The organism is Aeromicrobium sp., from assembly GCF_036676885.1.
Classification (GTDB): domain Bacteria; phylum Actinomycetota; class Actinomycetes; order Propionibacteriales; family Nocardioidaceae; genus Aeromicrobium.
Window position 1 is genome coordinate 1 of the sequence record NZ_JAKFCB010000376.1, and the last position, 57282, is coordinate 57282.

Sequence of the window (57282 nt, forward strand, 5' to 3'; positions counted from 1 at the left end):
GTCACCGATCCCCTGCCGATCGTGGTCATCACCACCTTCGACCTCGACGAGTATGTCCACGGGGCGCTCAAGGCCGGCGCCCGCGGGTTCCTGCTCAAGGACGCCGGACCCGCCCTGCTGACCCAGGCCATCCACGCCGCCGCCGACGGAGACGCACTGATCGCACCCAGCGTGACTGTCCGACTGCTCGCAACGTTCGCCCACGCACATACCTCAGCACCGAGGCAGCCGACAGAACCGCTCACCGCCCGCGAGGAGGAAGTCCTCGTGCCTGTGGCGCAAGGCCGCACAAACAGTGAGATCGCCAGCGAGCTCCATATCACCCCCAGCACCGTCAAGGCCCACCTCGCCAGCCTCATGCGAAAGCTCGGCGCGCGAAACCGCGTCGAGGTCGCCATGTGGGCCCACGAGACCGGCCGCATCTGACGACGCAAAGGCTCCGCCGCTGGCGGCATGCAGAAGGCCCGGACCTGTTGGTCCGGGCCTTCGAGTGGTAGCGGGGACAGGATTTGAACCTGTGACCTCTGGGTTATGAGCGGGTCGCCGGTGATGCGATGCGGCGTGGCCAGGTCCAGGGACGTCGAGCCCAAACCCTGATATCTTCACAGCGCGAATTCCATGCCCAGGTCGTCCTCGTCGAACACGGGCGCTAGGTTCTCGGCGTACTGCAGGTCGTCGTTGCTGGCGCCGGCCGCGATACTTGGCCACACCATCGCCTCGCGGCTGACCCGAAAGTCGATAACGACCGGGCGATCGTGGATCTTCATCGCCTCGTCGATGACATTGTCGACCTCGCGAGCGGCGTCGCACATCAGCCCGACGCAACCCAACGCCTCGGCCAGCTTTGCGAAGTCCGGGAAGTGCTGCGAGCCAGCCCTCTGGAGGCTGATGTTGTTGACTCGGCCCCCGAAGTAGAGGGACTGCTGCTGTCGGACCATGCCGAGTGATTCGTTGTTGATGACCGCCACCTTGATCGGCATCCCCTCCAACGCGCAGGTCGCCAACTCTTGGTTGGTCATCTGGAAGCAGCCATCACCATCGACAGACCAGACGGTGGCATCGGGGCGGCCGAGTTTGGCGCCCATCGCGGCGGGCACCGAGAATCCCATGGTGCCGAGTCCTGCGGAGCTGAGCCAGGTGGACGGCTGTTCGTACGGGATGAACTGCTGAGCCCACATCTGGTGTTGACCGACGCCCGCGACGAAGATGGCGCCAGGGCCCGCGAGGACACCGAGGCGCTCGAGGACGTACTGGGGCGCCAATCCCTCCTCGTCCGGATCCGAGTAGCCCAGCGGGTAGCGGCACGCAACGCTCTTCAGAAACGCTCGCCACGGGTCGAGGTCAGGCGTCGAGCGTGTCGCAAGCTCTCGCACCAGATCTTCGATGACGTCGTTGCAGTCGCCGACGATCGGTACGTCGACGGCTCTGTTCTTGCCGATCTCTGCCGCATCGATATCGGCGTGGACGACCCTGGCGCCGGGTGCGAACGAGCGGGGTTCACCCGTCACTCGGTCGTCGAAGCGAGCGCCCAGGGCGATGATGAGGTCGCTGCGCTGGAGGCCCGCCACTGCCGCCACGGTCCCGTGCATTCCCGGCATGCCGAGGTGCAAGGGATGCGAGTCGGGAAATGCCCCCCGCGCGGTGAGGGTCGTCACGACCGGGATTCCAGTCATGTCCGCGAGTTGTCGCAGGCCGTCCGACGCTCTGGCTCGAATAACCCCGCCACCGACGTAGAGGATCGGACGGGTGGCCTCGCTGATGAGCCCGGCAGCCCGGGCGACACTCGATGGCGAGGGCCGCCCAGGGACGGAGTAGCCGGGCAGGCGCAGCGTCGGTGGCCAGGAGAACGTCGCCTGTCCCGTCAGTGCGCTCTTTGAGATGTCGACGAGAACCGGTCCGGGACGGCCCGTGCTGGCCACGTGGAAAGCCTCTGCGATGACGCGCGGGATATCGTCCGCGTCCTCAACGAGGTAGCTGTGCTTCGTGATCGGCATCGTGATGCCCCGGATGTCAGCCTCCTGGAAGGCGTCGGTGCCCATCTTGGGCGACTCCACCTGGCCAGTGATCGCGACGATGGGAATCGAGTCCATGTAGGCATCGGCCAGCGGCGTCACGAGGTTGGTCGCGCCGGGTCCAGAGGTCGCCATGCAAACTCCGACATGGCCCGTGGCAAGGGCATAGCCTTCGGCTGCGTGTCCGGCACCCTGTTCATGCCGCACCAGCACGTGCCGGACCGACGAATCGTGGAGAGCGTCGTACGCAGGAAGGATCGCACCTCCCGGAACACCGAAGACGACCTCGACGCCCACCGCCTCCAACGCGGCGATCAAGCTCTGTGCACCGTTCACCGGCGCCCGTTTCGCTGTGCGAGATCGAACGAGCCCTGTTCGAGGCGTTCCTTGACGGCCGTGAGGTAGCGCGCAGCATCCGCGCCATCGACGACGCGATGGTCGTACGTCAGCGAAAGGAACACCATGCTGCGAATCGCAATGCCCTCGTCCTCCCCTTCCCGCCCGGTCACGACCGGGCGCCTTGCCACGACGCCGGCGCCCAGGATCGCCACCTGGGGCTGATTGATGATCGGTGTGTCCATGAGTGCTCCGCGGCTGCCGGTGTTGGTGATCGTGAAGGTGCCGCCCGTGAGCTCGTCGACGCCGATCGAGCTGGTGCGCGTCCGTTCCGCGACGTCCGCGATCCGCATGGCGAGGTCCGTGACCGATAGCGACCCGGCATCGCGGATCACCGGGACGAACAGGCCCTTGTCGGTGTCGACGGCAACGCCGAGGTGCTCGGCGTCCGGATAGCTGATCGTGCCGGCCGCGAGATCGATCGTGCTGTTGACCTGCGGGTACGTCCGCAGCGCCTCCAGCGCGGCCACCGCGATGAACGGAAGGTACGAGAGCTTGGTGCCCTCGCCCGGCACAAGCTCGGCATTGTGCCGTCGCCTCACGCGGCCGACCTCAGTCACATCGACCTCGACGATGGTCGTCAGTTGCGCCGAGGTCTTGAGGGACTCGACCATGCGGTGGGCGATGACCTTGCGCAGTCGGGAGAGATTTTGCGTGGTCCCGCGCACCGATGCACCCGCATCGTCCGCCGGCCTGTCCGCAGCCCCGTCCGCAGCGGACGACGGCTGCGCGACCTGTCGTTCCGAGTCGGCTTCGGGTTGAGACCTCGGCGGCGATGGCACCTCGGGCTCAAGTGCGGACTGTGGTTCATTCGTCTCCACCGCACCCTGCCTGATGATCGCAAGCACAGCACCAACGTCGACGATGCTGTCCTCGTCGACGCGGATCTCGGTCACGACACCGGACGCCGGCGACTCGAGCTCTGTGTCTACCTTGTCGGTCGACACCTCGACCAGGGGCTCGCCCATCTCGACCCTGTCTCCGACGGCCTTGAGCCAGGCGGAAATCGTGGCGCTGTCGATCGCTTCGCCCAGCGCTGGCAGCGTCACGGTCATATCCATGGGTTCTCTCCTGCGTTGCGGTCAGCGGCCGATGAGGGTCAGGGCGGCGTTGACGATGGAGCCTGTGTCGATGCCGTGGAGGCGGTAGGCGTCACCGAGATCGCTCGACTGGCCGAAATCCGAGACGCCCAGGCAACGGATGCGGTCGCCACGGGCACCGGCCAAGAACGACAGCGTGTGCGGATGGCCGTCCATGACCGTGACGAGGGGCGCTGCGGACGCAGGCGGGAACAGGGCCGTGACGATGTCGTCGCCCCGAGCACTACCCACCGCACCCCGCTGGTTGAAGGATCGGAACACCAGGTCGGGGCTGGTCAAGCAGACCACTCCGGCCGTGACACCCTGCGCCGTCAGAGCACCGGCCGCGGCGATCACCTCGGGCATGATCGCCCCGACGCCGACCAAAGTGACCTGCTCGATCGCCGGATCGTGATCGGTGATGCGGTAGCCGCCCGCGACAGCCTGCTGCCGCCTGCGCTCGAGGAGCAACTCATCCTCGGGAACCGCCGCCAGCGATTGGTCGATGGGGCGGGTGGAGAGTCGAAAGTACGACGAGGTGCCGCCTTCGACGCCCACGCGCGACATCGCCGTGAGCATGCACCACTCCAGGTCCTGCGCGAAGGCCGGTTCCCAAGCAATGCACTCGGGTTGCTCCAGCCCGATCGACGGGGTGGTGATCGACTGGTGCGCACCACCTTCTGGTGCCAGGGTCACCCCAGACGGCGTCCCGACAATGATCGACTGACCCCCTGAGTAGATGCCGTACGACCAGGGCTCGAGCGCTCGCGAGATGAATGGGTCGTACAACGTCGCGATCGGAATGAGTCGTTCACCCCATCGCGACCAAGTCGCACCGAGTTCGCCCAGCAGGCAGACGAGATTGACTTCGGCGATACCCAGCTCGATGTGCTGGCCGCTGGTGAGCTCTGACCACTTCAGAACCCGCTCCGTGTCGTCGGCGAACCAATCAAGGCGGTCCGCAGCGGACCACACGCCCGTCTTGTTGATCCACCCCCCGAGGTTGGTCGAGGAAGCGACGTCCGGGCTGCACGTCACGACACGGGCGGCGATCTCCGGCGCGGCACGCTTGAAGTCCGCGAGGAAGCGCCCCAGCGACGCTTGGGTCGCGATTGGCGCCTTGTGGGAGCGCGAAAGACGCAACGGCACCGGACCCGTCGGCTGCGGCACGATCGGCGGACGGCTCATCGCCGCGCCGCGCATCTCGCACAACGCAGCGGCGTCGGAGCCTGGCGGGAACGTGGCCCACGGATCGTCCATGTGCGCACCCGTCGCCCGCGCCAGTTCTACCATCTGATCGCCGGTGAGCAACGCGGAGTGATTGTTCGGGTGCCCCTCGGTCGGCAGGCCACGACCCTTGACGGTGTAGGCGAAGATCACTGTCGGGCGGGTCTCGTCGATCTCGCGAAAGGTGTCAAGCAGCAGCCCTATGTCATGACCACCGAGATCTCGGAGCGCGTCGGCCAGCTCTGGGGCCGGCAACGATGCCAGTAACCCTCGAAGGTCCTCACTTCCGGTCGCGCCCGCGATGCGGTCCGCGACCTCCGAGAAGTCGGCGCGCAGCAGCCGCTGATACTCCTCGTTGGGCATGTCTTCGAGCCGCTTCCGGAGCTCGCCGCCGCCGGGACGACCGAACAGCTCGGCGATCGCCCGTCCCCACTTCAGAGTGACGACCTGCCAGCCGGCCGCCTCGAACATGCCCATGAGACGGTGAATCTGGACGTCAGGGACCACTCGGTCGAGTGACTGCCGGTTCAGGTCGACAATCCACAGCAGCTCACCGAGCTGGGCCACCGAGGGGTCGGCAACGGCTTCCCAGATCGCTCCCTCGTCGAGCTCCGCGTCCCCCAGGAGGCTCACGAATCGTCCGGCTGCGGGCGTGGTGGCGAAGTGCGAGCTCACGTACCTGTGTGACATCGCGGCCCAGAGGGCTGCGGTCGCACCAATGCCCACCGAGCCGGTCGAGAAGTCGACGGTGTCCGGGTCCTTCCGCCGACTGGGGTACGACTGCAGGCCACCCTTGGCCCGGAGCGTCGTCAGGTAGCGCCGATCCAGGTCACCCAGCAAGTAGTTGATCGCGTGCAGGACCGGCGAGGCGTGTGGCTTGACCGACACCCGGTCAAGGTTGGTCAGCTCCGAAAACCACAGCGCCACCATGATCTCGACCATCGAGGCGCTCGACGCCTGATGCCCACCGACCTTGACTCCCGACTCGTTGGGCCGACCGCGATTGGCAGCGTCCACGATCGCCGTGGCGATCCAACGGACCCGCTCAGCGACGTCGCGAAGCACGTCGACGTCATGGGTGAGGTCGGTGTCCCGACGGGATGAGATGGATGACGTCATGATGATCCTTGGGTACGTAGGTGGGCGACGGAGATGCTCGAGCGCGGGGTGGTCTTCACGGCCGAAGCCCGATGGTCCGGGCACATTCGTGGCATAGGTCGGGATTGCGGACATCGACCGGCCGATCGAAATACATCGGCCAGTTCACCGCCCACTGCCCGCAGGCAGTCCCGGTGTCGCCGAGACGACGCAGATGTTGTGTCCCCCGTGGCTCCCGGCGACTCGTGGGACCCGCAGCGAACTGCTGGCAACTGATGAAATGCTCTCGGCTCTTTTGGCGGTTTGCCATGGTTCCCACCTTTCGCTTTGGCCCCTCGGGCCAGTCAGGTCCGACGCATCCTCGGCCAGCGGATTCGGGCCTGCGTACCTGCGCGAGCAGCCCTTCACAGTCGCTGGCCCCAGCGTCAGATCACCCATTGATCATGGTTGGCTGCGAGCTCCACTCGACCTCGCGCAGCTCGCTCTTGCGGATCTTCCCGGTGGAGGTCTTCGGAAGATCCGCCACGAACTCAACTGCTCGTGGCGCCTTGTACGACGCGATCTGTGCCTTGACGTGCGCAATGGCCTCGGCTTCGTCGATGTCCAGCTTCCCCGTAGTCACGACAAACGCCTTCGGCCTCTCGCCCCACTTGTCATCCGGCACGCCCACGACGGCAACCTCCAGAATCGCCGGGTGCGATAGAAGGGCCTGTTCGACCTCGATCGTCGAGATGTTCTCCCCACCCGAGATCACGACGTCCTTCGCGCGGTCGAGCAGTTGGACGTACCCGTCGTCATGCATGACGCCCAGGTCGCCGGAATGGAACCATCCGCCCACAGTCGCCTTCCGCGTCGCGTCCTCATCGCGGTAGTAGCCCTTCATCACCGTGTTGCCGCGCATGACTATCTCGCCCATTTCAACGCCGTCAGTGGCGACGTCGATCAGCTCGCCCTCTGGCGAAAGCTCAGCGCGTACGACCCTCAGCCGTTCAGCCGTGATCATCCCAACGCCTTGACGAGCCGTGAGTCGTGCGTGGTCGTCGACGTCCAGCTCGTTCCACTCCGGCTTGGGTTCACACACGGAGTACGGCCCGTACGTCTCGGTGAGCCCGTAGATGTGAACGATCGACGCACCAAGGGCGCGTACGGCAGCGATGATCGTGGGACTTGGTGGCGCACCACCGTTGCTGATGGTCAGCGGCGTCGCGAGAGGGTGGGCCTGCTCTGCGTTGACCAAGGTCGTCAGGATCGTCGGCGCACCATTGAGGTGGGAGATCTGATGCTCGTCAATCAGGGACCACATGGTCTCGGCGCGCACCGCTCGGTAACACACTTGAGTACCCAATGCCGCGACGACGGCCCAGGTCGTGCACCACCCGTTGCAATGGAACATCGGCAGCGTCCACAGGTAGGTGGTCGCTTGGTCGAACGATGAGTGGTGGATGCCGCCGAGGGCATTCAGGTAGGCGCCGCGGTGGGAGTACATGACTCCCTTGGGGCGCCCAGTGGTCCCGGAGGTGTAGTTGATGGCGAGTGTCCGAGTCTCGTCGTCCACCTCCCAACGCAGGTCGTCGCCCTGACTTCGGGCCAGCAACTCGTCGTAGCCAGTGAAGTCGCCGTCCCCGGTGATGTGCCCGTCGACTGTGGGGAGTTCTATCCACTCGCCGATCGTCGGGAACTCGGCACCACTCATGCGAAGCGGTTGCAGTAGGTCGAGGTCTCCGCACAGCATCCCGGCTCCCGAGTGCTCGCAGATGTAGCTGATCTCGGCCGGCGACAGCCGTGTGTTGATCGCGACCAGGACACCCCGTGCCAGCGGCACCGCGAAGTGGGCGATGAGGAGTTCGGCCGAGTTGGTCGCCACGTAGGCCACCCGCTCGCCGTCGGAGACGCCCGACGCGCGGAGCGCCTTCGCCAGCGTTTGCGCCGACTCCGCGAATTCGCGGTAGGTCCACCGCCGTTGTCCGTCGATGATGGCGACCTTGTCGGGCATGACCTCGGCTGCGCGCTCAAGGAATCGTACTGGTGTCAGAGGGATGTCAAGACCGGTCACGTGTCCTCCTGTTGAAGCCATTTTTCGTTGGTGCGAAAGATCGTCGGATGGGGCGGTTTTCGATGCATCGGGATCCCGCTGTCATGAACCGAACACCGTCAGTCGTCGGCCGACACCAAGGTGCGGAAGCGGCTGTCGTGGAACACAAGCGGGGGCGCTGCCTCGTTGACCGCAGTGCCAGTGACCTCCAGCAGGACGACGTCGTGGTCTCCTGCCGGGATGGATGCTGAGATGGTGCAGTCGAACCAGGCCGCAGCGTCAGCAAGGAAGACTCCGTTGGACTCACTGGCGAACCAGGAGATCCCGGCGAACCGGTCGACGTTCTTGGCGGCAATCTGCAGGACCGCGGCCTCCTGACTCGAAGACAGAACGGAGACGCCAAGGCGACCGCCTTCAGACAGAACCGGCCACGTGTTCGATGTGTGCTGCACGCAGATCGACACCAAAGCCGGCTCCATGGAAACTGGAGTGAACGAGGTGGCCACCATCCCGACGGGAAGGCCGTCCTTGAGCGCGCACACAGCCGCCACACCAGTGGGATACCGGCCGTACAGCGTGCGCAACCTGGCCGCGTCAACCTCTGGCTGACCGGACTTCACTGGATCGAAATCCATCGTGGTGCACCTCCTCGGCAGAGATGAAACGTGTCCATTCGTTGGAATGACGAGTGCTCCGGAACTACGCATGTCAGGCTCCTCGGGTTCGTGCGTGCTCGACGATGAGTGAGGTCACGGCCTCCAGACACGCCCGTCCGATCGACGGGGACGCACCTGCTGGATCTCCCAGGACGCCATTTGGAGCGACCGAGTCAAGCCCTTCACTGAAGACGTGCGCGAGGAGCTCGTCATCAACCGGTCCCATGAACCCGCGGTCTAGGTGTCCGACCCGAACCCTGTCCGGTGCGAGGGCCAGCATCACTGACGTTTCCGCCACGTCTGCGTGCCCGCCCACGTTGCGTCCCAGGGACGCCACGTCCTCGGCCGCTTGGCGCCAGGCCTCGAGGATCGCGCTGCTGTCGGTGAAGACGATGACTGACAACGGAGCAAGCTTGCGTGCCAGACGCAGCTCGAACTCCCGCATGACCGGGTAGTTCCCGATATGGCCGGAGAAGATCAGCAACCGTTCGAAACCGGACCTGACGAGATTCGACCCATAGTCCTCGCAGATCGCTTCAAGGGTGCTCGCCCGCAGCGAAAGCGTGCCTGGGAATGCCAGGTGGTGCGGCGAGTACCCGACCCTGACCGTGGGCAGGACGAGCGCTCCTCCGAGGCCTTGGGCGACTCGAACGGCGAGTTCGTCGGCATGATCTGCGTCCATGGAGAGCGGCAGATGTGCACCATGCTGTTCGACGGCCGCGAGGGGAAGTATCGCCGTGCGAGACCCGTTCGCGACTGCATCCGCGACCTCCGCGCTCGTCAGGTGCTCCACCCGGTTCTCGCGCCGCAAGGTGTTCATGGGCGGCCAGCATCCGCGGAACGGGCCTGACGCGCCATGCCGTTCTGCTCATCGCGCCGAGGCCGATCCCCTCTCCAGCCGTCCCTCAAGCTGCGTGCAACCGGATCATCGAAATAGTCCGCAGCGGATGCAAGCGTCTGGTTCAGGGAGGCCGCGTCGCGGGCCTCGTCAGGGTCGTTGACACTTCGCTTGAGCGCCGCGTACAGGACGGGAGCCTTCGCCCCCGCTGTCCGCGCCGCGTCAATGGCCGTGTCGAGGAGATCGGCCGACGGAGCCAGGTCGTCGACAAGCTGGATGTCCAGCGCGTGCCCGGCATCGAACAGGTCGCCCGACAACAGCATTTGCCGGGTGGCCCGCATTCCAAGCAGACGGGTCGCACGCTGGACACCCTTGTCGGCGGGCAGCAGGCCGTGGTTGATCTCTGGGAACCCGAACCGTGCGCTGGCAACCGCAAACACGGCATCGGCGAACAGCGCGATCTCCATGCCGCCGCCCACACAGTGACCGTTGACAGCCGCGACGATCGGCCGCGGATATTGGTCCATGGCGACGAGGAGTGCGTGGAACTCCCGCATGCGCGCATCAATGTCCTGGGGAGACGCTCCGTCCAGCTCCTTGATGTCGCCTCCGGCGCTGAAGAAGCGCTCCCCACGACCAGTGAGAACCAACGGGGGCGGATCCGATTTCGTGGCGAGCTCGGTGAACAGCACGGTGAGGTCGTGAATGAGCGCACCATCCAACGCATTCGCCGGCGGTCGATCGATGGTCACGATGACGACGCCATCGCTGTGCAGCACGCTGAGACCGGCGCTCATTCCTGCCTCTCCCTGTGACATGTCCTACCTACCCCCGTCATCGACGGCTGAGGCCATACAGATCAGCTGCATCGTCCTCAACCCTTCCTCAGATGTTAATTCAGATTAACATACGACGCTCTCGGCTCATTTGTCAATGAGCTCCATGGGCCTGGCTACGAATCCCTCTGCACACGAACGAAATGACCGGCCTCGGTGCGCCGAAGGATCCCAACGCGCCACGCCCCAGCTCCCCTAGGATCGTCACGACGTTAATCCTGATTAACACACGGAGCAGAATGGTCGGCTCTCACGCCCGCGCCAACTGCCGGTCAGGTAGCGTGCGAGCGGTGACCTCCGATCCCGTGCCGGACAGCGCACCTGCAGCCTCCCTCTCTCGCCGTGAACGGTTGCTGCATGTCGCGGCGGAGCTCTTCCTTCAGCACCCGTACGACTTGGTGACGGTCGAGATGGTGTGCGCGAAGGCCGGTATCTCTGGCCCTGGGCTCTATCGCCACTTCCAGAACAAGCAGGCCCTGCTGATCGCCGTCGTCGAGGCCCCGCTCGAGCACCTCCACCAGACCGCACGGAGCATCGCCGAGGCCGAGCCAGATCCTCGGGCAGCCCTCGAGGCGATGGTCAGGTTTCACATCACGTCAGTCGTCTCCGAGGCCCCGACGACCCTGATCTTCCTGCGCAACGAGCTCGCGGTCCCCGAACCCGATCGTCGCCGTATCCGTCGAGCGATGAACCTGTACGCCGAGGAATGGATCTCCGTGGTGTCGCCACAGCGGCCCGAGCTGTCCGATCCGGAGGTACGCCTGCTCACGCAGACTGTCTTCTCGATGCTGAACTCGGTCGCCGTCCTGAACAAGGGGCTGGACAAGCGCGCCATCGTCGAGACGATGTCTACGGCCGCAATCCAGGCACTGACCTCGCCCCGGCCGGAGTACGACCGCCCCACCTGATGTGACTGCGGTCAACCACGATCCGTCCGTGCAAGGCGAGCCTGGCGAGCTATCTCCTTTTCCTCGCCGGCGTCATACATGTCATCCACCAGGTCAGAGAAGGCGGCGAGGATGTTGGAGCGTCGGATGGTTGCCTTGGCCGTCAACTCACCGTCTGCTGCCGACAGCGCTCGCGGCAGGACCTGAAACTTCTTCAGCTGCAGAGGGCGTGCGAGCTCGGTGTTCACCTCGTCGATCCAGTCGCCGAGGGCGGCTTCCCGCTCGGCCGAGTCCATACCCCGTGCCTCCTCGCTGACACTGAGCAGAACCGTGAGGTACTTCCGGCCCTCTCCCACGACGATCGCCTCATCGATCAGCGGACTCGTCTTGAGACGCACCTCGATCGGCTGCGGACTGACCATCTTGCCGCCGGTCGTCTTCAGGACGTCCTTCAGTCGCCCGATGATCTTCACCTCGCCAAAGGAATCCAGCTCGACCAGGTCCCCTGTGCCGTACCACTCACCTTCCATGGCCGCTGCCGTCGCCGCCTGATCACGCCAGTAGCCGGTGAAAAGACAGGGCGAGCGCAACTGCAGCTCCCCGTCGTCAGACACGCGAAGGTCCCACCGCGGGTCAGGCAGAGACTTGCCGATCGTCCCCGGAGCGGGAAACGCCCGGTCCCACTGAGCCACGACCGATCCGCACGTCTCCGTCGTGCCGAAGAGTTCGCGCAGATCGACCCCCCACATGTGCCACAACGCCGCCACATCGGGAGTCATGCTCCCCGAGGCGGTCCAGCTGACGCTGATGCGGTCCATGCCAACCTTGGCCCGTAACGGGACGAACACGAATGTCGTGCTGAGGCGGTCGAGGGCCTGAAGGTGTCTCGGCAACGGGCGGCCCTGCCACCGCAACGCGCTGGCCTTTCGCGCGACCTTCATCGCCACGGAGTATGCGAAACGAAACGCCTTCCCGGACTCCCCCAGCGCTTGCAGCACTTCGCTCGCAAGCTTCTCGTGCATTCGCGGCGGCCACACGACCGCTGTCGGCCGAACCCCCACGAGCGCCTCGGCACGCTGCTCCATCGTGCAGTAGGTGTTGACGAGCCGAGTCATGATCGGAGCGAAGACCCCCAGCAGCGCCGGCGCGACGTGGGAGAGCCCGAGGAAGGCCACGAGATCGTGCCTGGTGGTGCCGATCTCGGGGTAGGACATGGCAAATCCGAGTACGGAGTACTGGAGCGTGCGATGGGTGTGCATCACACCCTTGGGGGCACCAGTGGATCCGGAGGTGTAGAACAACGCCGCAAGCTGGTCGACCTCACCGGCCTCGACAAGCGCAGAGAACAGGTCAGGTTGCGCGACCGCCTGAGCGCCACCGGCCGCGCACAACCGGTCCCACCGCACAGCGACAACCGCGTCCGGCAAACCCGCTGGCTCCGATTCGAACCCGACGATCGCGCGCACGTCCGGCAGTCGCGAGACGACAGCGGCCACTTTGGCGACGTCAGGGGCCCCCTCGACGAACACCACCGTTGCGCCGCTGTCCTTCAGGACGTACTCGACCTCGGGGACCGCGCTCGTCGGATACACCCCGACCGGGACGCCGCCCACGCTCAGGATCGCGAGAGCCGCCACCACCCACTCGGTACGTGTGGACGACATGATGGCAACTCGGTCGCCCGAAACCACACCGAGCTCATGCAATCCCAGCGCAGCCTCCCGCACGTTGCTGACATAGTCGTGCCAGCTGGTCGCCCGCGCCGCGCCGTCTTCCCAGCTGCAGAACGCGACCGCGTTCGGTTCGTGCTCAGCGCGGTCGCACAGCATCTGCGCGAAGGTGCGGTCCACCGCTTCGAATCCCGACAACTGCCTCAGGACAGGCCCGCCCTCCGGGTCGCCACCAGGTGGATTCGCTGCCGTTACGCGCTCTTGACTCATGATCAGTCCAGTCCTTCAGACAGCTTGTTGATCTCGACGCCTGTGTAGCGCTTGGTGAGAGACCATTTCCCATCAACGACTTGGTAGATACCGTAATCCGGGGCAGACGTGTTCGACGCGCTGAAATCGACCGGACCAGTTGCGCCCTGGTAGTCAATCTTCTTCTTTTCGGCCAGCAGATCCAAGGCCTCGTCCAGGGTGAACACGGGAGTGCCACCTGGATCAGTGACCTTGTGGAGATTGTCAGCGATCGCAGTGCCATCGGCCTTGCCGCCGGCCGCCATCGCGAGGACACCCGAGACCACGGCGTCGTACGCTGTCGCCGCCGACGGCTCCTTGGCGATGGCAGCGCCCTCCTTCTCGCCGTATTCTGCGACGAGCAGGTCGCGCATTCCGTCAACCGCCGGCGACTCCGACGCTGCCGGAAGCTGGCCATATGCGCCCTCGAGATACTTGCCGCCGACCTCCTCGAGCAGTACGGGGTAGGTCAGCTCTGCGATGAACGACCATTTGCCGGGGATCCCCTGCCGCGCCCACTCGCGAACGATCGGCACTGCAGCCTCCACCGAACCTGCCAGGAAGACGATGTCGGGCTTGGGCCCGAATGCCTTGCGAACCTCCGGCAGGTACGAGCTCTGGCCACCGTTGAACGCAACCTTGGCCACCACGTTGCCTCCGAGCTGTGTGTAGAACTTCTCCAGATGCGTGGAGGTACTCTTCGACGAGTCAGCGTTCTCGTAGAGGATGGAGAGGGTCTTGAATCCTCGATCGATGAGGTTCTTCGCAACCGCCAGGCCATCGAACGTGTCCGGTCCAACCGTGCGGAACGTATACGGGTTGGCCTTGTCGTCGTACTCGACAATGCCGGCATAGGGAGACGCGATGGCGACCTCGTTGCGTTTGGCCTGAGTGAGGGTGGCCATGAACGTCGACGACGACGGGCCGACGATGAACTGCGCACCGTCTTTGTTGATGAGCTTCGTGACGACGCGGACCCCGTCCTCGGCGTTGAACTTCTCGTCCTCGCTGACGACCTTCAGCTTGGCGCCACCCACACCCCCCCGCTCGTTGACGTGATTCACGACTGCCCTGGTGATCTGGTCAACGGGCTTGCCGTACGCGGCCGCCTCCCCCGACAGCGGCGCGGCGACCCCGATGACGGCGCTACCGTCCGAAGCCGCACTGCACCCTGCCAGTGCTGTCCCGGATGCGATGGCGACGAACCCGACCGACGCCTTGAACGCCGTTGCTCTGAAACTCTTCATGTCTCGAACCTCCTGCTAGAACCGTTGCGATGGACTCGAACTCCTTGGCGCTGCCAGGAGCGGTGTGCTGTGCCTCTCATTCAGTGATGAATCTGCGCGGCAGCTATCCCTGGGACCCGAGCGCCCAAGAACATCTCCGCGAAGCCGGGGTCCGCGAGCAGCTCCGGCCCTGTCGCCTCGTGGCGAATCTGACCGGAGTCCATGAGGAACACCCGGCCGCACAGGGGGAGAATCTGGCTCGGATGCTCTTCGATCACCCAGAGGACACCGGTGCCACTTCGCTCGATGACACAGATCTGCTCGATGAGAGAGTCGACGATCTGAGGCGCGAGCCCCGTGGTGGGCTCGTCGAGGATCAGAAGCCGTGGCTTCATCAGCAATGACGAGCCGATGGCGAGCTGCTGGCGTTGGCCACCTGAAAGTGTCCCCGCTCGCTGCTTCCGACGGTCGGCAAGGATCGGGAACAGCTCGAAGATCTCGTCCACTCGATCGTGGGGCAGGCGCATCGCACGAGTGACGACCTCCAGGTTGTCCTCGACTGACAACGCGCCGAACACGTTGCGCAGTTGAGGTGTGTATCCGAGCCCGCGTCGCGCTCGCTCGCGCGCGGACGTGCCATCGAGGGCTTCACTGTCGAGGCTGACGCTCCCGCCACGCGAGTCGACCACTCCGGCGATGGTCTGCACCAGGGTTGTCTTGCCGGCCCCGTTGGGCCCGATGATCGCCGTGATGGCTCCTTCTTCGACCGCAAAAGAGGCGCCCCGGATGATGGTGGTCTTGCCGTAGCCGCTGGTGAGGCCTTCGACTTCAAGCAGGGACATGTCGCACTCCCAGATAGGTTTCGATCACAAGTGGATCGCGGACGACCTCGGCGGGCTGGCCGCTGGCGATGACGTGGCCCTCGTGCATCACGTACAGCGCATCGGAGATCGTGTTGATGAATGACATGTTGTGCTCGATGACGAGCACGGTCACGCCTTCTGCATCGCGCAGCTGACGCACGGTCGACGACAGTCGGTGCTGGTCCTCAGGATTGAGGCCCGACGATGGTTCATCAAGCATCAGCAACGACGGCGGATCCATCAGCAAGCGGGCGATCTGGAGCAGACGCCCGCGACCGATCGAGAGGTCACCCGCGCGGGTGTTGGCCAATTCGGCCATACCCATGCGCTCGAGGAGTGTCCAGGCACGGTCAACCAGGTCCCGCTCGCTTCTCCAGACCCGCCTCGGCGATGTGAACAAGCGCGCCAGACTCTCGCCCGGGACTGACCGCACCGAGGTGAGCAGGTTCTGCAAGACAGACATGTCCGTGAAGTCGGCCGTGTTCTGAAAGGTGCGTTTGAGACCAGCGCCGGCGAGCCTGTGTGCTGACGCACCGGTGACGACACGACCGTCAAACACGACCGTTCCTTCGTCCGGCCTGAGAAAGCCTGAGACCGCGTTGAACAGTGTCGTCTTGCCGGAGCCATTCGGCCCGATCAGGCCGGTGATCTTGCCTTGTTCAACCGACATGTCGACGCCGTCGAGGGCCCGGAGCTGACCGAACGTCTTCACGAGTCCGTCGATCTCGAGGAGGGGGTTCGCTGAATTCATGGACGACCACCCGCGGCAGTAGTGGCCAGAACGCGAGGCGCTGGGCTGACTTCGGCCGGCGGCGGATAGACGGCGAGCCGTGGGCGGGAGAGCCCACCGGGCCAGAACAGCAGGATCACGATCAGGACGACCCCCTGCAGCGCGTCCTGGAGGCTGGTCATCCTTTCTGACGTGATGAAGTCGACCTGGATGTAGGTCAGACCTTCGCGCATCCCGAGCAGGACGATGGCACCGACAACGGCACCCACGTTGCTCCCGGTCCCCCCGATGATCAGCGCGATGAAGATCGTGAAGGTGATGTTCACGCTGAAGAAGGTCGGAGTGAGGATCGACAGATACCAGACGTACATGACGCCGGCCAACCCCATGAAGAAGGCGGCGAACACGAAAGCCTTGAGCTTCACGGCGTACACGTTCACGCCGAGAGAGCGAGCGACCGCTTCGTTCTGCTTCACCGCGAGCAGGCTTCGGCCGAACGCGGACCGGGTCACGCGCCGGAACAGCAGGAAGGTGACCGCCAGGACCACCAGTGCGATGCCGGCGATGAAGACAGACTGCATACGACCTGGGATCGATTCGACGTACGGCACCGGGGCGTCGAGAAGTCCGCGCGCTCCGTTGGCGATCGTCGGCTGGTTCATGAACAGCTGGCGAGTCATCTCAGCCAGCGCAAGCGTCACGACAGCGAGATAGTCGCCCCCGACCCTCAGCAACGCCACTCCGACGACCAGTGCGAGCAACGCCGACACCAGACCGCCGAATATCGCACCCGCTCCCCACGGCAAACCAAGTCCGAGGATGTATGTGTATGACCCAGAGGGAGCCGGCATGACGGCGAGCGCATAGCCATAGGCGCCGACGCCGAAGAACGCCGCCACACCGAAGTTGACCATCCCGCCGGCGCCAAACTGAAGATTGAGCGCCAGGGCGGCAACTCCATAGATCCCCATCAGGGTGATCAACCCGGCAACAATGAGCAGAGTGCTCATGCGACACGCTCCTTCGGACCGCTGAAGAGGCCCTCGGGCCGGAAAAAGACGACCAGGCCGATGACCGCGAACACCACCATCTGGGTGTACTGGGACGGCATGACCAGGGTGGTGAGGCTTGAGGTGAGTCCAACCAACACGGCAGCGAGCATCACGCCGTAGATGCTGCCCAGCCCACCGATGATTGCGGCGGCTGAGATGAGCAACACCTGATCCCAGCCGAGCTCTGGGTAGATGCGACCAGTCAACGCGATGAGAATTCCCGCGAGGGCTGCCAAGGCGCTCGAAACTGCCCAGGTGACGTATTGGAGATACGACGTGTTGACGCCGCGCACCTCAGCCAACGCTTGGTTGTTCGCCATCGCGCGCATCGCTCGTCCGCTGTAGGACTGGGACAGCCAGAAGTGCAGTGCCAGAGCCACTGCTGCGGCTATGACGATGACGGCGATCTGATCGATGCCGGCCACCGCGGTCTCGCCAATGCGCAAAGTCTCCTGCAAGGGGACGTCGAGCGTCTTCACGCCGTACCCGGTGAACAGCTCGATCATCGAGTGCAAGAAGAACGCAAGACCGACCGATGCGATCAAGGGGATGTGGTGTGGACGTCCGCGCATCGGCCAGAAGATCAGCCGAGCCGAGACGACGCCGACGAGTGTTGTGACCACAATCGCCGCGAAGCACGAGAGGATCCAATGCATCCCGAGCTGCACGTTGAACCCGTATGCGCTGAACCCGCCGAGCACGATGAGTTGGGGGTGCGCGATGTTGAGAAAGCCCTCCACCCGGCGTACCAGTTCGAAGCCGACCGTCGCTAGCAGCAGAACAGAGCCGCTGATGAGGCCTGCGACAATGGCGGTCAACACGACTCAGCCTCTTGCGCGTGGGGAGAACCGTTGCTGAGGACCAAGACTCCAGACCGGCCCAGAACATCGAATCTCGTAGCCTGATTGCTTTCGAGTGAGGTCATGATCTTCCCTTCAGCTCTCTAGCTCGACTGCGAAACCAGGACGGAGTGCCCTTGGCCGCGGGCCGAGGGGAACTCGGCCGGTCGGCGTTCGCGGAATGCCTGGCGGGCTTCGAGGTAGTCCGCGCTGGCGAACCCCAGGGTTTCCAGCGCCGCAGACAGCTCTTGCTGTGGAAGGGCATTGGTCAGCCATCCTGAGTTCAGTGAGCGCTTGGTCCAGCGGATGGCCTGTTGCGAGCCTTGCGCGAGGTCGTCAGCGATCTGGAGGGCCCGCTCAAGAACCGCCTCTTTCGGCTCCACCAGGCTGACCAGGCCGATACGTTCGGCCTCGGCACCGGTCAAGCTTGCGGAGGTCAGTTGGTAGTACTTCGCCTTTGCCATGCCGACCAGGAGCGGCCAGATCAGGGACGAGTGGTCGCCTGCGACCACTCCGACGCGGGTGTGACCGTCACGCAGCAATGCGTCATCGGCGGCCACGCTGATGTCCGCGAGCAGTCCCATTGACAGGCCCCAACCAACTGCCGGGCCGTTGATGGCCGAGATGAGGGGCTTGTCCATGTTCAGGAGGTTGAGGATCCTGCGACGCTCCCCCTCCATCAGGGCGATTGCCTCGTCCAAGGTGGGGTCCGGCTGACGCACATCCATGCCGGTGCAGAAGCCACGGCCGGCGCCGGTGATGACGGCGACCTTTGTCTCAGGGTCACGGTCGACGTCGACCCAGATGTCGGTCATGTGGTCGAACATCGGCATCGTCAGCGAGTTCAGCTGCTCGGGGCGGTTCAACGTGATGAGCAGGACCCCGTTCGGCTTGCGCTCGACCAGGATCTCCTTCGGGTACCGGCTGAAGATGTCGTTCGGGGCCAGGGTGCTCATCGCGCGTCTCCTACGTGGGTGGGGATCTCGGTTGCTTGCTTGTCTGCTGCTTCCGCTTCGAATGCCTCGAGCTCGGCATAGTGCGCTGGTCGAGCGGTGCGGATGTCGCCCAAGATGGCGTCCGGGGTTCGCACCACGGCGCGGGGATTCTTGAATTTGGGAATCACGTACTTCCCGAACAGCTCGATCGACTTCATGAGCTCCTTGTGGGGAAGCCCGTCGATACGCATGACGAGTGCGTCCGCGCCAGCATCGGCAAAGCGTTGTACCTGGGCGACGCAATCGTCCGGGTCGCCGACGATGAAGCCGGTCGAGTCCTCGATCATGTAGCGCTCGTCGCTGAAGTCGACGTCCTTGACCGCTCCCATGTAGGCGTAGTCCGAGGACAGCTTCGAGAGCCGCTGGTAGGCATCCGTCGACAGCGCGACGGTCTCACTGAGGTGCCGGGCCCACGTCACTGCTTCGTCCCGGGTCTCAGCGCAATGCATCCCGCCGCCGACCGCGACGAGCTTCTCAGCCTGGACCGGGTAGGTGTGCGTCGCGCCGGCGAGAGCCTCGTCGTAGATGCCGAGCATGTTCTCGACGAAGTCAAAACCGAGGTAGAAGCCGCCAACAATGGCGCCGACACCGAGCTCCCCCGCCATTCGAACCGAGTCAGGGCTTCCGGTGGCCATGGAGATCGGCGGATACGGGGCCTGAATCGCTTTGGGCACCAGCCCGCGAGGGGGAATCTTGTAGTGCTCGCCAACGAAGGAGAACACATCGTTGTGCAGCGCACGGCGGATGACCTCAAGCCCCTCGATCATCTGCGCCTTGTTCTCCGTCGGCGAGACCTCGAACGCCCGCAGGGCCAGCGTCGTGTTGCCCCGACCAACGCCCAGCTCAACCCGGCCGTTGGACAAGATGTCCTCAGTAGCCAGCCGTTCGGCGACCCGGAGCGCGTGGTTGATACGCGTCGGCAGCAGCGTCACCAGATGCATGAACCGAATGCGGCTGGTCAGCGCCATCATGTACGGATAGAGGACCTCCGGAGCCGAAGTCGTCGCCGTACCAATCGCGACGTGCTGCTCCGAGGTGCCGAACGCATCGAACCCCACCTGCTCGGCAAGAAGCACCTCGTCGATGAGCTCTCGGTAGCGGTACTCGTGGGTGTGCCCCGGAGCCGTCTCGCCCTCGCTCATAAAGATGAACCGCATCATCCAACCCTTCACATCGTGTTAATTTGGATTAACCTAGGGATCGAATGTGACCTTGTCAACACCTTCCAGCAGATTGCAGCGGAATCTATGATCTTTCTGAACTCACAGCGATTTTGGAATCGTGTGGTGTCCCCCAACGTAAAATGCTGTTGCTCCCGGGAGTGATTCTGTATTAACGTTCAGGCAAATGATCCTTCTCAAAACAGGTCTTGACCGCCGCCTTCGGCAGGCGAGTCAAGATCGCGATCGATGACTGGCGATCGAGTGCCGGCGCGCCCGCCTGCGGCTGGTCTGCCCCGACGAGAACTGCTGCTGACGGCCGCTGCCGAGCTGTTCCTCCGCAATCCGTACGACCTGGTCACCGTCGAGATGATCTGCGCGAAGGCCGGCATCTCCGGTCCGGGGCTCTACCGCCACTTTCGAAACAAGCAGGCTCTCCTCATCGCGGTGGTTGAGGCTCCGTTGGAATACCTTCAAGAATTCGCACGGGCCGTGACGGAGGCCGAATCCGATCCGCGAGCCGCGATGCGCACCATGGTCGAGTTCCACGTCGGGTCTGTCGTGTCCGCGCCCCCCACGACGCTCATATTCCTCAAGAACGAGCTCGCGTTCCCCGAAGCGGATCGGCGTCGCATCCGACGGGCGATGAACCTCTACGCGGAGGAGTGGATCTCTGTTGTGTCACCCCTGCGTCCGGACCTTTCCGAGCCCGAGGTGCGTGTACTCACGCAGGCGGTGTTCTCGATGCTGAATTCCGTGGCAACCCTCAACAGAGGTCTAGACGGGCAGACTCTGGTGAAAACGATGTCGACTGCTGCACTGCATGCGCTGCTCTCGCCACCGGCGGACTGACGAAGGCAGTCAGATAGGTCAGATAGTGGGAACGCTGGCCCGGCCGTGATCTGCGATGCCCGGAGGCCTGTGAGCTGGTGTCGCGGACTTCATCGACATCGTCAGCTGGCGGGGAGGGTCAGGCGCGCTCGATTCACCAAATCCGAAGTTTCCTGAGCCTCCGACAGGATTCGAACCCGCGACATCCTCATGACAATTGAGGCGAAGCGGGCAGCGATCACCGCGGGTGGGCATGACAAAGGCCCCTGACCGGCATTTCTGCTGGTCAGGGGCCTTCGAGTGGTAGCGGGGACAGGATTTGAACCTGTGACCTCTGGGTTATGAGCCCAGCGAGCTACCGAGCTGCTCCACCCCGCGTCGCTCGTTCTACTTTACGGGTCGGGGACCCAAGGATCAAATCCGGGGTCCCCGCTCCCCTACTTCTTGGCGTTTTCGTCCTCGACGGCCTTCTTGGCGTCCTCGATCTTCTGGCCCATCTGGTTGATCTTGGTCTGGTACGTCGCCAGGTCGCCGTCCTTGAGCGCTTCCTGGGCGTCCTCGTAGAGCGCCGACGCCTCGTCGAGCAGCGCGGAGGCAGTCTTCTCCCCCGGACTCTCGCCCTCCGGCGTCGTCGGGGTGTCACCGGTGTCGTCGGGCGTCGAGCCCTCCTCGAGACCCAGCGCCACGCGCAACGCCTCGTCGAGGGTCTGGCCGAAGCCGACATCCTTGCCGAACGACGCGATGACGAACTGCAGGACCGGATAGGACCCCTCGACCGCACTGCGCTGAATGTAGACCGGCTGGACGTACAGCAGCCCGTCGCCGACCGGCAACGTCAACAGGTTGCCGCGCAGGATGTTGGCCTGCTTCGACTGCTCGAACTGGAGCAGCGCCTGGGTGACGCCCTTGTCGGTCTGGAAGTCGTTCGCGATCTGGCTGGGGCCGGCGATCTGGGTCTCACTCGGCAGCTGCAGGATCTGCATCTTGCCGTAGTTCTCCTTGTCGGTCGCCTCGGAGTTGACCGAGACGAACGCCGCGAGGTTCTGCCGGCTGTTGGGCAGGTAGACGCTGGTGACCGAGAACTTCGGAGCGTCCTCACCAGGACGCGCCGTCGACAGGTAGTAGGGCGGCTGCAACGCGTTGGAGCCGGTCGGGGCGGTCGGGTCCTCCGGGACCTTCCAGCGCTCACCGTCCTCGTAGAACGTCTGCGCGTCGGTCACGTGATAGCGCTGCAGCACGTCGCGCTGCACCTTGAACAGGTCGACCGGGTAGCGCAGGTGCTCGAGCAACCCGTTGCTGATCTTGTCCTTGGGCTCCACCACGTCGGGGAAGACCTTCATCCACGTCTTGAGGACCGGGTCCTTGGTGTCCCACTGGTAGAGCTTGACCGAGCCGTCGTACGCATCGACGACGGCCTTGACCGAGTTGCGCATGTAGTTGACCTGGTCGGTCGGCAGCGCGGCTTGCGCGTTGCCGTTGGTCAGCGTGTCGGCCGTGGCCTCGCGCAGCGAACGATGCTCGGAGTAGGGGTAGGAGTTGCTGGTCGTGTAGCCGTCGACGATCCAGACGACGCGACCGTTGACGACCGCGGGATACGAGTCGCCGTCGACCGTGAGCCACGGGGCGACCTTCTTGACCCGGTCACGCGGCTCGCGGTCATAGAGGATCTTGGACTCGGCGTTGACCCGGCTCGACAGGAAGATGTTGGGCTCGGCGAACTTGAACGCGTACAGCAGCTTGTTGAACGTGCCACCGATCGGCACACCGCCCTTGCCGTCGTACGTGTTCTGGGTCGCGTTGGCCTTGCCCTCGTCGTCGGTCGAGGCGCCACCGCGCGGGATGTCGACCTCGATCGGGGCCTGACCCTTGGGGCGTCCGACGATCGAGTAGGACGGCGACTGCTCGCCGAAGTAGATCCGCGGGGGCGTCGTGGTCTTGATCTCACCGACCGACGGGATGTCCTTGGCGACGAACACCGGTTCGCCGGTGTCGCCACGCTGGTTGCCGCGCGCCGCCACGACGCCGTAACCGTGCGTGTAGATCGTGTGGTCGTTGGCCCAGTTGCGCTGGCTGCTCTGCAGGCCGTTGAGGTTGAGCTCGCGCGCCGCGATGATGACGTCCTGCGGCTGCTCCTCGTCACCGAGCCGGTAGCGGTCGACGTCGAGCGTCTTGGGGACGGTGTAGTAGCCGCGCACCTGCTGGAGCTGCTCGAACGCATCGGAGATCAGGGTCGGGTCGAGCAGACGCGTGCTGACCCGCGACTCGGCAGAGCTCGCCAGCTCGGCCGGGGTCAGAGCTGTCTTGGCCGAGTAGGACTGGACCTCGACGTCGTCGATCCCGTACGCCTCTCGTGTCGCTTCTATGTTGCGCGCTATGTAGGGCGCTTCCTTGTCGGGCTCGGACGGCTTGACCTGGAACCCCTGCATGACGGCAGGCCAGATCGCACCGATCAGGATCGAGGTCAGCGCCAGCAGGCCCAGGCCGATCGCCGGCAGCGCCCACGAGCGGATGAAGATCGCGGCGAAGAACAGCAGGGCGCAGATGATCGCGACGCCGATGAGGATGTTCTTGCTGGGGATGCGGGCATGATCGTCGGTGTAGGTGACGCCGTCGATCAGCCCGCCCGACGCGATCACCTGCGCGAACCGGTCGAGGTAGTAGGAGACCGCGCGCAGCAGCACGCCGATGCCGACGAGCACGGACAGGTGCACCTGCGCCGCCCGTGTCAGCTTGGGGCCGCGACCGGCGATGCGGATGCCGCCGTAGACATAGTTGAGGAACAGCACCGCCAGCACGGTGATGACGATCAGGGCGAACGAGTACGACGTCAGGAAGCGCCACCACGGGTACTCGAAGACGTAGAAGCTGGCGTCCTTGCCGAACTGGGCGTCCTTGGTGCCGAACGAAGTGCTGTGACGCCACTTCTGGTACGTGTCCCAGTGGGCCGCGGCGACCGAGCCGGCGAAGCCGGTGAGCACCAGGCCGAAGCCGATGGCCAGGGGACGCAGCAGCGGCGTGAGAGCCAGGCGGTAGCGGTAGGCAGGGTCGTCGCGCCGCATCGGTGCGGCATCCGGCCGCGTGCGGTAGGCGACGTAGAGGTTGGCGATGACGAACAGGCCGAAGATCAGGCCCAGGATGACGAAGAGTGCGACACGGGTGAGCAGGATGCTGCGGAACACCTCGCCGTAGCCGACCGACTTGAACCAGAGGCGGTCGGTCCACACGCTCGTGAAGATCGAACCGAGGAACAGCAGCAGTGCCAGCGTGATGAGGGTGGGAACCAGCACGCGCTGGCGACGTTCAGACCCGCGCCGAGGTTCCGGGCGGGGACGGGGGGTTCCGAAGATGTCGCTCACGTAGCTCCTGGTGACGGGGTGACTTGACTCTATGCCAGAGTGCGGCGGAGATGTTCGATCAGGCCCGGCACGAGATCGGGCCCCTCCAGCAGCTCGGCATCATGGGGTTCTCTGGCGCGTACGGCGCTGTGCGACCCGCCATCGCGGACGACCGCGGCGACGAGCCGCACCTCGCGGCGATCGGGGTGGGCCGCGACGACGGCCAGCAGCTCGTCCGGGTCGTCCGGCAGCGAGGCCTCGGCCTCGGGCGGCAGCATGATGCGCTCGACGACCGCGGCGCAGCCGGCGACGGCATCGGGCCACACGATCTCGGTCAGCAGGTCCTCGAGCTCGCGGTCACCGGGCAGCTCCTGCTCGACCGGCGTCATGCTGTCGGGGTCGTCGGAGAGCTGGTCGGCGAGACCCGGCTCGCGGGCGATCAGGTCGGCGGTGGGCACGAGGGCGAACAGCCGCGGCGGCTGGTCCCATCCCTGCGCGCCGACGTGTGACTCGACCTCGAGGGCGGCCTGGCGCAGGGGCGAGTCCGGCATCAGCTGCATGACGGCACCGTGGCCTTGGGGTCCTCGGCGAGCGCCTCGAGCGAGGAGATCGCGTCCTTGAGCTTCGACACCTTCACGAGCTTGAGTCCCTCGTCGCCACCGTCGGTGGCCTCGGCGCAGTTGGCCGCGGGGACCAGGAAGATCGTCACGCCCTTCTCGGCCGCGCCCGCCATCTTCTGCCGGATGCCGCCGATCGGGCCGACCGTGCCGTCGGTGGCGATCTCGCCGGTGCCGGCGATCTTCCTGCCGCCGGTCAACGAACCCGGGGTCAGCTTGTCGTAGATCGCGAGGGCGAACATCGCGCCGGCACTCGGCCCGCCGATCGTGCGGCCCACATTGTTGTCGATCTTGATCGGGTACTTGTAGGTCTCCCCGATCGTGATGCCGATGCGCGGGACCGACTTGTCCTTGGGATCGGCACGGGTCACGACCGGCACGTCCAGCGACTTGCCCTTGCGCTCGACCGTCAGGCGTACGGTGTCGCCGGGCTCGTGCGTGCCGACGGCCTTGACGACCTGGTCAGGCGTGGTGACCTTGGTGCCGTCGACCGCCGTGAAGACGTCACCGACCTTCAGCAGCTTCTCTGCCGCACCGTCCTTGACCAGTCCGGCGACGGACGGCCGTCCGGTGACGGTGTAGCCGGCGGCGCGCAGGGCGGCCACCCGCGAGGAGTCCTTGGAGCTCGCCAGCTGGGCGGCCGACTCCGCCGTCGACTGCTCGGCGGTCTCGTTGTCGGGATAGACCACGTCCCTGGGGACCACGGCCCTGTCGGGGTCGAGGTACGCCCCGATCGCGGCGCCGAGCGACAAGGGCCGGTCTGCCCGCCTCACCGAGACGGTGGTGAAGTAGAGCTCACCGGTCGTCGGGTACGTCTTGACGTCCTTGCCGAACGTGAACATCGGCTTGTCATCGAACGTGCCGAGCGTGTTGAACGGAGCGCCCGGGCTCATCGTGACGTAGGGAACCGGCACGAGGAAAGACACCGTGGTGAGCACGATCAAGGAGATCGCCGCCACGACCATCGTCGTGTAGCGAGCACTCAGCTTCGACGGGTCGGACACACGGTGAGCCTAGTCACTGCCGGCAACCTGCGTGGCCTCGGCCGGGGAGTCCGGCGACCCGACCCACGCGGCGTCGCCGGAGGTGAAGGTCTGGTGCTTCCACACCGGCACGTCGGTCTTCAGCTCGTCGATCAGCCGACGGCAGGCTTCGAAGGCCTGCGCCCGGTGTGCCGCCGACGCCGCCACGACGACGGCCAGGTCGCCGACGACGAGGTCACCGACCCGATGAACGCCGGCCAGCGCCACGACGTCGCACTCCGCGGCGATGCGCTCGGCGACGTCACGAAGCCGGGCAAGTGCGGTCGGATGCGATGAGTAGCCGAGCGCGGAGACGCCCTGGCCCTCGTCGTGATCGCGGACCGTCCCGACGAACACGCAGATGCCACCCGCGGCGGGGTCGGTCACCGCGGCGTACACCTCGTCGAGGCTCAACGGGGCGTCGCGGATGTCGAGCAGGCGTACGGCAGTCATCTCGATTCATCGTAGAGCGAACAACATTCCCGTGGGACTCGCGGATCCTGTCGCTACTGTTGAGGCATGGCCGAGAACGAGAACGAAGAGCCCGAGAATCCCTTCAAGGGCACGCCCATGGAGCAGCTGTTCGGGGCGTTCACCGGCGGCCAGATGGACATGAACCAGATCATGGGCCAGATGCAGAAGATGTTCGCCCCGCACGAGGGGAGCGTCAACTTCGATCTCGCCAAGGACGTCGCCCGCCACACCGTCGCCGCGGCCGGGCCCGACCCTTCGCCCAACTCGGCGCAGCAGGGCGCGGTCGACGACGCCGCCCAGCTCGCGGAGTCATGGCTCGACACCGTCACGTCGATGCCCATCGGGGCCACGACCGCGACGGCATGGAGCAAGGCCGAGTGGATCGAGGCGACCTCCGGCACGTGGCAGCAGCTCGTCGAGCCGATCGCGGCGCACGTCGTCAAGGCCATGGCTGAAGCGCTCCCCGACGAGGCCAAGGCGATGGCCGGGCCACTCATGGGCATGCTGACGCAGGCCGGCGGTGCGATGTTCGGCCAGCAGATCGGCCAGGCCCTCGGCGGGCTCGCCGGCGAGGTCGTGTCGTCGACCGACATCGGCATCCCGCTCGGCCCCGAGCGCATCGCCGCGGTGCTGCCGTCTGGCGTCGAGGCGTTCGGCGAGGGCCTCGAGCACCCGGCATCAGACGTACTCCTCTACATCGTGCTGCGCGAGTGCGCACACCACCGGCTGTTCCACCATGCCCCCTGGCTGCGTCCGGCCCTCGTCGGCGCGGTCGAGGAGTTCGGCCGCGGCACCCGCATCGATGTGACCGCGATCGAGTCGCAGCTGCAGGGTCTCGACCCCTCGCGGCCCGAGGAGATCCAGGAAGCCCTGTCCGGTGGCCTGTTCGAACCGGAGCGCACACCCGAGCAGCAGCGGGCGCTCGACCGGCTGGAGACCCTGCTGGCGTTCATCGAGGGCTGGGTCGACGAGATCGTCACCCAGGCCACCAAGGACCGTATGCCCGCCGCCGCCCCGCTCGCCGAGGCGATGCGCCGGCGCCGCGCGGCCGGCGGTCCGGCGGAGCAGACGTTCGCGTCGCTGGTCGGCCTCGAGCTGCGACCCCGCAAGCTCCGTGAAGCCACGACGCTGTGGGCGGCCTTGCGTGACCGGCAGGGACCCGACGCGCGCGACGCGGTGTGGAGCCACCCCGACCTCATGCCGTCGACGGCGGACCTCGACGATCCACTGGGGTTCGCCCAGGGCGAGCACCGTACGCAGAGCGACGACGACTTCGACGCCGCTCTCGGCGAGCTGCTCGACAACGACCCGGGCGACGCCGAGCCGGACACCGGCGCCGACGGCCCCCGCGAGTGACGCTGCGCGACGACGCGCGCGGTGTGCTGAGCGACTGGACTGCGCCCGACGACGAGCAGGACCGGCTGCGCCGGCTGTACGTCACGCACACCGAGACGTACGCCGACGCGATGAGCCGGGAGTGTCATCCCGATCACCTGACGGCGAGCGCCATCATCTTCTCGGCCGACCACCGGCGCGTCCTGCTCACGCTGCACCGCATCATCAAGCGGTGGCTGCAGACCGGAGGGCACTGCGAGCCCGACGACGTCACACTCGCCGAGGCCGCGTTGCGGGAAGGTCGCGAGGAGAGCGGCATACCTGATCTGGCGATCGATCCCGTGCCGGTGCTGCTGTCGCGCCACGAGGTGCCGTGCGGTCCGATCAGGCCGTCGCACCACCTCGACGTGCAGTACGTCGCTGTCGCACCGGTCGAGGCCCAGCACGTCATCAGCGACGAGTCCGACGACCTGGCGTGGTTCGGCGTCGACGCGCTGCCCACTGAGACCGACGACTCGGTCAGGGCGTTGATCGCTGCTGCCAGGACACGCCTTCGAGGAAGCCCTTAGCCTTCGTGGTCTCGGGATGGGCATCGACGAGCGCCCAGAACCGCTTGCTGTGGTTGGGCTCGATGAGGTGCGCGAGCTCGTGCAGCAGGACGTAGTCGATGACCCACTCGGGCATGCCCTTGAGCCGGTCGGACAGCCGGATGCTGCGGTCGGCGTTGGTGCAGGAGCCCCAGCGGCTGTTCTGGTTGCTCACCCATCGCACGGACAGCGGAACCGCACGGCCCTCGAGCCAGGTGGTCGACAGCTGAGCGGCCCGCGCCTGCAGGTCGTCGTCGCTGGGGCGTACGCGTCGCTCGCGCCGATCGAGCCGCTCGATCAGGCTGCGGACGTGGCGCTCCTCCTCGGCCCTGGAGAGGTGGGCCGGCATCAGCACGATCGTCTTGTCGCCCTCGCGATAGGCCCGGACCGTGCGCTTGCGGCGCGCGCTTCGCCGGATCTCGACCTCGGTCACGCCGGCCCGACCGTTCGCCCGCTGAGCTCGCTCATGATGGGAAACATATCTCCTGATTCCGACCTTTTGGCCGTCCACAAGGCCGGCTGTGCAAAGCGGCTGGTCAGACAGGGAGTTCCGCAGTTCCTCCACGACGGACCCACACGTTGTGCACCGCGCCGTCCACATGGGTCCTCGGCGTTCCCCACAAGTTGTCCCCACCGTTATCCACAGGCGTGGACAACAGTTGTTCGAAACCGGTTGCCGACAGGCCCCGCGAGGCCTAGCGTGAGCGCCATTCGAGGCCCCCGACGGAACTCGCAAGGGGAAGGCAAGCTCCGTCGGGGGTCTCTCCTCTGTCGCCGTGGGTCTCCGGCGCCGAGAACCTGCAATTCGAGGGGTTGCGACGCGCCGAAGCGCTTTACGCTCAGCTGAGCGTGAAACGGCCCTCCCACGCGTACGCTGAACGTGACTAGCACCACATCGGCAAGGAGGCCGCAATGTCGGAAACATGGAGTGGCGAGTTCTACTGCGTCAAGTGCAAGGAAAAGCGCGAGGCGTCTGGAGAGGTCCACGTCAGTGACAAGGGCACTCGTATGGCCAAGGGCATCTGCCCGGTCTGTGGCACCAAGCTGAACCGGATCCTCGGCAAGGCCTGAGCCACTCGCGGGGATCCGGGCCCCGCACTTCCCCGAGTTTTGCGGAGGATCCGACACCGTCGGGTCCTCCGCTTTGCTGAAGACCGAGGCCGCCCCAGGATCCGCCGAGCGCGGCGAAGCCGCCACCTGTCGAAACCCCGTGAGCCGACGACGCGACTGTGGATGACGCGTTCGTCACCTGCGCGATGAGCGACAACCCTGACGACATGGCCTTCCGACCAGCGCTCCGACCCGGAGCACCGCTCCTCCGCCGGGATGCCACCCACCTGCAGGTCGGCACGTCCCCCGGCATCGTCATCGGTGACCGCCCGGGGCTGGTCGACCTGCTCCGTCTGCTCGACGGGGCACGTGACGTCGAACGGCTGGCCGCCATCGCCCGTACGGCGATCCCCGAGCTCACGGTGCCGGTCACCGACATCCTGGCCGAGCTGCGCTCCGCAGGCGTCGTGTTCGATGCCACCCGCTGGAGCAGCGCACGGCGACGAGGACTCGACGCCGAGGCCCGCCACGCCGACTTCGGCGGGGATGACCCGGCCCGGCTCCGCCACCGGCAGACGTACGGCGTCGCGCTTCACTCCGATGCCGGCGGCCGGCGGCTCACGGAGATCACCCAGTCGGTGCTCGCCGACGCCGGCGTCAACGAGTTCGCCGACGGCGATCCCGACCTGCTGGTCATCGCTTCGTCCGGCGAGCCCGCCCGCACGGTGTTCGAGGAGCCGATACGGCTCGGACTCGATCACCTCCCGGTCGTGATCGACGAGGACCGCATCCGGATCGGGCCGCTCGTACGACCCGGACGCACACCGTGCGTGTCGTGCCACGACCTGCACCGTGCCGACTGGGACCGCGCCTGGCCGGCGCTCGTGCACCAGCTCGGTCGGCACACCGCGACCATGACGCCGGCGGCCGTGGACGCCGTCACGACCCACGCCGCCGCGCTCGAGCTCGCCGTGGAGGTGCTGGCCCACGCCGACGGCCGGACGAGCCGAACCCTCGGCCGCTGCCTGGTCGTCGGGCCGGCGCACGACGACCGGACGACCTGGCCGTTGGCGTTCCATCACGCCTGCACGTGCGACCTGCTCCGAGCCGCCTGACCAGGCGCTCCGGACTATCCTGACCTGGTGCCCCAGACTCCCGACCGACCCGATGGGCCGGAGCAGGCCGGCCCGCCCGGCAAGGATGAGCCGAAGGGCCGACCACTGACCGGAAGCGCGTTCATGCGCACCGCTCGGCTCGCGTCGCTGCCGGTCGGGTTCGCCGGGCGTACGACGCTGGGCATCGGCAAGCGCATGGTCGGCGCACCCGCGAACGTCGTGCTCAGCGAGGTCCAGCGGCGCACCGCCGACCAGATCTTCTCGGTCCTGGGCCAGCTCAAGGGCGGCGCGATGAAGTTCGGCCAGGCCATGAGCATCTTCGAGGCCGCGCTGCCCGAGGAGTTCATCGGGCCCTATCGCGAGACGCTCGTCAAGCTGCAGGACTCCGCGCCGCCGATGCCGCCGGGCACGGTCCACCGGGTCATGGCCGAGGAGTTCGGCGCCGACTGGCGGCAGCAGTTCACCTCGTTCGAGGACAAGCCGGCCGCCTCGGCGTCGATCGGCCAGGTGCACCGCGCGGTGTGGGCCGACGGCCAGGAGGTCGCGGTCAAGCTGCAGTACCCGGGCGCCGCCAAGGCGCTGACCGCGGACCTGAGGCAGATCGCCCGGCTGGCCCGGCTGTTCGGCACGCTCGCCCCCGCCCTCGACGTCAAGCCGCTGGTCCAGGAGCTCCAGGACCGCGTCGCCGAGGAGCTCGACTACAACCTCGAGGCCGGCGCACAGAGCGTGTTCGCTGCGGAGTTCGACGACGATCCGGAGATCGTCGTGCCACAGGTGCTGGCATACACCGAGCACGCCCTCGTCTCGAGCTGGCTGGAGAGCGACCACTCGCTCGCCCAGGTCATCACGGAGGGCACGCAGGAGGAGCGCGACCGGTACGGGGAGGCGTACGTCAGGTTCCTGTTCGCCGGACCGACGCGGGCCGGGATGCTGCACGCCGACCCGCACCCCGGCAACTTCCGCATCATGCCCGACGGGCGGCTCGGCGTCGTCGACTACGGCGCCGTGGCGCGCCTCCCCGGAGGACTCCCCGAGCCGATGGGGCGCCTGCTGCGCTACGCGGTCGACGGCGAGTACGACCTGGTGCTCGAGGGCCTCCATGACGAGGGCTTCCTCAAGAAGACGACTGACCTGGACGCCGACACGATCGCTCACTACATCGGCCCGTTCGTCGAGCCGGCGAGCGTCGAACGATTCACGTTCAGCCGCGAGTGGATGCGAGCCCAGACTCTGCGGGTGAGCGCGCCGACGTCCGAAGGCATGGGCACCGCGATGAAGATCAACCTGCCACCGCAGTACCTGCTGATCCACCGGGTGTGGATCGGCGGCATCGGCGTGCTCAGCCAGCTCGGCGCCACAGCGCCCTTCCGCTCGATCCTCGAAGAGTCGCTGCCCGGCTTCTCTGACGCCTAGGTGCCACCACCCCGCCGGTATGCTCGGCTGGGATGGGAGCACAAAAGCGAGGGAAGCACGCCCGGCCGACGTCGATCTTCACGGACGGCGCGGGACGCGCGAGATCGTCCGTGAGCACGGTCTGGGCGATCCTGGTGATCTCCGTCGGGGCGACAGCGTTCGGCCTCTCCACCCACGAGTCGCTGCCGGACCTGGGTCCGACTGACCCGACCTCGGGCAGTGCGGAGACGCAGACGCCGAACGAGTCGAGCGTCCCACCGCCGTCGGCCGCTGCGACCACCCCGTCGCCGACGCCGACAACGAGTGAGGACTCCGGCGCCGCCGAATCCAGCTCGACACCCGACGAGCCGACCACCCCGTCGCCCACCACCACGGCGACCGACGAGCCGGGCGGATCTCCGCCGCATACGCCCGGCACCCCGCCGACAGCGCCGCCGGGCAAGGCGAAGTAGCCCGCCGACCTGATGGCCTAGCGCGACCTGATCAGCTCAAGCACCGAGTCGGCGTACTTCTCGAGCTTGGCCGGCCCGATGCCGGGCACCCGCGCGAGCGCGTCGGGGTCGGCGGGCTTGACCTCGGCGATCGACTGGAGCGTCGCGTCGGTGAAGATCACGTAGGCGGGCTTGCCCTGCTCGGTCGCCTGCTCGGTGCGCCAGGCGCGAAGCTGCTCGTAGAGCTCCTCGTCGTACGTCGCCGGGCAGTCCTCGCAGCGCCCCCGCTTGCGATCGGCGACCGCCAGCACCGTGTTGCAGACGCGGCACTTCGCGACCTTGCGCTCGCGGGGCTGACGCGCGGTCTGGCGCGCCTCGTGGTCGGCGGGCAGCAGCGGATCGAGGAATCGGGTGGGCCTGCGGTTGCCGCGGCCGCCGCGGTTGCGGGTGACGGCCCACGAGATCATCAGGTCGTGCCGGGCCCGGGTCAGGCCGACGTAGAACAGCCGGCGCTCCTCCTCGACCGCCGCGGGGGTGTCGGCGTGGACGCTCGGCATCATGCCCTCGTGCATGCCGACGCAGAAGACGGCGTCCCACTCCAAGCCCTTGGCCGAGTGCAGCGTCGCCAGCGTCACGCCGTCGGCGGCCGGCGCGTGCGCCTGGTCGGCCCTCCGGTCGAGGTCGGCGACGAGGGCGGTGAGGTCGGCGGCGGGGTCGGAGTCGACCAGGTCAGCAGCCATCGAGACGATCGCATGCAGCGACTCCCAGCGGTCTCGCACGGCGCCGGCACCTGTGGGCGGCTCGTCGGTGTGGCCCATCGCGGCGAAGATCGCCCGCACCTCCTGGACCAGCTCACCGCCACCCTCGCCACCGCGCGCTGACCCGCGCAGCAGCGTGACCGCCTGGCGTACCTCGGCCCGGCGGAAGAACCCCTCGACCCCGCGCAGGACATAGGGGATGCCGTGCTCGCCGAGCGCTTCCTCGAACGCCTCGGACTGGGCGTTGATGCGGAACAGGATCGCCATCTCCTTGTAGGAGACACCCCGGCGATGGAGCAGGGCGATCTCGCTCGCCACGGCGGCGGCCTCGGCCTGCTCGTCGGGGAACCCGATGTAGGTCACGGGGTCGCCGGGCTCCTGCTGCGACTGCAGGCGTACGCCGTCGGTGCCGTTGGCGCGGCTGAACACGGCGTTGGCGGCCGCGACGATCTGCGGCGTCGAGCGGTAGTTGCGGACCAGCTCGATGCGCTGGGCACCCTCGTGGCGTCGCGCGAACGACGTCAGGATCTCGGGCGATGCGCCGGCGAACGAATAGATGGTCTGGCGTGGGTCGCCGACGACGCAGATGTCGTTGCGACCGCCGAGCCACAGCTCGAGCAGCGTCGACTGGAGCGGGTTGACGTCCTGGAACTCGTCGACCACGAACCAGCGGTATTGCTGGCGCACCTGGGCCGCGATGCGCTCGTCGTCGGCGAGGATCGCGGCGGTGATCAGGAGGATGTCCTCCATGTCGATGCGACCACGATCGCGCTTGACGTCCTCGTAGGCCGTCATGATGTTGCCGATCGTGGAGTGGTCGAGATCGGCGACCTCGCGCCGTGCGGGGCCGGCCGCAGCGGCATAGGCGGCGGGACGGATGTTGGAGACCTTGGCCCACTCGATCTCGGACGACAGGTCGCGCAGCAGCGGGGTGTCGGTGCGGAGGCCGAGACGTCGGGCGGCCTCGGCGACGAGCGCGAACTTGGACGCCGTGACCTCGGGGAACTCACCGCCGTAGACCTGGGGCCAGAAATAGCGGGCCTGCCGCAGCGCCGCGGAGTGGAACGTGCGGGCCTGGACCCCGTCGGCGCCGAGCTGGCGGAGCCGGGTGCGCATCTCGCCGGCGGCGCGGGTCGTGAAGGTCACCGCGAGGACCTCGGTCGGCTTGTAGACGCCGGTCGCCACGCCGTACGCCATGCGGTGCGTGATGGCGCGGGTCTTGCCGGTGCCGGCACCTGCGACGACGCTGACCGGACCACGCAGCGCCTGTGCGACCTCACGCTGCTCAGGATCGAGCCCCGTCAGCAGGTCGTCGGCGTCGGGCACAGGGGGCTCCTCGGAGTGGTCGCGGAATGGGTGAAACGGTGTCGTTGTTGAGATGATCAGACTAGTCGTCGAAGGAGACACTCCATGTCGGGCACGTTCACGATGTACTCCACCCCGTGGTGCGGGTACTGCCACCGCCTCAAGGGCCAGCTCAAGCGCGAGGGCATCGACTTCCACGAGGTCGACATCGAGCAGCAGCCCGAGGCGGCGTTCATCGTCGAGCAGGCCAACAACGGCAACCAGACCGTCCCGACGTTGGTGTTCCACGACGGCACCGCGCTGACCAACCCCTCGGTGGCCCAGGTCAAGGCGCAGCTCGCCTCGTAACCCTCGCTGAGGAGAGGGTTTCCGATGCCCGAGGAGAGGGTTTCGGATGCCGGCAGGCGCGGCAACCCTCTCGTCAGCGGACAGGAACCCTCTCGTCAGCGGACGGGAACCCTCTCGTCAGCGTCAGGCCCAGGTGCCGTGGATGGTTCCGCCGTGCCACTTCTGGAGGAGCCAGCGGGAGATCGACACGTTGGGCGGCAGCAGCAGGTCGCTTGAGGCCGTCATCTCGGTGACCTCCGCGCGGGTGAACCAGCGCGCCTCGGCGATCTCGTTCTGGTCGACCGTGATGTCCGACGTCAGCGCCTGTCCGAAGAACCCGAGCATCAGGCTCGACGGGAACGGCCACGGCTGGCTGCCGGCGTACGCCACCTCACCGACCTGGATGCCGACCTCCTCCATGACCTCACGGCGTACGGCGTCGTCCAACGACTCCCCCGGCTCGACGAACCCGGCGAGCGTCGAGAAGCGGCCCTCGGGCCATATGGGCTGACGGCCCAGCAGCGCGCGGTCATCGCCGTCGGTGATCAGCATGATGACGGCGGGGTCCGTACGCGGGAAGTGGTGCGTGCCGCAGGCCGGGCAGATGCGAACGTGGCCGGCCTCGGCGATGTCGCTCGGCTGGCCGCAGTTGGCGCAGTACTTGTGGTGCTGGTGCCAGCGAGCGATGCCCACCGCGTGCACCCCGAGCGACGCCTCGTCGGGCGCGATCGTCGGGCCCAGGACGCGCAGGCTGACCGGCTCGAGCTCCTGCGGCACGCGGTCGACCATGACGGCGGCGTAGCGGATGTCGTCCTTGATGCCGAGGAAGATCCACTCGCCCTCGGGCGCCTCGTCGAGCCCAACCCAGCGGATGCCGGCACCGCCGACTGTCGCGACGTGCTCGCCACCGATGACGAGCACACGCACGTCGGGCGTCCGCCACGTGTCGTCCTTGCGGAGATGGGCGGCACGGTCGTGCTGGGTGCGGTCGAAGGCGTAGTCCACGTCCCTACGCTAGTCCGAGTCTCTGCTCGAGCTCAGCGCGACCGGGCAGATCGGCGAACCGCTTCACCTCACCGAGGCGTACGTAGTAGAACGCGCCGGTGACCGTCGCGGGGTCGATGCCGCGCAGCTCCGCCCAGGCCAGCCGGTAGATCGCGAGCTGCAGCTCGTCGGCGGTGGCCTGCTTGTTGGTCTTCCAGTCGACCACCTCGAAGCCGTCGGGCGTCTGGAACACCGCATCGATGCGGCCCACGAACTGCTGACCGCCGAGCACGAGCGAGAACGGCGCCTCGATCTGCGCCGGCGTCAGGTCGGCGTAGGGGCTGCGGCGGAACGACTCCTTGATCTGCTCCAGCTCCTCGTCGGACTCCAGGTCGACGTCGCCGCGTCCGGGCAGCTCCGTGGGATCGAGCAGGGTCTGCTGGCCGTAGTGGGCCTCGACCCAGGCATGGAAGCGGGTGCCGAACCGCGCGGCGCCGGACGGACGCCGCGGCAAGGGACGGGCGAGATCCTGGGCGAACTGGGCAGGATCCTTTTCCAGCGCCATCGCCGCGGTCGCCGACATCGTGGGTGGCCACGGCACTGTCTGCACCGGTGAGTCGTCGGCTGCCGCCTCCGCGACCAGCAGCTCGATGTCGTGCTCGAGCTCGTCGAGCCGCCGCAGGTCCGCAGCCTCGGGATCGGCCGGTTCCGGTATGTCGAGCGTGCCGGCGAGTGCGGACCGTACGTCATCCGCGAGGGCGCGCCGACCGGCGAGGACCGGCAGCCCGGCCGGCCAGGGAATGCCGTCCGCGACCAGGAGGTGCGGGTTGGTCTCGTCGTCGGCGGGCTCGTCCGCCCACACCGAGGGCTTGACCCCCTGCGCCTCGAGGAAGTCACGCGTCTCGGTGAGGAACGTCGACGGCCCGAGCGGCTTCTGCTGCGTGCGACCCCACCAGTGGCCGCTGACGACCAGCCTCCGGGCGGCGCGCGTGTAGGCGACGTAGGCCAACCGCCGTTCCTCCATCAGGGCGTCGGCGCGTTCGGCCGCCATGAACTCCTTGTTGGCGGCGGGTGTCCAGTCGTCGATGTCGGGCAGGCTGGCCGCATCGCCGCGCAGCGAAACCGGCAGCGTCTGGGCGCTGGTGGTCCAGCGGCCGCGGCCGCGCGACGACGGGAAGATCGTGCTGGAGACGAGCGGGACGAACACGGTCGGCCATTCGAGGCCCTTGGACTTGTGGATCGTGAGCAGCTTGACCGACTCGGCCTCGGACGGGGTCGAGACCTCCATGCCGTCGTTGTAGAACTCCTCGGCAGCGAGATAGGCGACCAGGCCGGACAGCGAGGCGTAGCGGTCGGTGCCGGCGTATGACGCCACGGCCTCGAGCAGCAGCGCGACGTTGTCGGCGCCGCCGGAGACGTCGCCGGCCTCGAGCTCGATGTCGAGGTCGAGCGCGCGCACGGCGCGGCGAGCCAGGTCGAGGAGCGGGTCGCTGACGTGCGCGCGTACGGACTTGACGACCTGCGCGATCTCGGCGAACCGGGCGCGCGCCTCGGCGGAGTAGGGCAGCTCACCGGGGTCGTCGACGGCGTCGGCGAGGGAGACGATCTCGGTCGGGTCGGTGCCTTCGACCGCCCGGGCGAGCTCGTCCTCGAGCGTGGGGTCGTCACTGCTGCGGGACACGCGTCCGCTGAGCGCTGACGCCCGCCGGCCGAGCAGGGCGAGGTCGCGGGGGCCGATCCGCCACCGCGACCCCGTGAGGAGGCGAAGCATCGCGGGGTTTGCCGTGACGTCCTCGACGACCTCGAGCAGCGAGAGGACGTCGAGAACCTCTGGCTGCGAGAGGAGGCCCGCGAGCCCGACGATCTCGAACGGGATGTGCGCCTCGCGGAGCGCCTGCACGATCGCGCCGTTCTCGCGGCCGACCCGTACGAGGATCGCGATGTCCCGCAGACGCCCCGGGGTGTTGCGGATCGCCTCGACGAGCGCGCGGACCTCGTCGTCGACGGTCGCGTGCAGCGAGACGTCGACCGTGCCGCGGGCGTCGACCGCCGACTCGAGCGGCTTGACCGACGAGGACGTGGCGTAGAACGGGGCGGCGAGATGGTTGGCCACGGCGATGATCTCGGGCGCACACCGGCGGGTCTCGACGAGCGAGAACAGGCGCCCGCGCCCACCGTCGGTGGCCGGGAAGTCGTCGAGGAATCCCTCGAGGTTGCCGGTGGCCGCGCCGCGCCACCCGTAGATGCCCTGCGCCGGGTCGCCCACGGCGGTGACCGGGTGGCCGCGGCCACTCGCCGGCTCGTCGCCGGAGAACAGCGCCTGGAGCAGGTCGCGCTGCGCCACCGAGGTGTCCTGGTACTCATCCAGCAGGACGACATCGAAACGGTCACGCAGGGCTTCCCCGACCGGGTGCAGGTCGGCGAGCCGGGCACCCCAGGCCATCTGGTCCGAGAAGTCCATGACCCCGTCGTCGGCCTTGGCCTGCTGGTAGCGGTCGACCAGATGGCTCAGCTCGATGCGTCGCAGGGCGGCCGACGCGGCGTCGCGCAGCACGGCAGGCGGCTTGTCAGTGGTCTCGTAGGCGTGGATGATGTCGCGGTCGTGCTCACGCAGCTCCTCGGTGCTCACGAGGTGCTCGGAGAGCTGCCCGTCGAGCGTCATGACCTGCCCGACGAGCGAAGGGACGTACGTCGTGATGGCCCCGAGCGAGCCGTCGAACGACTCGATCGACCGGGCCATGCGCTGGAACCGCGAGGCGTCGGAGACGATGCGCAGGTCGGGCTCCACACCGAGCCGCAGGCCGTGCTCGGCGATCAAGGAGCCGGCGAACGCGTGATAGGTCGCGGTGGTCGGCTCGCCATCGAGCTCGACGCCAAGACGCTCGAGACTCGCCCGGATGCGCTGCCCCAGCTCGGCCGCCGCCTTGGTCGTGAACGTCAGTCCGAGCACGCGCTCGGGTGGCACGCCGAGGTGCCCGACGAGCCACACGACCCGGGCGGCCATGACAGTCGTCTTGCCGGATCCGGCTCCCGCGATGATGGCGCTGGGGCGGTCCGGGCCGGCCGTGATGGCGTCCATCTGCGGCTGGGTGAACGGGATGCCGAGGATGTCCCGCAGATGGTCCTCGTCCCTGACCAGGGTGCTCATGCTCGCTCCGTCAGGATCGAGGCGCCCTCGTCCTTGGCGGGGCACACGCGGGCGAACTCGCAGTACTGGCAGGCCTTGACCGAGGCCGTCGCCGGGAACTGCTCGGCGTCGACCGCGTGCACCGATCGGCGGAGCTGTTCGACGGCGAAGAACGGCTCGTCGCCCCGTGGCGCGTCCTGCGGCTGGACCTTGGGATAGCCCGGTACGCCCGAGGCGTCGTTGCGGAGCTGGACCAGCTCGGCGCCGGCGGCCGGCGCGCCGGGGGCGAGGCCTTCCGTCGCCCCCTCCTCGACCGCGAGCTGGTAGAAGCCGAGCTGCGGGTGCTGCGCGATCTCCGGGCCTGTCGGCGTGCCCCGCGAAGTCTTGAGGTCGATGACGTGCACGCCGTCGTCGCTGAGCTCGACCCGGTCCATCGAACCGTTGAGGACGACCGGGCGACCGTCGACGTCGGTCGTCACCTCGAACCTGTGCTCCGCCGCCAGGACCTCTCGGCCGTGCTCGAGGTGCCACCGGCAGAACCGCTCGAGCGACTCCTTGGCGGCGGCCCGCTCACGAGCGCCGACCCACGGGGCGTACTCGAGCTGGTGCCACACCCCGTCGAGGTGCTCGGCGAGCTGCTCGGGTTCGGGATCGAGGCCGGCCGTCACGACCTCGGCGGCGATCGCGTGGACGATCGAGCCGAAGCCTTGCGCCGCAGTGGTGCCACGCTGGCCGCGCGCCTCATGACCGAGGAACCACTTGAGCGGGCACTCGGCAAGCGTGGACACCGAGCTGCCCGACATGCGCAGTGGCTCGGCCGGGTCGTGCAGGGGGAGGTCGTTGGCGGTGATCTCGCGCAGGCCCCACCACTGGTCGGGATGCGCCGAGCGGGCCCGCGGGTGCTCGGCGAGCCGGGCCAACAGCTGGGCGGATCGTGCGCGTACGGCCGGATCGTCGGTCGACTCCCCCAGCCGGCGGAGCTCGGCGACCGCACCGCGCAGGTTGAGCGCCCGCCGCGGACGGTGCCGCGTGCCCGGGAGCATGCGGCCCGCAGCGCCGAGGGTGTGGGCGTGCAGCTCACCGACGAACCGCGACGGCTGGTCGCCGGCGTCGTCGCCGCTGGCCACGGCCGTGACGACGAGCCGCGAGCGAGCCCGGCTGCAGGCGACATAGAACAGCCTGCGCTCCTCGGCCAGCGCCTCGCGCGCTGCCGGCGGTGGCAGGAGCCCGTCGGCGCCCAGCCGGTCACCCTGGAGCAGGCTGCCGCGCATGCGTACGTCGGGCCACTCGCCGTCCTGCACGCCGGCGACGACCACCAGCGGCCATTCGAGCCCCTTGGAGCGATGGGCCGTCATGAGCTGGACGGCACGGGCACCGGTGCCCTGCTGGGAGAGGTTGTCGGCCGGGATCTGCTGGGCCTCGAGCCGGGTGACGACCTCGGCGATGCCGAGTCGGGCCTGCTGCTCCTCGGCGCGCGCCGCCTCGACGAACAGCGCGACGAGCGCGTCGAGGTCGTGGTTGGCCCGGGCCGCTCCCTCGCCGCCGCCCGTCGCCTCGGCCTCGAGGCGCCGGTTCCACCCGGACTTCTCCCAGATCGTCCAGAGCACCTGTTCGGCCGACTCGCGCGCGGCGATCTGCTCGGAGGCGACCTTCAGGAGCCGGGCGAGGCGAGCGGCGGCCGCCACGGCGTCACCCTCGGGGCTCCCGGGACGGGCGAGGGACTTCAGGTGCACGGGGTCGGAGAGTGACTCGGCGACGAGGACGCGCGAGGGCCGTGGACTGCTGCCGTCCTTGGCCGCGTCACGGCGCAGGACCCGGCCCAGCCGCCGCAACGACGCGGCGTCGAGCCCGCCGAGCGGCCCGGTGAGCAGGGCGGCCGCCGACGCCGGGTCGAGCGTCGCGCCGGTCTGCATCTCGTCGGCCGCGTGCACCGCGGACAGGAGCGTACGCACGGCCGGCTCGACCGCCAGCGGGATCTCGTCGCCGGCCACCTCGACCGGGACCCCGGCGGCGGTCAGCGCACGCTGGAGACGCCCGACGTGGACGCCCGAGCGTACGAGGACGGCCATGTCCTCCCAGCCGACGTCGTCGTGCAGATGAGCCTCGCGCAGCAGCAGCGCGATGTGCTCGGCCTCCGCTGTCGGCGACGAGAACGTCTGGACCGTGACCTCACCCTCGTCACGCGTGCGTGACACCGGCGAGCGCAGCGCGGCGTATGCCTCGCCGTCGATGGCGCCCAGCACGCCGCGGTTGTCGACGATCGAACGGACGGCCGCGCCGATCGTCGGTCCGTAGCGGTTGGTGTGGCGCAGCGTGACGACCGGGACCCGGGTCGACGCCGTCGAGAAGCGGTCGGCGAAGTCGAGGATGCCGCGCACGTCGGCCCCACGGAAGCCGTAGATCGACTGGTAGGGGTCGCCCACCACGACGAGGTCGCGTCCCTGGCCGGCGAGCGCCGCGAGCAGCTGGACCTGGAGTGGATCGGTGTCCTGGTATTCGTCGACGACGATCAACGAGAACCGGTCGCGCCATCTCGCCCGGCGCGCGGGGTCGTCGAGCAGCCGAACCGCCTGGAAGATCAGGTCGGTGTGGTCGATCGTGTTCTGCAGCGCCGCGACCGAGGTGTATTCGTCGAAGAACCGGCCGGCCGCGACCCAGTCAGCACGCTCCGTCGCCTCGCCGAGCCGTTCGAGGTCGTACGCGTCGAGGCCCCGCGAGCGGGCGGTCGCCATGAGCCGCTGCAGCTCGGTGGCCATGCCGCGGGTCTGCAGCGCCTGGCGCAGCTCGACGGGCCACGTCTCGGGGTCGGCGCCGGCGAGCACCTCGCTGATGACCGCGTCCTGCTCCGGCGCACTCAGCAGCCGCATCGGGCTCGCGTAGTCGCCGGGGTCCTGCTCGGCGCGCAGCATGCCGTAGCAGAACGAGTGGAACGTCATCGCCGGCGTCGTCGCGGTGGTGCGGTCGAGCCGGCGGGCGATGCGGCTGCGGATCTCGGCGGCGGCCTTGCGGCTGAACGTCAGGACCAGGATCTCCTCCGGCGCGAGCCCTCCGAGCTCACCACGATCGCCGCGCTCGACCCGGTCGACCACGAGCTCGACGAGCGTCGTGGTCTTGCCGGTGCCGGGGCCGGCGAGCACCAGCAGCGGGCCGCCCAGGTGGTCGACGACGGCCTGCTGATCGGCGTCGAGCACCGGAGCGACGAGCGGCTCGACGCTCGGCTTCTCCAACACGTACTCGACCGGCATGACCCCATCCCACCAGACGGGGCGGACACTCAGTCGTCGAACCGCCAGAGGGCGCGCTTCATGTCGACGGCTGAGCCGTTGTTGCGCATCGGGGTGTCCTCGATCGCATAGTGCTCCTGCGCCCCGACACCGTGCGACGGGGGCAGCGAACCGTCAGCGCGTACGACCCGCCACCACGCGACGGCACCGCCCTCGAGGGCCATGACGCGGCCCACCTGACGTGGACCGCCCTCCTCGAGGATCTCCGCGATGATGCCGTACGACAGCACCTTCCCCGGCGGGATCTGCTCGACCAGGTCGAGGACCCGATCGGCGAAGTCGTCCTTCATGAGGACCACCCTGCCGTGGGAGTGACGACATGCAGGCGACACGCCGATGGCGGCCTGCAGTTCGTCACTCCCAGCGGGGGTCAGTACGAGGGCTGGCTCGGGTCGATCTGGTTGACCCACGCCGCGACGCCGCCGCCGACGTGCACGGAGTCCTTGTAGCCCGCGCCCTTGAGCACCACGAGCGCCTCGGCCGAACGGATGCCGGTCTTGCAGTGCAGCACGATCTGCTTGTCGCCCGGCAGCTGCTCGAGGGCCTTGCCGTTGAGGAAGTCGCCCTTGGGGATCAGGATCGAGCCCGGGATCTTGTTGATCTCGTACTCACCGGGCTCGCGTACGTCGACCAGCACGAAGTCGCGCCCGCCGTCGCCGCGCTCCTTGAGCCATCCGTCGAGCGTCGTCACCGAGATCGTCGAGTCGGCAGCCGCCTCGGCAGCCTCCTCGCTGATCGCGCCGCAGAACGCCTCGTAGTCGTCCATCAGCGCCGTGATCGGCTGGCCCGTGGGGTCGCGGCGGATGTTGAGCGTCGAGTAGCGCATCTCGAGCGCGTCGTAGACCATCAGGCGGCCGATCAGCGGGTCACCGATGCCGGTGATGAGCTTGATCGCCTCGGTCACCATGATCGAGCCGATCGACGCGCACAGCACGCCCAGCACGCCGCCCTCGGCGCACGACGGGACCATGCCCGGCGGCGGGGGCTCGGGGTAGAGGTCGCGGTACTGCGGCCCCTCCTGCGCCCAGAACACCGACACCTGGCCCTCGAACCGGTAGATCGAGCCCCAGACGTACGGCTTGCCGAGCAGGACGGCCGCGTCGTTGACGAGGTAGCGCGTCGCGAAGTTGTCGGTGCCGTCGACGATCAGGTCGTACTGGCTGAAGATCTCGAGCACGTTGTCGTTGTCGAGGCGCTCGTTGTGCACGATCGTCTTGACGTACGGGTTGGTCTCGGCGACCGATGCCGCGGCCGACTCGGCCTTGGGCTTGTCGATGTCGGACTGCCCGTGGATGATCTGGCGCTGCAGGTTGGACTCGTCGACCACGTCGTCGTCGATGATGCCGAGCGTGCCGACACCCGCCGCCGCGAGGTAGAGCAGCGCAGGGCTGCCGAGGCCACCGGCGCCGATCACGAGCACCTTGGCGTTCTTGAGCCGCTTCTGGCCCGTCATCCCGACGTCGGGGATGATCAGGTGCCGGCTGTAGCGACGGACCTCGTCGATGGTCAGTTCGTCGGCGGGTTCCACGAGTGGGGCGACCACGGGTTCTCCTCTGCTTGCGGTGCGGTGCAAACGGTTCTGGCGGCATAACACCGCATCCACGCACCATTGTTCCCCGTCGGCGCAACGTCGCCGGTGGGCGTCCGAATGTCGGGCACCACCGACTACTGTTGGGTCCGTGACCGAAACGACCCCGATGCGTCCGCGCACGAGCCGCCTGCCCCGCACGGCACGGCGTGCTCAACTGCTGGAGGTTGCGCTCGAGGTGTTCGTCGAGCAGGGCTACCACTCCGCGTCGATGGACGAGATCGCCGAGCGTGCGGGCGTCTCCAAGCCCGTGCTCTACCAGCACTTCCCCGGCAAGCTCGACCTCTACCTCGCCCTCCTCGAGACGTCGTGCGACACCGTGATCGACGGCGTCAAGACCGCCCTCGCCTCGACCTCGGACAACCGCAAGCGGGTCCGGGCCACGATGGAGCTCTGGTACGACTACGTCGCCGACCAGGGCGCCGCGTTCCGCCTCGTGTTCGAGTCCGACCTCACGAGCGACCCGTCCGTACGCGAGCAGATCGACCGCGTCATCGAGGAGTCGGCCTCCGCGATCGCCGAGGTCATCCGCGAGGACACCGGGCTCCCGGTCGCCTCGTCCCACCTGTTGGCGGTCAGCCTCGTCGGCATGGGCCATGTCGGGGCTCGCAACTGGCTGTCGCAGGACTCGAGCCTGACCCGCAGCGAAGCCGTCCAGCTCGTCGCCGGCCTGGCCTGGCGCGGCATCGGCGCATTCCCCCGCAACGAAGATGACATCAAAGGAGATGAGTGACCGTGGAGGTCAAGATCGGCGTGCAGCACGTCGCCCGTGAGCTGTCAGTGGCAACCGAGTCGACGCCCGAGGACGTGCTCAAGGCGCTCGACACCGCCCTCAAGGACGAAGCGGTGTTCACCCTGACCGACTCCAAGGGGCGTACGGTCGCGGTTCCGGCGGCGAAGGTCGCCTACCTCGACTTCACCTCCGACCTCGGCCGCAAGGTCGGCTTCGGTCTCGCCGCGAGCGAAGCCGTCACCGCCGCCGCCTCCAAGTAGGGCGCGCAGCTCGGCACATGGCCGAATACCTCCTCCCGCCCACGCGGGTCGATGGGTCGATCGTGCTGGCTCCCTACGACCCGGCCTGGCCTGCGGAGTTCGAGACCCTCGCCGCCCGCATCCGTACGGCCCTGGGCCCGGTCGCCACCGACGTCGAGCATGTCGGTTCGACATCGGTCCCCGGGCTGGCGGCCAAGCCGATCATCGACATCAACCTGCTCGTCGTCGACAGTGCCGACGAGCAGGCATACCTCCCTGCGCTCGAGGCACTGGGTTACGTGCTCCACATCCGCGAGCCGGGCTGGCACGAGCACCGGCTCCTGCGCCTGGAGGCGCCGAGGGTCAACCTGCACGTCTTCACGACCGGGTCGGCTGAGCACGACCGGATGATCACGTTCCGCGACCGCCTGCGCGCGGATCCGCGGGCGTTCGACCTCTATCTGTCGACGAAGCAGCGCCTCGCGGCCAGGCACTGGCATCGCGTGCAGGACTACGCCGACGAGAAGTCCTCCGTCGTCGAGCAGATCCTGTCGGATTCGTAGGGTCCCGTTCGTCGTAACGATGAGACCCGACCGAAGGAGCAGCGATGAAGTACATGATGTTGATCGTCTCCGACCCCGAGGCGGCCGACCGGCCGAGCGACCCGGCCGTCGACCAGGTCGAAGACTGGGTGGCCAAGCACGACAGCAGCGGCAAGCGGCTGATGGGCCAGCGGCTGCACCCACCCGAGTCCGCCACGACGATCCGGCGCCGAGGCGGTGAGCTGCTCGTCACCGACGGTCCGTTCACCGAGTCCCGGGAGTGGATCGCCGGATTCGACATCCTCGAGTGCGAGGACCTTGACGAAGCCATCGCGATCGCGTCATCGCACCCGATGTCTGCCGCCGGCGCGGTCGAGCTGCGGCCCTATTGGCCCTACGAGTCCTGAGCATGAGCGAGGGTGGGCGCGCGGCGGTTGAGGACGTCCGTCGCGCGCTCGCTGACGCCATGGCGGAGCAGCGGTTGCGCATCGTCGCCTCCCTCATACGTACGACCGGCGACTGGGACCTCGCGGAGGACGCCGTCTCCGACGCCGCCGAGCGGGCGCTCTTGAGCTGGCCCCGCGACGGCATACCCGACAACCCGCCGGCGTGGCTCACCATGACGGCGAGACGACGGGCGATCGACGTGTTGCGCCGCGCCCAGGTCGAGCGAGGCAAGCTCGCCGACCTGGCCGCCCTCGAGGAGCTGACCGCCACGAGCACGGACGAGTCGCCGATGGGTGACGACCGGCTGCGGCTCGTCTTCACGTGCTGTCACCCCGCGCTCGCCCTCGAGGCGCGAGTCGCGCTGACGCTCAAGGTCGTCTCAGGGCTGTCGACCGAGGCGATCGGGCGCGGGTTCCTGACGTCGGAGGCCACGATGGGTCAGCGCCTGCTGCGCGCGAAGCGCAAGATCGCGCAGGCCGGCATCCCCTATCGCGTGCCGACCGACGACCTCAGCGAACGCGTCGACGGCGTGCTGGCCGTCATCTATCTGGTGTTCACCGAGGGCTACGCGACCGCGGCGCACGGCCTCGCCGACGAGGCGATCCGGCTCGGCCGGCTGCTCGTCGGACTCCTGCCGGCGTCCGACGAGACCCGCGCGCTGCTCGCCCTGATGCTGCTGCAGCACGCCCGGCGCGATGCGCGTGACGTCGACGGTGAGCGCGTGACCCTCGAGCAGCAGGACCGCACTCGCTGGCACCGCGACGAGATCGACGAGGCACTGGCGCTGCTCCGCCGTCGCTGGACGGTGCGCGGCCCGTACGCCGTGCAGGCCGACATCGCCGCGGTGCACGCCACGACCCGCTCTGCCGACGAGACCGACTGGCCCGCGATCGTCGCGTTGTACGACGAGCTGCTCGACATCGCACCGTCACCCGTCATCGCGCTCAACCGGGCGATCGCGGTCGGCATGAGCGATGGCCCCCTCGCCGGGCTCGCCGCCCTGGAGTCGGCGGCCGGCGACCCGAAGCTGGCCGGGCACTACCTCGTCGCCGCTGCGCGCGGTGACCTCCTCACCCGCGCCGGGCTGCAGGACGAGGCGCTGATCGCGATCGAGCAGGCGATCGAGCTCGCGCCGACCGAGCGGGAGCGCCGTCAGCTCGAGCAGCGCGCCGCCGAGCTCCGCCGACCCTGACCGGAGCGGTGAGTTGGCGTCCAGATCAGCTCCCGAAGTGGACGCTAAGTCACCGCCCTCTCGGACGGGTCAGGCGGCGAGGCCGAGCTTCTCCATGCGCGCGGCGTGCGCCTCCGTGAGCCGGGTGAACATGCGGCCGATGCCGGCCAGGTCCATCCCGGGATGGTCGACACCGCCGACCAGCACGGTGCTCAGCGCGTCACGCTCGGCGACGACGGTCTGCGCCTGGCTGAGCGCCTCCCCCATGAGCCGCCGGCCCCACAGCGCCAGCCGGCCGCCGACGCGCGGATCCTTCTCGATCGCACCCCGTACGGCGTCGACGACGAAGTCGGAGTGCCCCGTCCCGCTCAGCGTGTCCAGGACGAGCTCGCGGGTCTCGGTGTCGAGGTAGGCCGCGATCTCCCGGTAGAAGTCGGCCGCCAGGCCGTCGCCGACGTACGCCTTGACGAGCCCCTCGAGCCAGTCCGACGGCGTCGTCTGCCGGTGGAACCGCTCGAAGATCGTCGCGAACTCCTGCATCGTCTCGTACGGGTCCTCGCCGAGCTGCACGAGCCGGTCGCGGAGCTTCTCGAAGTGCTCGAACTCCGCCGTCGCCATCGCGGCGATCTCGACCTTCGTCTTGAGGTCGGGCGCCATCTTGGCGTCCTCTGCGAGGCGTTCGCAGGCGCTGATCTCGCCGTACGCCAGGATGCCCAGCAGCTCGATCACACCCGTCCGGTAGACCGGATCGTCCAACGTCGAGGGCGGCGGAACGTTCTTGGAAGCCATGCCCCGCAGCGTAGCGGGAATGCCGGCCGCGCCAGACGATAGACTGGGCCCAGAAATCACACGAGTCTCAAGAATTCGAGAAGACCCTGACTACGTTCAAAGATCTGGGCGTCATGCCCGAGATCGCCGACGCATTGATTGATGTCGGCATCGAGAACCCTTTCCCGATCCAGGAGATGACGCTCTCCGTCGCCCTCATGGGCACCGACCTGATCGGCCAGGCGCGCACCGGAACCGGCAAGACGCTGGCGTTCGGCATCCCCGTCATTCAGCGCACCGTCGCGCCCCACGACGCCGACTACGACCAGATCGTCGCCGGCAAGCCACAAGCCCTGATCGTCGCTCCGACGCGTGAGCTGGCGATCCAGGTCGCCAGCGACATCGAGGTCGCGTCCAAGCGCCGCGGCACGCGCAACCTGACGATCTACGGCGGCGTCCCCTACGAGTCGCAGCTCGACGCGCTGAAGTCCGGCGTCGACATCGTCGTCGGTACGCCCGGCCGCCTGCTCGACCTGGCCAACCGCGGCGCGCTCGACCTGTCGCACGTCAAGTCGCTGGTGCTCGACGAGGCCGACGAGATGCTCGACCTGGGCTTCCTGCCCGACGTCGAGTCGATCCTGGCCAAGACGCCGGAGACCCGCCAGACGATGCTGTTCTCGGCGACCATGCCGGGCGCGATCGTCGGGCTGGCCCGCAAGCACATGCGCCACCCCATGAACATCCGCGCCGAGTCCGGCGAGGACACCCAGATGGTGCCGGCAACGGCGCAGTTCGTCTGGCAGGCGCACGAGATGGACAAGGCCGAGATCGTCGGCCGCATCCTGCAGGCCGACGACGTCGGCAAGGTCCTGGTCTTCACGCGTACGAAGCGCACGGCGCAACGCGTCGCCGACGAGCTCATCGACCGCGGCTTCCCGGCCTCGCCGCTGCACGGCGACATGGCGCAGCCGGCCCGTGAGAAGGCCCTGACCCGCTTCCGCGAGGGCAAGATCAACATCCTCGTCGCGACCGACGTCGCCGCCCGCGGCATCGACGTCGCCGGCATCACGCACGTCATCAACTACAACTGCCCCGAGGACGACAAGACGTACGTCCACCGGATCGGTCGTACGGGCCGCGCCGGCGCCTCAGGCATCGCCGTGACGTTCGTCGACTGGGCCGACATCACCCGCTGGAAGCTCATCAACTCCGCGCTGGGCCTGCCGTTCGACGAGCCGCAGGAGACCTACTCGACGTCCGACCACCTGTTCCACGACCTCGGCATCGACCGCGGCGTCAAGGGCCGGATCAAGGACGCGTCACCCCGTGAGCCCAAGAAGGACGACGGCCGTGGTGGCGGTCGCGGCCGCAGCGGCGGAAGCGGCGGCGGACGTGGCGGCGAGCGCAGCGGTGGAGGCGGCGGCCGTGGCGGCGAGCAGAAGGCGCAGCAGTCCTCGGCCGGCGACAAGCAGAGCGAGGGCGGACAGCGCCCGCGTCGCAACCGCAACCGCACGCGTTCGCGCGGCGGCGCCCCCGTCTCCAAGACGGACTGACCCCAAGAAAGCCCGACGACGCTGACTGGTCACCTTTGACCCCTCAGCCGTCGGGGCTCAGGCGGTGACGACGACCGTGGTGCCCACCGGCGCGAACTCCCACAAGGCGATCGCGTCGGGCATCCACTGGCGAATGCACCCCGCGGAGAGCGGGGTGCCGAGCTCCGCCTTGGTCTGCTCCAGGTCGCCGTTGTTGTAGCGGGGCACCGAGTGGAACCCGATCGGCGCGCTGAATCCGGTCGTGAAGCGCACGAAGTACTCCATCGTGCCGGTGCCGTCGAACGCCGTGGCATGGCGCGACCGCGACTGCACGGCGTACGTCCCGGGCTCGAGGTTGTCGAAGCGACTGCCCGAGACGAGGTACGTACGCTCGACCGCGCCGTCGTCGCCGACGAGCCAGACCCGCTGATCGCCCTCGTCGAAGACGATGCGGCGACCGCTGCCCGACCCCGCCGGCAGCTCGGCCACCTTCGTCACGCTGGCGGCAGCGACCCGGCGCTTGGGCTCAGGATCAGGCTCGGGGACGACCAGGGCGTCGATGCGCGCCGTCTCGAGGGCGGCGGGTGCGAGCGCCGAGGTGTCGGCGACGGCTCGATCGGCCTTGAGCTGCGGCAGGATCCCGACCGCTGCGCCGCCGATCGCGATCGTGACGCCCATCGCGAGGCCAAGCACACCCACCCGGCCGCGACGGCGGACCATTCGGTGGGAGGCGCGGTGCTTGGACACGCCCACATCCTAATCGGCCGATGCTCGACCCATCGGTCTTCGGGCTTACCCGCCCGTGGAAAGCGTGGAAGGCTACGTCTTCTTCGTGCCGTTGAGCATGCCCGCGGCGACCTGGCGGTAGGCGTCGGCGCCCTTGTGCGTCCGGGCGGTCGCGAGCACCGACCGGCCGATCGCCGGCGCCTCGGCGAACCGGATCGTCTTGGGGATCGGCGGCGTCACGACCGGCAGCTCGTACGTCTCACGGATCGCGGCCAGGACGTTCTGCGCGTGCTTGGTGCGCCCGTCGTACATCGTGGGCAGGACGCCCATGATCTCCAACGACGAGTTGATGAACTGGCGCACGTCGTGGATCGTGTCGAGCAGCTGGCCGACGCCGCGGTGCGACAGCGTCTCGGCCTGCAACGGGATCAGCACCTTCTCGGCCGCGGACAGCGCACCGACGGTGAGGATGCCGAGGGTCGGAGGGCAGTCGATCAGGATCCAGTCGTAGTCGTCCGCGACCTTGTCGAGGGCGACCCGCAGGCGCTGCTCGCGTCCCGTGCGGCCGATGAGGCTCTCTTCGGCCTGGGTCAGGGTGATGTTGGCCGGCAGCAGGTGCATGCCGTCATCCGTGATGACGATCGCGTCCTCGGCAAGCTTGGTGCCGAGCAGCACCTCCGCGACCGTGACGTCGAGATCCTCCGGGTCGATGCCGAGGGAGAAGGTCAGGCTGCCCTGCGGATCGACGTCGACCAGCAGGACCCGCTGCTTGAGCTCGGTCAGCGCGGCGCCGAGCGACACGACTGTCGTCGTCTTGGCGACGCCACCCTTCTGGTTCGCCACTGCGATAGTCGTCGTCACGGTCGCCATTGTGTCATCACGTGGCCCGGCCTCGGCGCCCCTACGCCGAGGCGTTTGGCATGCTTGCTCCATGACACGTCGCGCGCTGGTGACCGGGGCAACCTCAGGGATCGGCAACGCGTTCGCGAAGGAGCTCGCCAAGCGCGGCTACGACCTCGTGATCGTCGCGCGTACGACCGAACGGCTCGAGGCGCTCGCGACGCAGATGCGCAGCAAGCACCGGGTCGAGGTCGACGTCGTGACGGCCGATCTGTCGACCACCGAGGGCGTACGAGCGGCGGTCAACAAGCTGACCGACACGACCCTCCCGGTCGACCTCCTGGTCAACAACGCCGGAGCGTCGCTCGCCGGCTGGTTCGGCACGACCGACATCGGTGACGAGGACCGGCAGCTCGACCTGCTCGTGCGCGCGCCGATGCATCTCATGGACGCCGCGATCAAGACCATGGCCGGCCGCGGCGGTGGTCAGATCATCAACGTGTCGAGCGTCGCCGCGTTCACGCCGCGCGGGGTCTACTCGGCGCACAAGGCCTGGCTGCTCAATCTGTCGCGGTGGGCCAACTTCCACTACGCCGACGTCAACATCTCGGTGCAGGCGCTGTGTCCCGGGTTCGTACGCACCGAGTTCCACCAGCGCGGCGAGATGGACGTCTCGGGCGTGCCGAAGTGGATGTGGCTCAAGCCTGACAAGGTCGTCAGGACCTCGCTCAAGGACCTCGACAAGGGCAAGGCGGTCTCGATCCCGTCATTCCGCTACAAGGTGCTGACGATCCTGGCGCAGTACATGCCCAAGCGCCTCGTCACCCGGGCTGCGAAGCGCGGCCGATGAGCACGCCGAAGTCGCTGGAGCTGCCGCCGGGCGTCGAGGCCGTGACGCTGGAGACCTCGCGCGGCCGGTTCGCGGCGCACACCGTCCGGGCCGACATCTCCGCGGCGCACGTCCTGCTCGTGCCGGGCTGGACCGGTTCCAAGGAGGACTTCACGGCTCTGCTGCCGTTCCTCGCGAGAGCCGGACTCGACGCCACGGCGTACGACCAGCGCGGTCAGTACGAGACTGCCGGCGCCCCCGGCGACGACTACTCGTTGGACGGATTCGGCGCCGACGCCATCGCGGTCAGCACGGCCGTGACCGAAGGTGGCCGGTCGCACGTGCTCGGTCACTCCTTCGGCGGTCTGGTCGCTCAGCACGCCGCGGTCACCGACCCGTCCGCGTGGCGCAGCCTGAGCCTGCTCTGCTCCGGCCCGGGCGCCCTGGGCGACTCCCCGACGCGGCCGCTCAGCGCGCTGGTGCAGTCGATCGGCGTCATGACCCTCGCCGAGATCCGCGCAACGCTGCCGCCGGACCCGTCGGTGCCGCCCGACATCGCGGAGTTCCTCGACAACCGCTTCACCTCCAACACCGAGGCATCGCTCAAGGCCATCACCCAGCTCCTGATCGACGCGCCCGACATCATCGACGACGTCGCGGCGACCGGGCTCCCGTTCTGGGTCGGCCGCGGTGCCGACGACGACGCCTGGCCCCATGACGCGCAGGAGGCCATGGCCAAGCGCCTCGACACCGAGATCCACGTGATCGACCACGCCGCGCACTCGCCCGCCGTCGAGAACCCTGACGGCCTGTTGGACGCGTGGCTGCCGTTTCTCCACCAACACAGCCGGGAGGGTCGCTGATGGCCAAGTTCACCCGCGGATTCACCGGAGGCGCCCGCCGCGGCGGCGACAAGCGGCTGCCGCCGGGCCAGTACGACACCGGCGCCGGCTGGCCGGTCCTGACCGCCGAGCTGACCCCGACGATCGACCTCGACACCTGGACCATGACGGTCGACGGCCTGGTCGAGAACCCCACGACGTGGGACTGGCGCGGCATCCACGCGCTGCCGCCGTCGTCCTACTTCGGCGACATCCACTGCGTGACGACGTGGACCAAGTTCGACACGACGTTCGCCGGCGTCAGCGTCGACGCGTTGCTCGAGATCGCGAAACCCAGGCCCGAGGCCACGCACGTCATGGCGACCGCGACGACGGGCTACAACACCAACCTGCCGCTCGAGGACATCACGGACGGCAAGGCGTGGATCGTGTGGGAGTTCGACGGCGAGCCGCTGGCGCCCGAGCACGGCGGGCCCGTACGCCTGCTGGTGCCGCACCTGTACTTCTGGAAGTCCGCCAAGTGGATCACCCGCATCGAGCTGATGGACCACGACGAGCAGGGCTTCTGGGAGCGCAACGGCTATCACGACCGCGGCGACCCGTGGCTCGAGCAGCGCTATCAGGGTGATGCATGAGCGAGCGCCAGCGAGTGAACAATCAGGCACTCACGCTGTCGTCCTCGTATCGTGGGTTTCTATCGGGGGCGACAGCGTGACAGAGGCGGTCGCGAGCTCGTGGACCACTGGCATCGTGCGCGAGGTCGAGCGGTTCGGCGAGACCTACGTCAGGTTGCGGCTCGAGGTCGCAGATCGTCATGACCACGTGCCGGGCCAGCACTACGTCGTACGCCTGCGGGCGCCTGACAACTACACGGCCCAGCGGTCGTACTCACTGGCCTCCGACCCCGCCGATCCGTTGATCGAGCTCATGGTGGAGTGCCTGCCGCGTGGCGAGGTCTCGGGGTTCCTGCACGATGTCGTCGAGGTCGGTGACGAGCTCGAGCTGCGCGGCCCGATCGGTCGCTGGTTCGTCTGGGGCGGCCAGGTCCCCTCTCTGTGCGTCGCGGGCGGTTCGGGCGTCGTGCCGTTCGTCTCGATGCTGCGGTATGCCCGCCGGCTCGGCACCGCGTCGCAGCTGACGATCGTCGCCTCGGCCCAGACGCGCGAGCGGTTGCCCTACATCGAGGAGCTCGAGGAGTTCGGCGCGTTCATCGCCCTGACCCGCGAGAACCACGGCGATCGCGTCGCCGCGCACATCTACCCCGACGAGCTGGCGGAGCTGTCCAAGGGCATCGAGCGCGCGTACGTCTGCGGGTCGGCCGGGTTCGTGAGCTTCGTCGGACGCAGCCTGGGCGAGGCGGGTGTGCCGAGCGACATCGTGCGCGTCGAGCAGTTCGGCGCGACGAGCTAGCCGAAGAGGCGGCGGTACTGCTCGGGCTCCGTCGTGTTGCTGCCGAGCGGGAAGTCGACCTTGCCGGTGCCGTGGTAGTCGCTGGAGCCGGTCCACACGAGGCCGAGCTCGCGCGCGATCTGGCGCAGCACGGCGCGATCCTCGGCCCCGTGGTCGTTGTGGTCGGCCTCGAGCCCGTCGAGCCCTTGCTCGGCGAGGGTCCGGATGCGGTCGCGGGTCAGCACCCGGTGGCTGCCGCGCGACCACGGGTGCGCCAGCACGGTCTTGCCGCCGGCGGCCTTGACCAGACCGATCACCGTCGGCAGGTCGGCGGCGTAGCGGTCGACGTACGCGGGCTTGCCGGGCGTGAGGTAGCGCTCGAACGCCTCCCCGCGGTCCTTGACCACGCCCAGCTCGATCAGGGCGTCGGCGACGTGGGGGCGACCCATCGCGGCGGCATTCGCCGACCTGGCGCGCACGTCGTCTGCGGTGATGTCGATGCCGAGGCCCTGGAGCCGCTCGAGCGTTGCCGGCAGGCGTGAGTTGCGGCCGTCGATGATCTTGCGCAGCTCGATCGCGAGCGGCTGGTACCCGGGGTCGAACTCGTAGCCCAGCAGGTGCACGCTCTTGCCGCCGAGCTTGGTCGAGATCTCGATCCCGTGCACCAGCGTGATACCGACCCGCTTCGCCGCCTCGTCGGCTTCCTTCCAGCCCTCCGTGGAGTCGTGGTCGGTGATCGCGATGACGTCGAGCCCGGCGGCCTTGGCGTTCTCCATCAGCTCGGTGGGGCTGTCGGTGCCGTCGGACCGGTCCGTGTGCGTGTGGAGGTCGATCTTCACGTGGTCAGGCTACGGGTTCGGTCGATCGCCCACCGGCAAGGCTCAGGCCACGTACGATCGGATGATGTCGAGTCAGCCTGTCCCAGTTGTCACACCTCTGGTGGTCAATGACACCCACTCGCTGCTCAACGAGACCAAGGTGGCCAGGGTCGTCGAGATCGGGTCGGTCGACGACATCATCGCTGCGATCGCGGCCGCCGAAGCTGACGGACTGCCGATCGCGATCGGCGGCGGGCGGCACGCCATGGGTGGTCAGCAGTTCTGCGAGGCGGGGGTGCTGCTCGACATGAGGGCCTGCTCCCGAGTGCTGGCGCTCGACACGTCGCGCGGGCTGGTCACGGTCGAGGCCGGCATCATGTGGCCCGAGCTCGTCGCCCACCTGCTCGCTGCGCAACCGCAGACCGGGCCGACCGACCCGGCAGTGCCGCGGTGGGGAATCCGGCAGAAGCAGACCGGAGCAGACCGCCTCACTCTCGGCGGATCGATCTCGGCGAACGCTCACGGACGTGGCCTGGCCTACGCGCCGATCGTGCAGGACGTCGAGGAGCTGACGGTCGTCGACGCACAGGGCGTGGTGCGCACCTGCAGCCGTACGCAGGACGCCGACCTGTTCGGCCTCGTGATCGGCGGCTACGGGTTGTTCGGCGTGATCTACTCGGTCACCCTCCGACTCGAGCCTCGACGCCAGGTGGAGCGAGTCGTCGAGGTGCGGGACATCGGGACGGTCGGCGAGGCGTTCGGCGCCCGGATCGCGGACGGATTCACGTACGGCGACTTCCAGTTCTCGATCGACGAGGCGGCCGACGACTTCCTCGAGCGGGGGGTCTTCTCCTGCTACCGGCCGATTTCGGAGGAACGCGCGATCCCGGCAGACCAGAAGGCGCTGACCCGCGAGGAATGGGGACGGCTGCTCTACCTGGCCCACACCGACCGGGCCGAGGTCACCGAGCAGTACATCGCCCACTATCTCGCCACGACCGGACAGCTCTACTGGTCCGACACGCATCAGATGGCCGACTACGTGGACGGCTACCACGCGATGCTCGACGAGTTCCTGCCGACAACCGTCTCGGCGACCGAGGTCATCAGCGAGATCTACGTCCCCCGCGATCGACTGATGGACTTCATGAGCGCCGCTGCGACCTACCTGCGCCGGGCCGGCTCGATCGTGGTCTACGGCACCGTGCGCCTCATCGAGCGAGACGACGTCACGTTCCTGGCGTGGGCCCGCGAGCCGTACGCCTGCGTGATCTTCAACCTGCACACCGAGCACACCCCGGACGCGATCGACCGGACTGCCGAGGACTTCCGTCACCTGATCGACCTCGGCATCGAGCGCGGCGGAAGCTTCTTCCTGACCTATCACCGGTGGGCACGCCGCGACCAGATCGAGGCGTGCTACCCGCAGATGCCCGAGTTCCTCGCCCGCAAGCTCGCGTTCGACCCCCACGAGCGGTTCCAGAGCGACTGGTACCGCCACCTGCGGGACCTGTTCACCGGCTGACGGAGACGTGCGCCGGGTCAGCCCAGCCGCTGGAGGTAGCTCCGCACCAGATTGTCGGCGAGCTCTGTCGCCGCACCGGGTTCGCGCCCGGCCGCCGACAGGGAGACGAAGGCCGTGACCGACGTCCGCCCGCTGGCCACGTGGACCGTGGCGATCAGGAGTCCCCGGTCAGACTTCGCATCGCTTGCGAACTCGGTCCGTGCGGCAATGATCCCGGTCCAGGCGTCGATCGACAGCTTGTCGACAGATCCCTTCCCGTGGGTCGCCGGCACGACGCCCTCGCCGACTCTGCGTTTCGGCAGGTCGAACACTCCGACATATGGCTCCTGGAGCTTGCGTGCCGACGCGACCGCCTTGGTCGCGGCGGCGGCATCGTCCTGATGTATCCCGTGCAGGGCGACAAAGTCCATCGGAGTCGCCCGGACCCGCACCTGCTCGGCGCCAACGAGTGACGCCGGCTCGATCGTTGCCGTCGTGGCGACGGTGTCCTTGCGGTACGCCTCGCAGTCCGTCTTGTCCTGCGGGCATCTACGGGTGATCTTGCTGGCGCCGGGGATGTCCTCGAGCTTGGGCAGAGCCGACTCGAGCTGCTTCAGCGTGTAGACCTTCGGTGCGGGCTTGGTGGTCGGCTTGGCGGCATCGGAGCCCGAACCTCCTCCGCAGCCGGCCAGGAGCGCGAGCCCGGCAACGAGCACCGCAAGACGCTGGAACATCGACGTGCCTTCCCCCGAAGTGTTGAGCAATCAGCATGTCATGCGTCCGGCCGTCATCCGGCTCAGGGCAGGCAGTTCCACTGGCGTACGACCTGGGTGCCGCGGTCGACGCCGAGCACCGAGATCGTCGAAGTGTCGAGCGCGAACAAGCGGCCCTCCGACACGTCGAGGCCGAGCCAGCGAGCGGCCAGGGCCCGCAGCGAGTGGCCGTGCGCGAAGACCAGGGTCTTGCCGTCGGCCGCGCGGGCACGGGCCACGACCCGGTCGAGGCGCTCGGCCACCTGCTGCGCGGTCTCGCCACCTGGTGACGGATGCGTCCAGACACTCCAGTCCGGCACGGTCCTGCGGATCTCGGCGGTCGTGAGGCCTTCGTAGTCGCCGTACGCCCACTCGGCGAGGTCCTCGTCGTGCACGGCATCGGGGAATCCGGCGAGCTCGGCGGTGTGGACGGCGCGTCGGCGCGGGCTCGTCAGGACGTGCACGAAGTTGATGCCAGCCAGCGGACCCACGAGCGTACGAGCGGCAGCCTCGCCCTTGGCAGTCAACGGCAGGTCGGTCGTGGACGTGTGCTGGCCGCCGCGACTCCACTCCGTCTCGCCATGGCGCACCAGCCAGAGCTGGTCCTCGACCTCGTCAGCGTGGGACAAGGGCCCAGACGTCCAGGTCGAGGAGCACGCCGGGTGCGTACTTGCCCGCTTGTC

General features: G+C 67.8%; 54 protein-coding genes and 2 tRNA genes (1 of these 56 only partly in view). 21 read left to right on the forward strand and 35 right to left on the reverse strand.

Annotated elements, in window-relative coordinates:
- A partial coding sequence (locus V6M46_RS17755; RefSeq protein ID WP_332667526.1) for a response regulator transcription factor occupies nucleotides 1-426 on the forward strand: 426 nt, incomplete at its 5' end.
- Between the two features lie 176 nt (nucleotides 427-602).
- Here V6M46_RS17755 and V6M46_RS17760 read toward each other — a convergent pair.
- The 7 genes from V6M46_RS17760 to V6M46_RS17790 form a co-directional block, all read right to left on the reverse strand.
- Complete coding sequence (locus V6M46_RS17760; RefSeq protein WP_332667528.1) at nucleotides 603-2348, reverse strand: acetolactate synthase large subunit; 1746 nt, start codon at nucleotides 2346-2348, stop codon at nucleotides 603-605.
- Complete coding sequence (locus tag V6M46_RS17765; protein ID WP_332667529.1) at nucleotides 2345-3469, reverse strand: 2-oxo acid dehydrogenase subunit E2; 1125 nt, start codon at nucleotides 3467-3469, stop codon at nucleotides 2345-2347. The genes V6M46_RS17760 and V6M46_RS17765 overlap by 4 nt, the downstream gene beginning before the upstream one ends.
- A 21-nt stretch (nucleotides 3470-3490) precedes the next feature.
- Complete coding sequence (locus V6M46_RS17770) at nucleotides 3491-5947, reverse strand: transketolase-like TK C-terminal-containing protein (protein WP_332667531.1); 2457 nt, start codon at nucleotides 5945-5947, stop codon at nucleotides 3491-3493.
- 295 nt (nucleotides 5948-6242) lie between these two features.
- Nucleotides 6243-7865 (reverse strand): AMP-binding protein, encoded by a 1623-nt coding sequence (locus V6M46_RS17775; RefSeq protein ID WP_332667533.1) that lies wholly within the window; start codon nucleotides 7863-7865, stop codon nucleotides 6243-6245.
- A gap of 98 nt (nucleotides 7866-7963) precedes the next feature.
- The gene (locus V6M46_RS17780; RefSeq protein WP_332667535.1) at nucleotides 7964-8479 is read right to left on the reverse strand and encodes a flavin reductase family protein; all 516 of its coding nucleotides are present in this window, start codon (nucleotides 8477-8479) and stop codon (nucleotides 7964-7966) included.
- 73 nt (nucleotides 8480-8552) lie between these two features.
- On the reverse strand, nucleotides 8553-9320 hold the full coding sequence (locus V6M46_RS17785) for a creatininase family protein (protein WP_332667537.1): 768 nt from the start codon (nucleotides 9318-9320) through the stop codon (nucleotides 8553-8555).
- On the reverse strand, nucleotides 9317-10135 hold the full coding sequence (locus V6M46_RS17790; protein ID WP_332667539.1) for an enoyl-CoA hydratase/isomerase family protein: 819 nt from the start codon (nucleotides 10133-10135) through the stop codon (nucleotides 9317-9319). The genes V6M46_RS17785 and V6M46_RS17790 overlap by 4 nt, the downstream gene beginning before the upstream one ends.
- A gap of 329 nt (nucleotides 10136-10464) precedes the next feature.
- On the opposite strand from V6M46_RS17790, the gene V6M46_RS17795 reads away from it, so the two are divergent.
- Nucleotides 10465-11082, forward strand: coding sequence for a TetR/AcrR family transcriptional regulator (locus tag V6M46_RS17795; RefSeq protein WP_332667541.1), 618 nt, complete (start codon nucleotides 10465-10467; stop codon nucleotides 11080-11082).
- An 11-nt stretch (nucleotides 11083-11093) separates the two neighbouring features.
- On the opposite strand, the gene V6M46_RS17800 is transcribed toward V6M46_RS17795, so the two are convergent.
- From V6M46_RS17800 to V6M46_RS17835, 8 genes are all read right to left on the reverse strand, one after another.
- Nucleotides 11094-12911: an AMP-dependent synthetase/ligase gene (locus V6M46_RS17800; RefSeq protein ID WP_332667543.1), complete on the reverse strand. Its 1818-nt coding sequence runs from the start codon at nucleotides 12909-12911 to the stop codon at nucleotides 11094-11096.
- A 92-nt stretch (nucleotides 12912-13003) separates the two neighbouring features.
- The gene (locus tag V6M46_RS17805; protein WP_332667545.1) at nucleotides 13004-14266 is read right to left on the reverse strand and encodes an ABC transporter substrate-binding protein; all 1263 of its coding nucleotides are present in this window, start codon (nucleotides 14264-14266) and stop codon (nucleotides 13004-13006) included.
- An 80-nt stretch (nucleotides 14267-14346) separates the two neighbouring features.
- Nucleotides 14347-15087: an ABC transporter ATP-binding protein gene (locus V6M46_RS17810; protein ID WP_332667547.1), complete on the reverse strand. Its 741-nt coding sequence runs from the start codon at nucleotides 15085-15087 to the stop codon at nucleotides 14347-14349.
- Nucleotides 15074-15859 carry an ABC transporter ATP-binding protein gene (locus V6M46_RS17815; protein ID WP_332667549.1) on the reverse strand — a complete coding sequence of 262 codons (786 nt, stop codon included), beginning with the start codon at nucleotides 15857-15859 and terminating at the stop codon, nucleotides 15074-15076. Before V6M46_RS17815 ends, V6M46_RS17810 begins: the two co-directional genes overlap by 14 nt.
- A complete protein-coding gene (locus V6M46_RS17820; RefSeq protein ID WP_332667551.1) occupies nucleotides 15856-16848 on the reverse strand; it encodes a branched-chain amino acid ABC transporter permease in 993 nt (330 codons plus the stop codon). Before V6M46_RS17820 ends, V6M46_RS17815 begins: the two co-directional genes overlap by 4 nt.
- The gene (locus V6M46_RS17825) at nucleotides 16845-17711 is read right to left on the reverse strand and encodes a branched-chain amino acid ABC transporter permease (protein WP_332667553.1); all 867 of its coding nucleotides are present in this window, start codon (nucleotides 17709-17711) and stop codon (nucleotides 16845-16847) included. The genes V6M46_RS17820 and V6M46_RS17825 overlap by 4 nt, the downstream gene beginning before the upstream one ends.
- Before the next feature lie 122 nt (nucleotides 17712-17833).
- Nucleotides 17834-18685: an enoyl-CoA hydratase/isomerase family protein gene (locus tag V6M46_RS17830; protein ID WP_332667555.1), complete on the reverse strand. Its 852-nt coding sequence runs from the start codon at nucleotides 18683-18685 to the stop codon at nucleotides 17834-17836.
- Entirely contained in the window at nucleotides 18682-19881 is a 1200-nt protein-coding gene (locus V6M46_RS17835) for an LLM class flavin-dependent oxidoreductase (RefSeq protein ID WP_332667557.1), read from the reverse strand. Before V6M46_RS17835 ends, V6M46_RS17830 begins: the two co-directional genes overlap by 4 nt.
- 252 nt (nucleotides 19882-20133) lie before the next feature.
- On the opposite strand from V6M46_RS17835, the gene V6M46_RS17840 reads away from it, so the two are divergent.
- A complete protein-coding gene (locus V6M46_RS17840; protein WP_332667559.1) occupies nucleotides 20134-20736 on the forward strand; it encodes a TetR/AcrR family transcriptional regulator in 603 nt (200 codons plus the stop codon).
- Between the two features lie 155 nt (nucleotides 20737-20891).
- Here V6M46_RS17840 and V6M46_RS17845 read toward each other — a convergent pair.
- The 6 genes from V6M46_RS17845 to V6M46_RS17870 form a co-directional block, all read right to left on the reverse strand.
- Nucleotides 20892-20979 (reverse strand) — tRNA-OTHER (locus tag V6M46_RS17845).
- A 37-nt stretch (nucleotides 20980-21016) separates the two neighbouring features.
- A tRNA-Met gene (locus tag V6M46_RS17850) sits at nucleotides 21017-21093 on the reverse strand.
- Nucleotides 21094-21152: 59 nt separating this feature from the next.
- Nucleotides 21153-24002 carry a UPF0182 family membrane protein gene (locus V6M46_RS17855; RefSeq protein ID WP_332667561.1) on the reverse strand — a complete coding sequence of 950 codons (2850 nt, stop codon included), beginning with the start codon at nucleotides 24000-24002 and terminating at the stop codon, nucleotides 21153-21155.
- 98 nt (nucleotides 24003-24100) lie between these two features.
- Complete coding sequence (locus V6M46_RS17860; RefSeq protein WP_332667563.1) at nucleotides 24101-24610, reverse strand: PPA1309 family protein; 510 nt, start codon at nucleotides 24608-24610, stop codon at nucleotides 24101-24103.
- Nucleotides 24601-25671 (reverse strand): YlbL family protein, encoded by a 1071-nt coding sequence (locus tag V6M46_RS17865; RefSeq protein ID WP_332667565.1) that lies wholly within the window; start codon nucleotides 25669-25671, stop codon nucleotides 24601-24603. The genes V6M46_RS17860 and V6M46_RS17865 overlap by 10 nt, the downstream gene beginning before the upstream one ends.
- A gap of 9 nt (nucleotides 25672-25680) precedes the next feature.
- The gene (locus tag V6M46_RS17870) at nucleotides 25681-26142 is read right to left on the reverse strand and encodes a molybdenum cofactor biosynthesis protein MoaE (protein WP_332667567.1); all 462 of its coding nucleotides are present in this window, start codon (nucleotides 26140-26142) and stop codon (nucleotides 25681-25683) included.
- Nucleotides 26143-26208: 66 nt separating this feature from the next.
- Here V6M46_RS17870 and V6M46_RS17875 point away from each other — a divergent pair, with 66 nt between their 5' ends.
- Together V6M46_RS17875 and V6M46_RS17880 are read left to right on the forward strand one after the other, a co-directional pair.
- Entirely contained in the window at nucleotides 26209-27519 is a 1311-nt protein-coding gene (locus V6M46_RS17875; RefSeq protein WP_332667568.1) for a zinc-dependent metalloprotease, read from the forward strand.
- Nucleotides 27516-28067, forward strand: coding sequence for an NUDIX hydrolase (locus V6M46_RS17880; protein ID WP_332667570.1), 552 nt, complete (start codon nucleotides 27516-27518; stop codon nucleotides 28065-28067). Before V6M46_RS17875 ends, V6M46_RS17880 begins: the two co-directional genes overlap by 4 nt.
- Here the strand turns inward: V6M46_RS17880 and V6M46_RS17885 are convergent.
- A complete protein-coding gene (locus tag V6M46_RS17885) occupies nucleotides 28018-28518 on the reverse strand; it encodes a M48 metallopeptidase family protein (protein WP_332667572.1) in 501 nt (166 codons plus the stop codon). The two genes, V6M46_RS17880 and V6M46_RS17885, sit on opposite strands and share 50 nt — an antisense overlap.
- A gap of 479 nt (nucleotides 28519-28997) precedes the next feature.
- Between V6M46_RS17885 and V6M46_RS17890 the strand changes: the two genes are divergently transcribed.
- The 4 genes from V6M46_RS17890 (at nucleotide 28998) to V6M46_RS17905 (ending at nucleotide 32115) form a co-directional block, all read left to right on the forward strand.
- Nucleotides 28998-29156: a DUF5679 domain-containing protein gene (locus V6M46_RS17890; protein ID WP_332667574.1), complete on the forward strand. Its 159-nt coding sequence runs from the start codon at nucleotides 28998-29000 to the stop codon at nucleotides 29154-29156.
- Between the two features lie 206 nt (nucleotides 29157-29362).
- Nucleotides 29363-30250, forward strand: a complete 888-nt coding sequence (locus V6M46_RS17895) for a hypothetical protein (protein ID WP_332667577.1) — start codon at nucleotides 29363-29365, stop codon at nucleotides 30248-30250.
- Between the two features lie 27 nt (nucleotides 30251-30277).
- Complete coding sequence (locus V6M46_RS17900; protein ID WP_332667579.1) at nucleotides 30278-31663, forward strand: ABC1 kinase family protein; 1386 nt, start codon at nucleotides 30278-30280, stop codon at nucleotides 31661-31663.
- 110 nt (nucleotides 31664-31773) lie between these two features.
- Nucleotides 31774-32115, forward strand: a complete 342-nt coding sequence (locus V6M46_RS17905; protein WP_332667581.1) for a hypothetical protein — start codon at nucleotides 31774-31776, stop codon at nucleotides 32113-32115.
- A gap of 17 nt (nucleotides 32116-32132) precedes the next feature.
- Here V6M46_RS17905 and V6M46_RS17910 read toward each other — a convergent pair whose 3' ends face one another.
- Complete coding sequence (locus V6M46_RS17910; protein ID WP_332667583.1) at nucleotides 32133-34178, reverse strand: ATP-dependent DNA helicase UvrD2; 2046 nt, start codon at nucleotides 34176-34178, stop codon at nucleotides 32133-32135.
- Nucleotides 34179-34262: 84 nt separating this feature from the next.
- Between V6M46_RS17910 and V6M46_RS17915 the strand changes: the two genes are divergently transcribed.
- A complete protein-coding gene (locus tag V6M46_RS17915; protein ID WP_332667585.1) occupies nucleotides 34263-34505 on the forward strand; it encodes a mycoredoxin in 243 nt (80 codons plus the stop codon).
- 123 nt (nucleotides 34506-34628) lie between these two features.
- Here V6M46_RS17915 and nudC read toward each other — a convergent pair whose 3' ends face one another.
- The 5 genes from nudC to moeZ all read right to left on the reverse strand — a co-directional run bounded on the left by nudC (nucleotide 34629) and on the right by moeZ (nucleotide 43422).
- Entirely contained in the window at nucleotides 34629-35489 is an 861-nt protein-coding gene (gene nudC / locus V6M46_RS17920; RefSeq protein WP_332667587.1) for an NAD(+) diphosphatase, read from the reverse strand.
- Between the two features lie 4 nt (nucleotides 35490-35493).
- Nucleotides 35494-38616, reverse strand: a complete 3123-nt coding sequence (locus tag V6M46_RS17925) for an ATP-dependent helicase (RefSeq protein ID WP_332667589.1) — start codon at nucleotides 38614-38616, stop codon at nucleotides 35494-35496.
- A complete protein-coding gene (locus V6M46_RS17930; protein WP_332667591.1) occupies nucleotides 38613-41840 on the reverse strand; it encodes an ATP-dependent helicase in 3228 nt (1075 codons plus the stop codon). The genes V6M46_RS17925 and V6M46_RS17930 overlap by 4 nt, the downstream gene beginning before the upstream one ends.
- Before the next feature lie 29 nt (nucleotides 41841-41869).
- A complete protein-coding gene (locus V6M46_RS17935) occupies nucleotides 41870-42169 on the reverse strand; it encodes an MGMT family protein (RefSeq protein WP_332667593.1) in 300 nt (99 codons plus the stop codon).
- A gap of 80 nt (nucleotides 42170-42249) precedes the next feature.
- Nucleotides 42250-43422, reverse strand: coding sequence for an adenylyltransferase/sulfurtransferase MoeZ (gene moeZ, locus V6M46_RS17940; RefSeq protein WP_332667595.1), 1173 nt, complete (start codon nucleotides 43420-43422; stop codon nucleotides 42250-42252).
- A 154-nt stretch (nucleotides 43423-43576) separates the two neighbouring features.
- Here moeZ and V6M46_RS17945 point away from each other — a divergent pair, with 154 nt between their 5' ends.
- Genes V6M46_RS17945 through V6M46_RS17965 form a run of 5 tightly spaced genes read left to right on the forward strand, consistent with a single transcriptional unit; the run spans nucleotide 43577 to nucleotide 46620 of the window.
- Nucleotides 43577-44200, forward strand: coding sequence for a TetR/AcrR family transcriptional regulator (locus V6M46_RS17945; RefSeq protein ID WP_332667630.1), 624 nt, complete (start codon nucleotides 43577-43579; stop codon nucleotides 44198-44200).
- Nucleotides 44197-44460 carry a DUF3107 domain-containing protein gene (locus V6M46_RS17950; RefSeq protein ID WP_332667597.1) on the forward strand — a complete coding sequence of 88 codons (264 nt, stop codon included), beginning with the start codon at nucleotides 44197-44199 and terminating at the stop codon, nucleotides 44458-44460. The genes V6M46_RS17945 and V6M46_RS17950 overlap by 4 nt, the downstream gene beginning before the upstream one ends.
- A gap of 17 nt (nucleotides 44461-44477) precedes the next feature.
- A complete protein-coding gene (locus V6M46_RS17955; protein ID WP_332667599.1) occupies nucleotides 44478-45002 on the forward strand; it encodes a GrpB family protein in 525 nt (174 codons plus the stop codon).
- Between the two features lie 44 nt (nucleotides 45003-45046).
- Nucleotides 45047-45388 (forward strand): YciI family protein, encoded by a 342-nt coding sequence (locus V6M46_RS17960; RefSeq protein WP_332667601.1) that lies wholly within the window; start codon nucleotides 45047-45049, stop codon nucleotides 45386-45388.
- Nucleotides 45389-45390: 2 nt separating this feature from the next.
- Nucleotides 45391-46620 (forward strand): RNA polymerase sigma factor, encoded by a 1230-nt coding sequence (locus V6M46_RS17965; RefSeq protein WP_332667603.1) that lies wholly within the window; start codon nucleotides 45391-45393, stop codon nucleotides 46618-46620.
- A gap of 69 nt (nucleotides 46621-46689) precedes the next feature.
- Here the strand turns inward: V6M46_RS17965 and V6M46_RS17970 are convergent, their stop codons facing one another.
- Nucleotides 46690-47388: a ferritin-like fold-containing protein gene (locus V6M46_RS17970; RefSeq protein ID WP_332667605.1), complete on the reverse strand. Its 699-nt coding sequence runs from the start codon at nucleotides 47386-47388 to the stop codon at nucleotides 46690-46692.
- Between the two features lie 113 nt (nucleotides 47389-47501).
- Here V6M46_RS17970 and V6M46_RS17975 point away from each other — a divergent pair, with 113 nt between their 5' ends.
- Complete coding sequence (locus tag V6M46_RS17975; protein ID WP_332667607.1) at nucleotides 47502-48920, forward strand: DEAD/DEAH box helicase; 1419 nt, start codon at nucleotides 47502-47504, stop codon at nucleotides 48918-48920.
- A 57-nt stretch (nucleotides 48921-48977) separates the two neighbouring features.
- On the opposite strand, the gene V6M46_RS17980 is transcribed toward V6M46_RS17975, so the two are convergent.
- Nucleotides 48978-49646, reverse strand: coding sequence for a L,D-transpeptidase (locus V6M46_RS17980; RefSeq protein WP_332667609.1), 669 nt, complete (start codon nucleotides 49644-49646; stop codon nucleotides 48978-48980).
- Between the two features lie 72 nt (nucleotides 49647-49718).
- Nucleotides 49719-50495 (reverse strand): ParA family protein, encoded by a 777-nt coding sequence (locus V6M46_RS17985; RefSeq protein ID WP_332667611.1) that lies wholly within the window; start codon nucleotides 50493-50495, stop codon nucleotides 49719-49721.
- Between the two features lie 61 nt (nucleotides 50496-50556).
- On the opposite strand from V6M46_RS17985, the gene V6M46_RS17990 reads away from it, so the two are divergent.
- The 4 genes from V6M46_RS17990 to V6M46_RS18005 all read left to right on the forward strand — a co-directional run bounded on the left by V6M46_RS17990 (nucleotide 50557) and on the right by V6M46_RS18005 (nucleotide 53546).
- On the forward strand, nucleotides 50557-51315 hold the full coding sequence (locus V6M46_RS17990) for an SDR family NAD(P)-dependent oxidoreductase (RefSeq protein ID WP_332667613.1): 759 nt from the start codon (nucleotides 50557-50559) through the stop codon (nucleotides 51313-51315).
- The gene (locus V6M46_RS17995; protein ID WP_332667615.1) at nucleotides 51312-52157 is read left to right on the forward strand and encodes an alpha/beta fold hydrolase; all 846 of its coding nucleotides are present in this window, start codon (nucleotides 51312-51314) and stop codon (nucleotides 52155-52157) included. The genes V6M46_RS17990 and V6M46_RS17995 overlap by 4 nt, the downstream gene beginning before the upstream one ends.
- Nucleotides 52157-52771: a sulfite oxidase-like oxidoreductase gene (locus tag V6M46_RS18000; RefSeq protein WP_332667617.1), complete on the forward strand. Its 615-nt coding sequence runs from the start codon at nucleotides 52157-52159 to the stop codon at nucleotides 52769-52771. Before V6M46_RS17995 ends, V6M46_RS18000 begins: the two co-directional genes overlap by 1 nt.
- Before the next feature lie 76 nt (nucleotides 52772-52847).
- Nucleotides 52848-53546, forward strand: a complete 699-nt coding sequence (locus V6M46_RS18005; RefSeq protein ID WP_332667619.1) for an FAD-binding oxidoreductase — start codon at nucleotides 52848-52850, stop codon at nucleotides 53544-53546.
- Here V6M46_RS18005 and V6M46_RS18010 read toward each other — a convergent pair.
- Nucleotides 53543-54364 (reverse strand): PHP domain-containing protein, encoded by an 822-nt coding sequence (locus V6M46_RS18010; protein ID WP_332667620.1) that lies wholly within the window; start codon nucleotides 54362-54364, stop codon nucleotides 53543-53545. The genes V6M46_RS18005 and V6M46_RS18010 overlap by 4 nt on opposite strands.
- Before the next feature lie 64 nt (nucleotides 54365-54428).
- Here V6M46_RS18010 and V6M46_RS18015 point away from each other — a divergent pair, with 64 nt between their 5' ends.
- Nucleotides 54429-55868 carry an FAD-binding oxidoreductase gene (locus tag V6M46_RS18015; protein ID WP_332667622.1) on the forward strand — a complete coding sequence of 480 codons (1440 nt, stop codon included), beginning with the start codon at nucleotides 54429-54431 and terminating at the stop codon, nucleotides 55866-55868.
- 17 nt (nucleotides 55869-55885) lie between these two features.
- Here V6M46_RS18015 and V6M46_RS18020 read toward each other — a convergent pair whose 3' ends face one another.
- From V6M46_RS18020 to V6M46_RS18030, 3 genes are all read right to left on the reverse strand, one after another.
- Nucleotides 55886-56581 carry a hypothetical protein gene (locus V6M46_RS18020; protein WP_332667624.1) on the reverse strand — a complete coding sequence of 232 codons (696 nt, stop codon included), beginning with the start codon at nucleotides 56579-56581 and terminating at the stop codon, nucleotides 55886-55888.
- A gap of 62 nt (nucleotides 56582-56643) precedes the next feature.
- Complete coding sequence (locus V6M46_RS18025; protein WP_332667626.1) at nucleotides 56644-57228, reverse strand: histidine phosphatase family protein; 585 nt, start codon at nucleotides 57226-57228, stop codon at nucleotides 56644-56646.
- Nucleotides 57215-57282, reverse strand: the final stretch of a protein-coding gene (locus V6M46_RS18030; protein WP_332667628.1) for a MaoC family dehydratase. Its footprint extends 1000 nt past the window's final position; 68 of the gene's 1068 nt are visible here — the last part of the coding sequence; the start codon falls outside the window, past its right edge — the gene reads right to left on this strand; its stop codon occupies nucleotides 57215-57217. The genes V6M46_RS18025 and V6M46_RS18030 overlap by 14 nt, the downstream gene beginning before the upstream one ends.

Coding starts and splice junctions, on each gene's coding strand:
- V6M46_RS17970 (WP_332667605.1), bottom strand. CDS start 47,388: ATGGCTTCCAAGAACGTTCCGCCGCCCTCGACGTTGGACGATCCGGTC.
- V6M46_RS17830 (WP_332667555.1), bottom strand. CDS start 18,685: ATGAGCACCCTGGCCCCGAACGACATCTTCAGCCGGTACCCGAAGGAG.
- V6M46_RS17785 (WP_332667537.1), bottom strand. CDS start 9,320: ATGAACACCTTGCGGCGCGAGAACCGGGTGGAGCACCTGACGAGCGCG.
- V6M46_RS17915 (WP_332667585.1), top strand. CDS start 34,263: ATGTCGGGCACGTTCACGATGTACTCCACCCCGTGGTGCGGGTACTGC.
- V6M46_RS17815 (WP_332667549.1), bottom strand. CDS start 15,859: ATGAATTCAGCGAACCCCCTCCTCGAGATCGACGGACTCGTGAAGACG.
- V6M46_RS18015 (WP_332667622.1), top strand. CDS start 54,429: ATGTCGAGTCAGCCTGTCCCAGTTGTCACACCTCTGGTGGTCAATGAC.
- V6M46_RS17935 (WP_332667593.1), bottom strand. CDS start 42,169: ATGAAGGACGACTTCGCCGATCGGGTCCTCGACCTGGTCGAGCAGATC.
- V6M46_RS17770 (WP_332667531.1), bottom strand. CDS start 5,947: ATGTCCGCAATCCCGACCTATGCCACGAATGTGCCCGGACCATCGGGC.
- V6M46_RS17835 (WP_332667557.1), bottom strand. CDS start 19,881: ATGCGGTTCATCTTTATGAGCGAGGGCGAGACGGCTCCGGGGCACACC.
- V6M46_RS17875 (WP_332667568.1), top strand. CDS start 26,209: ATGGCCGAGAACGAGAACGAAGAGCCCGAGAATCCCTTCAAGGGCACG.
- V6M46_RS17790 (WP_332667539.1), bottom strand. CDS start 10,135: ATGAGCGCCGGTCTCAGCGTGCTGCACAGCGATGGCGTCGTCATCGTG.
- V6M46_RS17820 (WP_332667551.1), bottom strand. CDS start 16,848: ATGAGCACTCTGCTCATTGTTGCCGGGTTGATCACCCTGATGGGGATC.
- V6M46_RS17810 (WP_332667547.1), bottom strand. CDS start 15,087: ATGTCCCTGCTTGAAGTCGAAGGCCTCACCAGCGGCTACGGCAAGACC.
- V6M46_RS17925 (WP_332667589.1), bottom strand. CDS start 38,616: ATGAGCACCCTGGTCAGGGACGAGGACCATCTGCGGGACATCCTCGGC.
- V6M46_RS17985 (WP_332667611.1), bottom strand. CDS start 50,495: ATGGCGACCGTGACGACGACTATCGCAGTGGCGAACCAGAAGGGTGGC.
- V6M46_RS17955 (WP_332667599.1), top strand. CDS start 44,478: ATGGCCGAATACCTCCTCCCGCCCACGCGGGTCGATGGGTCGATCGTG.
- V6M46_RS17930 (WP_332667591.1), bottom strand. CDS start 41,840: ATGCCGGTCGAGTACGTGTTGGAGAAGCCGAGCGTCGAGCCGCTCGTC.
- V6M46_RS17960 (WP_332667601.1), top strand. CDS start 45,047: ATGAAGTACATGATGTTGATCGTCTCCGACCCCGAGGCGGCCGACCGG.
- V6M46_RS17965 (WP_332667603.1), top strand. CDS start 45,391: ATGAGCGAGGGTGGGCGCGCGGCGGTTGAGGACGTCCGTCGCGCGCTC.
- V6M46_RS17870 (WP_332667567.1), bottom strand. CDS start 26,142: ATGACTGCCGTACGCCTGCTCGACATCCGCGACGCCCCGTTGAGCCTC.
- V6M46_RS17860 (WP_332667563.1), bottom strand. CDS start 24,610: ATGCAGCTGATGCCGGACTCGCCCCTGCGCCAGGCCGCCCTCGAGGTC.
- V6M46_RS17990 (WP_332667613.1), top strand. CDS start 50,557: ATGACACGTCGCGCGCTGGTGACCGGGGCAACCTCAGGGATCGGCAAC.
- V6M46_RS17780 (WP_332667535.1), bottom strand. CDS start 8,479: ATGGATTTCGATCCAGTGAAGTCCGGTCAGCCAGAGGTTGACGCGGCC.
- V6M46_RS17765 (WP_332667529.1), bottom strand. CDS start 3,469: ATGGATATGACCGTGACGCTGCCAGCGCTGGGCGAAGCGATCGACAGC.
- V6M46_RS17975 (WP_332667607.1), top strand. CDS start 47,502: ATGCCCGAGATCGCCGACGCATTGATTGATGTCGGCATCGAGAACCCT.
- V6M46_RS18020 (WP_332667624.1), bottom strand. CDS start 56,581: ATGTTCCAGCGTCTTGCGGTGCTCGTTGCCGGGCTCGCGCTCCTGGCC.
- V6M46_RS17995 (WP_332667615.1), top strand. CDS start 51,312: ATGAGCACGCCGAAGTCGCTGGAGCTGCCGCCGGGCGTCGAGGCCGTG.
- V6M46_RS17805 (WP_332667545.1), bottom strand. CDS start 14,266: ATGAAGAGTTTCAGAGCAACGGCGTTCAAGGCGTCGGTCGGGTTCGTC.
- V6M46_RS17890 (WP_332667574.1), top strand. CDS start 28,998: ATGTCGGAAACATGGAGTGGCGAGTTCTACTGCGTCAAGTGCAAGGAA.
- V6M46_RS17840 (WP_332667559.1), top strand. CDS start 20,134: ATGACTGGCGATCGAGTGCCGGCGCGCCCGCCTGCGGCTGGTCTGCCC.
- V6M46_RS17895 (WP_332667577.1), top strand. CDS start 29,363: ATGGCCTTCCGACCAGCGCTCCGACCCGGAGCACCGCTCCTCCGCCGG.
- V6M46_RS17945 (WP_332667630.1), top strand. CDS start 43,577: ATGCGTCCGCGCACGAGCCGCCTGCCCCGCACGGCACGGCGTGCTCAA.
- V6M46_RS18000 (WP_332667617.1), top strand. CDS start 52,157: ATGGCCAAGTTCACCCGCGGATTCACCGGAGGCGCCCGCCGCGGCGGC.